This is a genomic window from Marilutibacter chinensis (assembly GCF_021725675.1).
GTDB classification, from domain to species: Bacteria; Pseudomonadota; Gammaproteobacteria; order Xanthomonadales; family Xanthomonadaceae; genus Marilutibacter; species Marilutibacter chinensis.
Map to the genome: position 1 here is coordinate 1139582 of NZ_JAKJPO010000001.1, position 55035 is coordinate 1194616.

The 55035-nt window shown below is 69.4% G+C and carries 55 protein-coding genes (2 of these 55 only partly in view); 19 read left to right on the plus strand and 36 right to left on the minus strand.

The window, feature by feature from the left end:
- Positions 1-32, minus strand: the 5' portion of a protein-coding gene (surE, locus tag L3V18_RS05065) for a 5'/3'-nucleotidase SurE (protein ID WP_237053538.1). The gene continues 760 nt to the left of window position 1, outside the view; the window shows 32 of its 792 coding nt (coding positions 1-32); its start codon is at positions 30-32; its stop codon lies off the left edge, out of view.
- A gap of 189 nt (positions 33-221) precedes the next feature.
- Here surE and L3V18_RS05070 point away from each other — a divergent pair, with 189 nt between their 5' ends.
- Positions 222-764 carry a Smr/MutS family protein gene (locus L3V18_RS05070; protein ID WP_237053540.1) on the plus strand — a complete coding sequence of 181 codons (543 nt, stop codon included), beginning with the start codon at positions 222-224 and terminating at the stop codon, positions 762-764.
- Positions 765-802: 38 nt separating this feature from the next.
- Here the strand turns inward: L3V18_RS05070 and L3V18_RS05075 are convergent, their stop codons facing one another.
- From L3V18_RS05075 to L3V18_RS05120, 10 genes are all read right to left on the minus strand, one after another.
- Positions 803-1030 (minus strand): hypothetical protein, encoded by a 228-nt coding sequence (locus tag L3V18_RS05075; protein ID WP_237053541.1) that lies wholly within the window; start codon positions 1028-1030, stop codon positions 803-805.
- A 171-nt stretch (positions 1031-1201) separates the two neighbouring features.
- A complete protein-coding gene (gene truD, locus L3V18_RS05080; RefSeq protein WP_237053542.1) occupies positions 1202-2269 on the minus strand; it encodes a tRNA pseudouridine(13) synthase TruD in 1068 nt (355 codons plus the stop codon).
- Between the two features lie 22 nt (positions 2270-2291).
- Positions 2292-2783 carry a 2-C-methyl-D-erythritol 2,4-cyclodiphosphate synthase gene (gene ispF / locus L3V18_RS05085; RefSeq protein WP_237053543.1) on the minus strand — a complete coding sequence of 164 codons (492 nt, stop codon included), beginning with the start codon at positions 2781-2783 and terminating at the stop codon, positions 2292-2294.
- Between the two features lie 90 nt (positions 2784-2873).
- Positions 2874-3593 (minus strand): 2-C-methyl-D-erythritol 4-phosphate cytidylyltransferase, encoded by a 720-nt coding sequence (gene ispD, locus L3V18_RS05090; protein WP_237053544.1) that lies wholly within the window; start codon positions 3591-3593, stop codon positions 2874-2876.
- Positions 3590-3970, minus strand: coding sequence for a cell division protein FtsB (ftsB, locus tag L3V18_RS05095; protein WP_425493461.1), 381 nt, complete (start codon positions 3968-3970; stop codon positions 3590-3592). Before ftsB ends, ispD begins: the two co-directional genes overlap by 4 nt.
- A 3-nt stretch (positions 3971-3973) precedes the next feature.
- The gene (gene eno, locus L3V18_RS05100; RefSeq protein ID WP_237053545.1) at positions 3974-5275 is read right to left on the minus strand and encodes a phosphopyruvate hydratase; all 1302 of its coding nucleotides are present in this window, start codon (positions 5273-5275) and stop codon (positions 3974-3976) included.
- A 119-nt stretch (positions 5276-5394) separates the two neighbouring features.
- Complete coding sequence (kdsA, locus tag L3V18_RS05105) at positions 5395-6228, minus strand: 3-deoxy-8-phosphooctulonate synthase (RefSeq protein ID WP_237053547.1); 834 nt, start codon at positions 6226-6228, stop codon at positions 5395-5397.
- A 118-nt stretch (positions 6229-6346) separates the two neighbouring features.
- Positions 6347-8005, minus strand: a complete 1659-nt coding sequence (pyrG, locus tag L3V18_RS05110) for a CTP synthase (RefSeq protein ID WP_237053549.1) — start codon at positions 8003-8005, stop codon at positions 6347-6349.
- 156 nt (positions 8006-8161) lie between these two features.
- Positions 8162-8416, minus strand: a complete 255-nt coding sequence (locus tag L3V18_RS05115; RefSeq protein WP_237053551.1) for a hypothetical protein — start codon at positions 8414-8416, stop codon at positions 8162-8164.
- Between the two features lie 126 nt (positions 8417-8542).
- Positions 8543-8947 carry a globin gene (locus L3V18_RS05120; RefSeq protein ID WP_237053552.1) on the minus strand — a complete coding sequence of 135 codons (405 nt, stop codon included), beginning with the start codon at positions 8945-8947 and terminating at the stop codon, positions 8543-8545.
- Positions 8948-9148: 201 nt separating this feature from the next.
- Here L3V18_RS05120 and parE point away from each other — a divergent pair, with 201 nt between their 5' ends.
- Entirely contained in the window at positions 9149-11056 is a 1908-nt protein-coding gene (gene parE / locus L3V18_RS05125) for a DNA topoisomerase IV subunit B (RefSeq protein WP_237053553.1), read from the plus strand.
- Between the two features lie 117 nt (positions 11057-11173).
- On the opposite strand, the gene hutG is transcribed toward parE, so the two are convergent.
- The 5 genes from hutG to L3V18_RS05150 all read right to left on the minus strand — a co-directional run bounded on the left by hutG (position 11174) and on the right by L3V18_RS05150 (position 16796).
- Positions 11174-11968, minus strand: coding sequence for an N-formylglutamate deformylase (gene hutG, locus L3V18_RS05130; RefSeq protein ID WP_237053554.1), 795 nt, complete (start codon positions 11966-11968; stop codon positions 11174-11176).
- Between the two features lie 156 nt (positions 11969-12124).
- Positions 12125-13558 carry a glutathione-disulfide reductase gene (gene gorA, locus L3V18_RS05135; RefSeq protein ID WP_237053555.1) on the minus strand — a complete coding sequence of 478 codons (1434 nt, stop codon included), beginning with the start codon at positions 13556-13558 and terminating at the stop codon, positions 12125-12127.
- 35 nt (positions 13559-13593) lie between these two features.
- Positions 13594-14853: an NAD(P)/FAD-dependent oxidoreductase gene (locus L3V18_RS05140; RefSeq protein WP_237053556.1), complete on the minus strand. Its 1260-nt coding sequence runs from the start codon at positions 14851-14853 to the stop codon at positions 13594-13596.
- An 8-nt stretch (positions 14854-14861) separates the two neighbouring features.
- Positions 14862-16133: a DUF418 domain-containing protein gene (locus L3V18_RS05145; protein WP_237053560.1), complete on the minus strand. Its 1272-nt coding sequence runs from the start codon at positions 16131-16133 to the stop codon at positions 14862-14864.
- A 171-nt stretch (positions 16134-16304) separates the two neighbouring features.
- Positions 16305-16796, minus strand: coding sequence for an FKBP-type peptidyl-prolyl cis-trans isomerase (locus L3V18_RS05150; RefSeq protein WP_237053561.1), 492 nt, complete (start codon positions 16794-16796; stop codon positions 16305-16307).
- A 205-nt stretch (positions 16797-17001) separates the two neighbouring features.
- Between L3V18_RS05150 and L3V18_RS05155 the strand changes: the two genes are divergently transcribed.
- On the plus strand, positions 17002-17508 hold the full coding sequence (locus L3V18_RS05155) for a C40 family peptidase (protein ID WP_425493462.1): 507 nt from the start codon (positions 17002-17004) through the stop codon (positions 17506-17508).
- 148 nt (positions 17509-17656) lie between these two features.
- The gene (locus tag L3V18_RS05160) at positions 17657-18370 is read left to right on the plus strand and encodes a C40 family peptidase (RefSeq protein ID WP_237053562.1); all 714 of its coding nucleotides are present in this window, start codon (positions 17657-17659) and stop codon (positions 18368-18370) included.
- A 69-nt stretch (positions 18371-18439) separates the two neighbouring features.
- Here L3V18_RS05160 and L3V18_RS05165 read toward each other — a convergent pair whose 3' ends face one another.
- Together L3V18_RS05165 and L3V18_RS05170 are read right to left on the minus strand one after the other, a co-directional pair.
- Positions 18440-18943: an acyl-CoA thioesterase gene (locus L3V18_RS05165; RefSeq protein WP_237053564.1), complete on the minus strand. Its 504-nt coding sequence runs from the start codon at positions 18941-18943 to the stop codon at positions 18440-18442.
- Complete coding sequence (locus tag L3V18_RS05170) at positions 18933-19538, minus strand: NADPH-dependent FMN reductase (protein ID WP_237053565.1); 606 nt, start codon at positions 19536-19538, stop codon at positions 18933-18935. The genes L3V18_RS05165 and L3V18_RS05170 overlap by 11 nt, the downstream gene beginning before the upstream one ends.
- Before the next feature lie 163 nt (positions 19539-19701).
- On the opposite strand from L3V18_RS05170, the gene bla reads away from it, so the two are divergent.
- Positions 19702-20598, plus strand: a complete 897-nt coding sequence (bla, locus tag L3V18_RS05175; protein WP_237053568.1) for a subclass B3 metallo-beta-lactamase — start codon at positions 19702-19704, stop codon at positions 20596-20598.
- A complete protein-coding gene (locus L3V18_RS05180) occupies positions 20598-21086 on the plus strand; it encodes an NUDIX hydrolase (RefSeq protein WP_237053570.1) in 489 nt (162 codons plus the stop codon). Before bla ends, L3V18_RS05180 begins: the two co-directional genes overlap by 1 nt.
- A gap of 107 nt (positions 21087-21193) precedes the next feature.
- On the opposite strand, the gene L3V18_RS05185 is transcribed toward L3V18_RS05180, so the two are convergent.
- Positions 21194-21457, minus strand: coding sequence for a DksA/TraR family C4-type zinc finger protein (locus L3V18_RS05185; RefSeq protein ID WP_237053571.1), 264 nt, complete (start codon positions 21455-21457; stop codon positions 21194-21196).
- 204 nt (positions 21458-21661) lie between these two features.
- Here L3V18_RS05185 and L3V18_RS05190 point away from each other — a divergent pair, with 204 nt between their 5' ends.
- Both L3V18_RS05190 and L3V18_RS05195 read left to right on the plus strand, forming a co-directional pair.
- Positions 21662-23365 carry an alkaline phosphatase gene (locus L3V18_RS05190; protein ID WP_237053572.1) on the plus strand — a complete coding sequence of 568 codons (1704 nt, stop codon included), beginning with the start codon at positions 21662-21664 and terminating at the stop codon, positions 23363-23365.
- A gap of 66 nt (positions 23366-23431) precedes the next feature.
- Complete coding sequence (locus L3V18_RS05195) at positions 23432-24328, plus strand: beta propeller repeat protein (protein ID WP_237053573.1); 897 nt, start codon at positions 23432-23434, stop codon at positions 24326-24328.
- Between the two features lie 46 nt (positions 24329-24374).
- Here L3V18_RS05195 and L3V18_RS05200 read toward each other — a convergent pair whose 3' ends face one another.
- The gene (locus L3V18_RS05200) at positions 24375-24797 is read right to left on the minus strand and encodes a CopD family protein (protein ID WP_237053711.1); all 423 of its coding nucleotides are present in this window, start codon (positions 24795-24797) and stop codon (positions 24375-24377) included.
- 44 nt (positions 24798-24841) lie between these two features.
- Here L3V18_RS05200 and L3V18_RS05205 point away from each other — a divergent pair, with 44 nt between their 5' ends.
- From L3V18_RS05205 to L3V18_RS05215, 3 genes are all read left to right on the plus strand, one after another.
- Positions 24842-25453: a class I SAM-dependent DNA methyltransferase gene (locus L3V18_RS05205; protein ID WP_237053574.1), complete on the plus strand. Its 612-nt coding sequence runs from the start codon at positions 24842-24844 to the stop codon at positions 25451-25453.
- 133 nt (positions 25454-25586) lie between these two features.
- A complete protein-coding gene (locus tag L3V18_RS05210; protein WP_237053712.1) occupies positions 25587-26834 on the plus strand; it encodes a polyhydroxyalkanoate depolymerase in 1248 nt (415 codons plus the stop codon).
- 101 nt (positions 26835-26935) lie between these two features.
- Entirely contained in the window at positions 26936-28279 is a 1344-nt protein-coding gene (locus tag L3V18_RS05215) for a carboxylate--amine ligase (protein ID WP_237053576.1), read from the plus strand.
- Here the strand turns inward: L3V18_RS05215 and L3V18_RS05220 are convergent.
- The 3 genes from L3V18_RS05220 to L3V18_RS05230 all read right to left on the minus strand — a co-directional run bounded on the left by L3V18_RS05220 (position 28264) and on the right by L3V18_RS05230 (position 29912).
- Positions 28264-28482 (minus strand): DUF6289 family protein, encoded by a 219-nt coding sequence (locus tag L3V18_RS05220; protein ID WP_237053577.1) that lies wholly within the window; start codon positions 28480-28482, stop codon positions 28264-28266. The genes L3V18_RS05215 and L3V18_RS05220 overlap by 16 nt on opposite strands.
- Positions 28483-28626: 144 nt before the next feature.
- On the minus strand, positions 28627-29550 hold the full coding sequence (locus L3V18_RS05225; RefSeq protein ID WP_237053578.1) for a sensor domain-containing protein: 924 nt from the start codon (positions 29548-29550) through the stop codon (positions 28627-28629).
- The gene (locus L3V18_RS05230; protein ID WP_237053579.1) at positions 29547-29912 is read right to left on the minus strand and encodes a PadR family transcriptional regulator; all 366 of its coding nucleotides are present in this window, start codon (positions 29910-29912) and stop codon (positions 29547-29549) included. Before L3V18_RS05230 ends, L3V18_RS05225 begins: the two co-directional genes overlap by 4 nt.
- A 211-nt stretch (positions 29913-30123) precedes the next feature.
- On the opposite strand from L3V18_RS05230, the gene L3V18_RS05235 reads away from it, so the two are divergent.
- Positions 30124-31056: a peptidylprolyl isomerase gene (locus L3V18_RS05235; RefSeq protein WP_425493463.1), complete on the plus strand. Its 933-nt coding sequence runs from the start codon at positions 30124-30126 to the stop codon at positions 31054-31056.
- Between the two features lie 5 nt (positions 31057-31061).
- On the opposite strand, the gene speG is transcribed toward L3V18_RS05235, so the two are convergent.
- Positions 31062-31622: a spermidine N1-acetyltransferase gene (speG, locus tag L3V18_RS05240; RefSeq protein ID WP_237053580.1), complete on the minus strand. Its 561-nt coding sequence runs from the start codon at positions 31620-31622 to the stop codon at positions 31062-31064.
- Between the two features lie 132 nt (positions 31623-31754).
- On the opposite strand from speG, the gene L3V18_RS05245 reads away from it, so the two are divergent.
- Positions 31755-32051 carry a hypothetical protein gene (locus L3V18_RS05245; protein WP_237053581.1) on the plus strand — a complete coding sequence of 99 codons (297 nt, stop codon included), beginning with the start codon at positions 31755-31757 and terminating at the stop codon, positions 32049-32051.
- Between the two features lie 94 nt (positions 32052-32145).
- Here the strand turns inward: L3V18_RS05245 and L3V18_RS05250 are convergent, their stop codons facing one another.
- The 10 genes from L3V18_RS05250 to L3V18_RS05295 form a co-directional block, all read right to left on the minus strand.
- Positions 32146-32979, minus strand: coding sequence for a DUF4349 domain-containing protein (locus L3V18_RS05250; RefSeq protein ID WP_237053582.1), 834 nt, complete (start codon positions 32977-32979; stop codon positions 32146-32148).
- Between the two features lie 88 nt (positions 32980-33067).
- On the minus strand, positions 33068-34927 hold the full coding sequence (locus L3V18_RS05255) for a carboxypeptidase regulatory-like domain-containing protein (RefSeq protein ID WP_237053583.1): 1860 nt from the start codon (positions 34925-34927) through the stop codon (positions 33068-33070).
- Positions 34924-37209 (minus strand): DUF4175 domain-containing protein, encoded by a 2286-nt coding sequence (locus tag L3V18_RS05260; protein ID WP_237053584.1) that lies wholly within the window; start codon positions 37207-37209, stop codon positions 34924-34926. Before L3V18_RS05260 ends, L3V18_RS05255 begins: the two co-directional genes overlap by 4 nt.
- Positions 37206-38378 carry a BatA domain-containing protein gene (locus tag L3V18_RS05265; RefSeq protein ID WP_237053585.1) on the minus strand — a complete coding sequence of 391 codons (1173 nt, stop codon included), beginning with the start codon at positions 38376-38378 and terminating at the stop codon, positions 37206-37208. The genes L3V18_RS05260 and L3V18_RS05265 overlap by 4 nt, the downstream gene beginning before the upstream one ends.
- Positions 38378-39286, minus strand: a complete 909-nt coding sequence (locus L3V18_RS05270) for a DUF58 domain-containing protein (RefSeq protein ID WP_237053713.1) — start codon at positions 39284-39286, stop codon at positions 38378-38380. Before L3V18_RS05270 ends, L3V18_RS05265 begins: the two co-directional genes overlap by 1 nt.
- A 13-nt stretch (positions 39287-39299) precedes the next feature.
- Positions 39300-40295: an AAA family ATPase gene (locus L3V18_RS05275; RefSeq protein ID WP_237053586.1), complete on the minus strand. Its 996-nt coding sequence runs from the start codon at positions 40293-40295 to the stop codon at positions 39300-39302.
- Between the two features lie 174 nt (positions 40296-40469).
- Positions 40470-41177 carry a DUF4159 domain-containing protein gene (locus L3V18_RS05280; protein WP_237053587.1) on the minus strand — a complete coding sequence of 236 codons (708 nt, stop codon included), beginning with the start codon at positions 41175-41177 and terminating at the stop codon, positions 40470-40472.
- A gap of 19 nt (positions 41178-41196) precedes the next feature.
- Positions 41197-42531 carry a TldD/PmbA family protein gene (locus tag L3V18_RS05285; protein WP_237053588.1) on the minus strand — a complete coding sequence of 445 codons (1335 nt, stop codon included), beginning with the start codon at positions 42529-42531 and terminating at the stop codon, positions 41197-41199.
- 24 nt (positions 42532-42555) lie between these two features.
- Positions 42556-44190: a TldD/PmbA family protein gene (locus L3V18_RS05290; protein WP_237053589.1), complete on the minus strand. Its 1635-nt coding sequence runs from the start codon at positions 44188-44190 to the stop codon at positions 42556-42558.
- A gap of 178 nt (positions 44191-44368) precedes the next feature.
- Positions 44369-46003 carry a TldD/PmbA family protein gene (locus L3V18_RS05295; protein WP_237053590.1) on the minus strand — a complete coding sequence of 545 codons (1635 nt, stop codon included), beginning with the start codon at positions 46001-46003 and terminating at the stop codon, positions 44369-44371.
- A 187-nt stretch (positions 46004-46190) separates the two neighbouring features.
- Here L3V18_RS05295 and L3V18_RS05300 point away from each other — a divergent pair, with 187 nt between their 5' ends.
- From L3V18_RS05300 to L3V18_RS05315, 4 genes are all read left to right on the plus strand, one after another.
- Complete coding sequence (locus L3V18_RS05300; protein ID WP_237053714.1) at positions 46191-48005, plus strand: DUF885 domain-containing protein; 1815 nt, start codon at positions 46191-46193, stop codon at positions 48003-48005.
- A gap of 88 nt (positions 48006-48093) precedes the next feature.
- The gene (locus L3V18_RS05305) at positions 48094-48948 is read left to right on the plus strand and encodes a DUF72 domain-containing protein (RefSeq protein WP_237053591.1); all 855 of its coding nucleotides are present in this window, start codon (positions 48094-48096) and stop codon (positions 48946-48948) included.
- A 149-nt stretch (positions 48949-49097) separates the two neighbouring features.
- A complete protein-coding gene (locus tag L3V18_RS05310; protein WP_237053592.1) occupies positions 49098-50069 on the plus strand; it encodes an aldo/keto reductase in 972 nt (323 codons plus the stop codon).
- Positions 50070-50078: 9 nt separating this feature from the next.
- Positions 50079-51389, plus strand: coding sequence for an NTP/NDP exchange transporter (locus L3V18_RS05315; protein ID WP_237053593.1), 1311 nt, complete (start codon positions 50079-50081; stop codon positions 51387-51389).
- A gap of 17 nt (positions 51390-51406) precedes the next feature.
- Here L3V18_RS05315 and arsN2 read toward each other — a convergent pair whose 3' ends face one another.
- Together arsN2 and L3V18_RS05325 are read right to left on the minus strand one after the other, a co-directional pair.
- Positions 51407-52060: an arsenic resistance N-acetyltransferase ArsN2 gene (arsN2, locus tag L3V18_RS05320; protein ID WP_237053594.1), complete on the minus strand. Its 654-nt coding sequence runs from the start codon at positions 52058-52060 to the stop codon at positions 51407-51409.
- Positions 52057-53001: a DMT family transporter gene (locus L3V18_RS05325; protein ID WP_237053595.1), complete on the minus strand. Its 945-nt coding sequence runs from the start codon at positions 52999-53001 to the stop codon at positions 52057-52059. The genes arsN2 and L3V18_RS05325 overlap by 4 nt, the downstream gene beginning before the upstream one ends.
- A gap of 103 nt (positions 53002-53104) precedes the next feature.
- Between L3V18_RS05325 and L3V18_RS05330 the strand changes: the two genes are divergently transcribed.
- Together L3V18_RS05330 and L3V18_RS05335 are read left to right on the plus strand one after the other, a co-directional pair.
- Positions 53105-53989 carry a LysR substrate-binding domain-containing protein gene (locus L3V18_RS05330; RefSeq protein ID WP_237053596.1) on the plus strand — a complete coding sequence of 295 codons (885 nt, stop codon included), beginning with the start codon at positions 53105-53107 and terminating at the stop codon, positions 53987-53989.
- A 122-nt stretch (positions 53990-54111) separates the two neighbouring features.
- On the plus strand, positions 54112-55035 hold the 5' portion of the coding sequence (locus L3V18_RS05335) for a DMT family transporter (RefSeq protein ID WP_237053597.1). It continues 18 nt past the right edge of the window; the window shows 924 of its 942 coding nt (coding positions 1-924); its start codon is at positions 54112-54114; the stop codon falls past the right edge of the window.

Here is a 55035-nt window from a genome sequence, read left to right on the forward strand (position 1 = left end):
ACACCGTCGTCGTTGCTGACCAGAACTCGCATGGACTCCCTATGGACGTGAAGCGCTACGGCGTTGCTGCGGACGGAACGATCGGGGGCGCCTGTCCGCGCTCCCGTCGGCCAAGCCCACATGATAGCCGATGGACCGCCGGCCTTCGTTCCCTGGACGATGCCATCGCGCCTTGCGAACGCGCCCGGCCACGCTACGCTGGCCGCATGACGAAACGCCGCATGCCTTCGACACCGCCCGGCGCCGACGATGCGGCGCTGTTCCGCCAGGCGATCGGTCCAGTCCGCGAACTCAAGGCCTCGCCTCCTGCCCCGGCGGCGCCGAAGCCGAAACCGCGGGCCCGGATGGCGGAACTGGACGAAAGCGACGCCCGCCAGGCATTCCGGCGCGGCCACGACACTCCGCCGCTGGAATCCGGCGACCTGCTGGCGTACCGGCGCGACAGCGTTTCCGTGCGCAGCTGGCAACGGCTGCGGCGGGGCGAGATCTCGGCTCAGGAAGAATTGGACCTGCACGGCGCGGACGCGCGCACCGCCGAGGCGCTGCTACGTGCATTCATCAGCGATGCGCACCGCCATGGACTGGGCTGCGTGCGCGTGATTCACGGAAAAGGGCTGCACGGCGACGGTGCGCCGGTGCTGAAGAATCTGGTCGACCGCCTGCTCCGCCACCGCGCGGACGTGATCGCTTTCCACTCGGCGCCACCCGCGCAGGGGGGCGCCGGGGCGGTCCTGGTGCTGTTGGCACCAACCAGGCGGCGCTAGTCCTGCCGCGGTCGGTCGCGAGGACTCCGGTCGACGGATCAGTTGTCCCGGTCCTCGGTGGGTACCTTGGCGCGCGGGACGTTAACCCACACCACCTCGATGCCGCGCCGACGGGCAACGCGTTCAACGTAGGCGACATAGGCTTCGTCGGCGTCCATGATCGTGGGTGCGCGCTCGGCCTGCGCGGACTTCTCCGGCATGCTGGCGCAGGCGGCGAGGCCGACGGCGGCGAGGGACAACACGAGTGCACGGAGACTGGCGTTCATGACGATACCTCCGGATAGTCGGCGCGGCGGGCCATTGCCGTTGCACGGTGCCGTCGCGCCAGGGCCCGACCCCTTGCCGGGCCTGCCCCTTCTGCATATACCTGCCTCCGGTCAGGGGCCAGTGCCAATTGCCACGCTTCCGACGGACGGTCGCCGCGCCGGTGCGCGTGCTCAGACAGGGTCGAACGAGGCGTCGCGGAGATCGCCGAGCTCGGCCAGCACCGTCGTCGCGTAGGTGCCCGGCGGCAGGTCGAAACGCAGTTGCAACACGTCGCTGGCCTGCCACGACCACTCGAATCCACCCGGCCGCAGCCGCAATGCACGCCGTTCCTGCTTCAGCCCGGCCCGCTCCAGTCCCGCACGCAGCGCATCGCCGGGCGGCTCGGAAAGGGCCTTGAGCTCGATCGTGGCTGCGTCGCCGCGGCTGCGCAGCTCGCCGCGGCCCCACAACGGGCCGCTGGGGTGGATGTCGAACAGCGCCAGGCGCCGGGCCAGCTCATCCGAATGCGGCTCCGGACCGAACACGCTGCGACTGCCGTCGAGCATCCAGACCTCGCCGTCCAGCGGCGTGTCCCAGCAGTGGGTGGCGACCCGCGCGGCCAGCACCCGGTTGAACAGCGCCGAACGGGCCGCCGACAGCAGATGGGTGCGCTGCTCGCGGCCGACCCGCCGGCCCGCGAACATCGAAAGCGCCGCGTGCAGGTTGTCGCCACCGCGACCGAAACGCTGTTCGCCGAAGTAGTTGGGCACGCCGCGCGCGGCGATCGCCTGCAGGCGCGCGTCGAGGACGCCACGCTCGCCGGTGACTCCACGCAGCACCAGCACGAAACGGTTGCCGGCGAGAGCACCGCGCGGCAGCTTCTTCGCGTGCCAGTCGTGCGCGAGCACGCGCAATGCCTCGCCGCCCTCGCCCCGGTACTCGAGGGACTCCACCGCGGGCGCGTTGCGTCTGGGCAGGTGCACGCTGAAGCGCTGACGGGTCACCGCATGACGATCCTTCAAGCCGGCGTAACCGATCGCGGCCACCTCCACGCCGGCCCATTGCGCGATCCGCTGTGCGGTCCAGGCCGTGTTCATTCCGCGTTTCTCGACCGTCAGCAGCAGGTGCTCGCCGCTGCCGGTGGGCTCGAAGCCGGCCAGTTCCTCGACGAAGAAATCCTCCGGCGTGCTGCGCAGGCGGGCGGCCAGCACGGGCTTGCCATGCGCGCGCGGCAACGCAGCGGGACGTGGATCGGACATCCTGGCGGCTCCGCGATGGCGCTCAGACGGACTGCAGCAACACCGCGGCCTGGGCGGCGATGCCTTCGCCGCGGCCGGTGAAGCCGAGCCTTTCCGAGGTGGTCGCCTTGACGCTGACCGCGTCGATGTCGACCCCGAGCGTCGCGGCAAGGGTCTCGCGCATCGCCTGCGCGTGCGGGCCGATCTTCGGCCGTTCACAGATCACGGTGAGATCGGCGTTGCCGAGCGTCCAGCCGCGCTCGCGCGCCAGCGCGTTGCAGTGCCGGAGAAAGGCGCTGCTGTCGACGCCCTTCCAGCGCGGATCGCTGGGCGGGAAGTGCTGGCCGATGTCGCCGAGCGCGAGCGCACCGAGGATCGCGTCGCACAGCGCATGAATGACCACGTCGCCGTCCGAATGCGCGACCACGCCCTGCGCATGCGGCACCCGTACACCGCCGAGCATCACGTGGTCACCCTCGCCGAACGCGTGGACGTCGAAGCCCTGGCCGATGCGGATGTTCAGATTGCCTTGCATGGTCTTTTCCTCGTTGCGGATCCTTCGCAGGAGCGGTGCAAGCCGCGATCGGGCCTTCCCGCGGAAGCCTCATTGCGGCTTGCGCCGTGCCTACGGGTTCTGCGCGAAGCCCGCGTGCCGCTGCGAAAGTATGAAGCGAAAGCGCTCGAGATCGGCCGGCGTGGTGACCTTGAAGTTGTCTTCCCTGCCTTCGACCAGCCGCGGGTGTCGTCCTTGCCGCTCCATCGCCATCGCCTCGTCGGTCACGGACACGCCGTCGTCGCGGGCGCGCTGCAGCGCGTCGATCAGCGGCTTGCGGCGGAACGCCTGCGGAGTCAGCGCGCGCCACAGCCGCTCGCGCGGTTCGGTGGAAACGATGCGACCGGCATCGTCGGCCCGCTTGAGGGTGTCGCGCACCGGTGCGGCCAGGATCGCGCCGTCGGATCCCGCCTCGGCCACGCTGATCAGGCGGTCGAGATCGTCGTGGGCGAGGTTCGGCCGCGCCGCGTCGTGTACCAGCACCAGCGAATCCGCGCCTGCCACCTGTGGCAGCACGCGCAACGCGGCCAGCACCGAATCGGCCCGCTCGCCCCCGCCCGTGCAGCACAGGACCGGCTTGCCCTGCCGTTCGCTCCAGCCCGGCCAGCTGGCGTCCACCGCGGCGAGCGCGACCGTTGCACCGGCGACGCGCGGATGCGCGAGCAGCGCATCGAGTGCATACGCCAGCAGCGGCTGGCCGTCGACCTGCAGATATTGCTTGGGGGTATCCCCGCCGAAGCGCGTGCCCCGCCCGGCTGCCGGCACCACTGCCCAGATGTCGGCACCGCTCATTGCACTGGTTCGTCCCGTTGCGGCGTCGCGGGGTCGGCCATCCGCGCCGGCACACCGTCCGGCTCGACGACCCGATAGAACACTTCGCCAGGCTTGATCATGCCCAGTTCGCTGCGGGCCCGCTCCTCGACCGCGGCGCCGCCGGAGGACAGGTTCTTGAGGTCGGCCACCTCCGCCACCAGCGCATCGTTGCGCTGCTGGCGCGAGGCGTTGTCCTGGACCTGCTGTTCGACCTGCGCCTCCAGTTCGGCGACCGCATGACGGCCGCCCTCGCCGATCCACAACCGGAACTGCAGATAGATCATCATGGCGAGCAGGAACAGCAGCACGGCGGGCAATACCCACCATCTCCCGTTCCTGTCCGCCGGCTGGCCCATCGCTTACCGGTTCAGCGACACGAACGCGTCGCGGCCGGCGTACTTCGCCGATGCGCCCAGCTGCTCCTCGATCCGCAGCAGCTGGTTGTACTTGGCGACGCGGTCGCTGCGGCACAGCGAACCGGTCTTGATCTGGGTCGCGGTGGTCGCCACCGCGATGTCGGCGATCGTCGTGTCCTCGGTCTCACCGGAGCGGTGCGAGACGATCGCGGCGTAGCGGTTGGCGTCGGCCATCGCAATCGCCTCCAGCGTCTCGGTCAGGGTGCCGATCTGGTTGACCTTGATCAGGATCGCGTTGCCGACGCCCTGCTCGATGCCTTCCCTGAAGATCTTCGGATTGGTCACGAACAGGTCGTCGCCGACCAGCTGGACCTTGTTGCCGAGCGCGGCGGTCAGCTGCTTCCAGCCGTCCCAGTCGTCCTCGGCCATGCCGTCCTCGATGGTGACGATCGGGTACTGCGCGCACCAGTTGCCGAGGAAGTCGACGAACTGGTCCGGGGTCAGGCGCTTGCCCTCGCCGGTGAGGTTGTACTTGCCGTTGTCGAAGAACTCGCTGGAAGCGACGTCCAGGCCGAGCAGGATGTCCTCACCCGCCCTGTAGCCGGCCTTGCCGATCGCCTCGAGGATGGTCTCCAGCGCTTCCTCGTTGCTGCGCAGGTCGGGAGCGAAGCCGCCCTCGTCGCCGACCGCGGTGCTCAGGCCATGGCCCTTGAGCACCGACTTCAGCGCGTGGAACACCTCGGTGCCGGCGCGCAGCGCCTCGGAGAAGCTGTCCGCTCCGACCGGCAGGATCATGAACTCCTGGAGGTCGACGTTGTTGTCGGCGTGCGCACCGCCGTTGATGATGTTCATCATCGGCACCGGCAACACCGGTGCACGGCCCGCATTCGACGAGATGCCGGCCAGGTACTGCCACAGCGGCAGCTTCTTCGACGCGGCGACCGCGTGCGCGTTGGCCAGCGAGACGCCGAGCAGGGCGTTGGCGCCGAGGCGCCCCTTGTTCTCGGTGCCATCGAGATCGATCAGGCGGCGGTCGAGCCCGGCCTGGTCGGCGGCGGCGAAGCCCTCCAGTGCCTTGGCGATAGCGCCGTTGACGTTCTCCACCGCCTGGCGGACGCCTTTGCCGAGGTAGCGGGTCTTGTCGCCATCGCGCAGCTCGACCGCCTCCTTGGTGCCGGTCGAGGCGCCGGACGGGACCATCGCGCGGCCGAAGCTGCCGTCGGCGAGGGTCACTTCGGCTTCAAGGGTCGGGTTGCCCCGGCTGTCGAGGATTTCGCGGGCGTGGACTTTGGCGATCTGGGTCATGGTCGAGTCGAGTCAGGAAGGAGAGGTTGTTGGCCACGGAGTTACGCGGATGAACGCGGATAGAACCTACTTCCCTGATGCTTCATCCGTGTCGATCCGCGCGAACCCGTGGCGGAAAATCACAGCCCGGCTTCGAGAAAGCCGTTCTTCTTGGTGACGCGGTCGATCTCAAGCAGCGTCTCCAGCAGCGCACGCATCTTCGGCAGCGGCCAGGCGTTCGGGCCGTCGGACAGGGCCTTGTCCGGATCCGGGTGGGTTTCCATGAAGATGCCGCTGATGCCCACCGCCATCGCCGCACGCGACAGCACCGGCACGAACTCGCGCTGGCCGCCGCTCTTGCCGCCGGCGCCGCCGGGCAGCTGCACCGAATGGGTGGCGTCGAACACGACCGGGCAGCCGGTGTCGCGCATCACGCTCAGCGAGCGCATGTCGCTGACCAGGTTGTTGTAGCCGAAGCTGGCGCCACGCTCGCAGACCATGATGTCGGTGTTGCCGGTGGCCAGCGCCTTCTCGGCGACATGCTTCATCTCCCACGGCGACAGGAACTGGCCTTTCTTGATGTTCACCGGCTTGCCGGCGCGGGCGACGTTCTGGATGAAGTCGGTCTGCCGGCACAGGAACGCGGGGGTCTGCAGCACGTCGACGACCGAGGCGACCTCGTCGAGCGGAGTGTACTCGTGGACGTCGGTCAGTACCGGCACGCCGAGCTGCTTCTTCACCTCGGCCAGCACTTTCAGGCCCTCTTCCATGCCAGGACCGCGGAAGCCCGAAACCGAGGTGCGGTTGGCCTTGTCGAAGCTGGACTTGAAGATGAAGGGGATGCCGAGTTCGGCGGTGATCTCCTTCAGCGTGCCGGCGGTGTCGAGCTGCAGTTGCATCGACTCGATCACGCACGGACCGGCGATCAGGAAGAAGGGTCGGTCCAGGCCGATCTCAAAACCGCAGAGTTTCACTTGGCACTCCTCGAGACATTCGTTTTTGCCGCGGATTTACACGGATAGACACGGATAAAGCGCTTTATTCCTGCCTTATCCGCGTGCATCCGCGCCAATCCGTGGCCTATCCCGGCTTTCAAGCCCGCGCTTCCTTCAGCAACTGGCCGCCCGCCTTGTTCTCGCGCGCGGCGCGGATGAAGCCGACGAACAGCGGATGACCGTCGCGCGGCGTCGACAGGAATTCCGGATGCGCCTGGCAGGCCAGGAACCAGGGGTGGCGGTCCTGCGGCAGCTCGACCATTTCGACCAGGGTCTCGTCCAGCGACTTGGCGCTGAACACCAGGCCGGCGTTCTCCAGCTGGTTGAGATAGCGGTTGTTGAACTCGTAGCGGTGGCGATGGCGCTCGCCGACGACGTCCTTGCCGTACATCCTGTGCGCCAGCGTACCGGGCTTGATCCGCTGCTCCTGCAGGCCCAGGCGCATGGTGCCGCCGAGGTCGCTGTCCTCGCTGCGCTTCTCGACCTCGCCGCTGGCGGTACGCCATTCGGTGATCAGGCCGATCACCGGATGCGGACAGGTCTTGTCGTTCTCGGTGCTGTTGGCGCCCTCCAGCCCGACCACGTGGCGGGCGTAGTCGACCACCGCCGCCTGCATGCCGTAGCAGATGCCGAAATACGGGATCCCGTGCTCGCGCGCATGGCGGGCGGTCATCACCTTGCCCTCGAAGCCGCGGTCACCGAACCCGCCGGGCACCAGGATGCCGTGCACGCCTTCCAGCGCCCTGGCGCCTTCGCGCTCGACGTCGGTGGACTCGATCCACTTGAGGTTGACCCGGGTGCGCTGGCGCAGGCCGCCGTGCTTGAGCGCCTCGCCGACCGATTTGTAGGCGTCCTGGTGGTCGACATACTTGCCGACCACGCCGATGGTGACCTCGTCGACCGGGTGTTCGCTGGCGTCGAGCACCGCCTCCCACTCGGACAGATCGGGCTCGCCGCAGTTCAGGCGCAGGCGTTCGACGATCAGCCCGTCCAGGCCCTGCTCGTGGAAGCGCGACGGCATCCGGTAGATGTTGTCGAGGTCGACCGCGGAGATCACGGCGCGCTCGGAGACGTTGGTGAACAGCGCGATCTTGCGGCGCTCGCTGTCCGGCAGCGGCTGCTCGGAGCGGCACAGCAGGATGTCGGGCTGGATGCCGATCGAGCGCAGTTCCTTGACCGAGTGCTGGGTCGGCTTGGTCTTGAGTTCGCCGGCGGCGGCGATCCAAGGCACCAGGGTCAGGTGCATGAACAAGGCCTTGTCCGGGCCGCGCTCGGTGCGGATCTGGCGGATCGCCTCAAGGAAGGGCAGCGATTCGATGTCGCCCACGGTGCCGCCGATCTCGACCAGGCCGACGTCGTAGCCCTCGGTCGCCTCGCCTATGCAGCGCTTGATCTCGTCGGTGATGTGCGGGATCACCTGCACGGTGCCGCCGAGGTAGTCGCCACGGCGCTCCTTGCGGATCACGTTCTCGTAGATGCGGCCGGTGGTGACCGAGTTCTTCCGGCTCAGACGGGTACGGACGTAGCGCTCGTAGTGGCCCAGGTCCAGGTCGGTCTCGGCGCCGTCGTCGGTGACGTAGACCTCGCCGTGCTGGAACGGGCTCATCGTGCCCGGGTCGACGTTGATGTAGGGGTCGAGCTTCATCATCGTCACGCGCAGGCCGCGCGCTTCGAGGATGGCCGCCAGCGAGGCCGCCGCGATGCCCTTGCCGAGGGAGGACACCACGCCGCCGGTGACGAAGATCAGGGGAGTCATGCGTTTTGCTGTCGCCGGAAAGCCATAGTCTACAGGGTGGGCGTGACGACCGCGACCGCTTGACGGCCGCGCCCCGGGCGTGCCGCCCCCGGCCGGAGCACGACGGGACCGACGCCCCGGACCACCGGGGCGCCGCGCGGGCCGAGCCGAGGGCGATCAGGCGCGATAGTCGTCCTCTTCCTCGGGCTCGACCGGCTGTTCCTCCTCGTCCGAGGCGCTGTCGGCCGCGGATTCGGCCCGGTCGGCACCGGCCTCGTCCCGCTCGTCGTCCTCCTTCCCGGCCCGGGCCTGTTCGGCGGCCTTCTGGCGGGCGTCCTCCGAGCGATCGGTCTGGGCCTTCTGCGCGAACGCCGGAGACGCGGCCGCCAACGCGAAGGTCACCAGGGGAATGGTGAGGATCCGGATCTTCATCGTGGGCTCTCCTGTCGGGTGGAAATGCTTCTCGGTGGCCGGCGCCACCGGCCGTCTTCCCCAAGGCCGGCCCCATCACGCTAGTCCCCGGCGCCCTGCCCCTGCGTGAACGCCGGCGATGGGCACTCAATAGTGGTGCGTGAAGAACTCGCATACGCGTTGCATCGCCGCCCGCCACCGCGCCAGCAGCGTCTCGTCGGCGTCCTCGTCGAATTCCGCCACCGCCACGAGCAGGCTGTCGATCCAGTACGGGTACAGCGCCGGCGGCACCGGCGCCCGGCCCTGCCGGCCATGGACCTCGGCCATCTGCGCGCAGGTCCGGGTGACGATCGCGCTGCCGCCAGCATGCAGGATCGCGACGCTGATCCCGCGTCGCAGCGCCAGCCGCTGCTTCTGGAAGTCGGTGCGGGCGAACATCGGCTCGATGTCCGGATGGCTGGCCATGAATATCTGGTAGAAGCGCTCGATGAACCCGCGCCGGGCGAGACAGCGGCCATAGCTCTGCTGGAGGTCGTTGAAGGTATCGGTCATGACAGGCTCCGTGTCGGTCGCCGCACAGGGTGCCCGCGACGGCCGGCACCGCGTTTGACCCCGGTCAAGTCCGCCCGCGCCCCGCGCCGGCGCCCTAGCACAGCCGGAACGGTTTGGCGCGGTTGAATTTCCTGCCGAGCCCCCCGACCATCGCTGCACGCATCACCGCAGTCCGACGCCTTCCCCGATGAGTTCGCCCCGATGAGTTCCCGCTACAACGCCGCCGATATCGAAGTCCTGTCCGGCCTGGACCCCGTCAAGCGCCGTCCGGGCATGTACACCGACACAACGCGGCCGAACCATCTGGCCCAGGAGGTGATCGACAACGCGGTCGACGAGGCCCTGGCCGGACATGCCAGATCGATCGAGGTCACCCTGCATGCCGACGGCAGCTGCGAGGTCGCCGACGATGGCCGCGGCATGCCGGTCGACATCCACCCCGAGGAAGGCATTCCCGGCGTCGAGCTGATCCTCACCCGCCTGCACGCGGGCGGCAAGTTCAGCAACAAGAACTACACCTTCTCCGGCGGCCTGCACGGCGTCGGCGTCAGCGTGGTCAACGCGCTGTCGAAGCACGTCGACGTGTTCATCAAGCGCGACGGCAACGAGTACCGGATGTCGTTCAAGGACGGCGACCGCCACAGCCCGCTGGAAGTGGTCGGCAGCGTCGGCAGGAAGAACACCGGCACCCGCGTGCAGTTCTGGCCCGACCCGAAGTACTTCGATACCGCGAAGTTCAATCTGCGCTCGCTGAAGCACCTGCTGCGCGCCAAGGCCGTGCTGTGTCCGGGCCTGACGGTGAAACTGCACGACGTCGCCAGCGGCGAGAAGCTGGAATGGCATTACGAGGACGGCCTGCGCGACTATCTCCGCGGCGAACTGGTCGAACGCGAGCTGCTGCCGCCGGAGCTGTTCGTCGGCAATCTCAGCAAGGACACGGAGACCGTCGACTGGGCGGTCGCCTGGGTGATCGAAGGCGAACTCGTGCAGGAGAGCTACGTCAACCTGATCCCGACCGCCCAGCACGGCACCCACGTCAATGGCCTGCGCACAGGCTTCACCGATGCACTGAGGGAGTTCTGCGACTTCCGCAACCTGTTGCCGCGCGGGGTCAAGCTGGCGCCGGAAGACGTCTGGGACAGGGTTTCGTTCGTGCTGTCGGTGAAGATGACCGACCCGCAGTTCAGCGGCCAGACCAAGGAACGCCTGTCGTCCCGCCAGGCTGCCGGGTTCGTCGAGGGCGCCGCGCACGACGCCTTCAGCCTCTGGTTGAACCAGCATGTCGAACTCGGCGAGAAGATCGCCCAACTGGCGATCGAGCGCGCATCGGCGCGCCTGAAGACCGAAAAGCAGGTGACCCGCAAGAAAGTCACCCAGGGCCCCGCCCTGCCCGGCAAGCTGGCCGACTGCACCAGCCAGGACCTGTCGCGCACCGAGCTGTTCCTGGTCGAGGGTGACTCCGCCGGCGGCAGCGCCAAGCAGGCGCGCGACAAGGAGTTCCAGGCGATCATGCCGCTGCGCGGCAAGATCCTGAACACCTGGGAGGTCGCTTCCGGCAGCGTGCTGGCCTCGCAGGAAGTGCACGATCTCGCCGTGGCGATCGGCTGCGACCCGGGCAAGGATGACATCAGCGGCCTGCGCTACGGCAAGGTGATCATCCTCGCCGACGCCGACTCCGACGGCCTGCACATCGCGACCCTGCTGTCGGCGCTGTTCCTGAAGCACTTCCCCGCGCTGGTCGCGACCGGCCACGTGTTCGTGGCGATGCCGCCGCTGTTCCGCGTCGATCTGGGCAAGCAGGTGTTCTACGCCCTCGACGAGGAGGAGAAGCGGATCCTGCTGGAGAAGATCGAGCGCGAGAAGGCCGAGAAGAAGAAGGGCTCCGCGGGTGCGGTCAGCGTGACCCGCTTCAAGGGCCTGGGCGAGATGAACCCCTCGCAGCTTCGCGAGTCGACCATCCATCCCGACACCCGCCGGCTGGTCCAGCTGACCGTGGAGGACGCCGAGGGCACCCGCTCGCTGATGGACATGCTGCTGGGCAAGAAACGCGCTTCGGACCGGAAGGCGTGGCTGGAGACCAAGGGCGACCTGGCGACCCTGGAGGTCTGAACATCCGCCTCCCCGTGCAAGCTACGGTCGCAGCGGCATGAGCCGCGATGAAGCTTTCCCGTGAAAACCCGATCGCAGCCTACGACGCTTCTACGTGCCGCTTGCGTGCGCAGCCGGTCAGGTCCCGGGGCGCAGGCAGGTCTCCAGCAGCGTGCGCAACAGTGGCTGCAGGCGCGCGGCACGGTCGGGAAGGTATTCGAAGCTGTCCTCGTCCATGTAGTTGAGCTGGGCGAGTTCAAGCTGCACGGCGTCGATGCCGTCGTCGGGGCGGCCGTAGTGGCGGGTGATGTAGCCGCCCTTGAAGCGGCCGTTGACCACGTGGCTGTAGCCGGTCTGCGATGCCAGCACCGCCTCCAGCATCGCGATCAGTGAAGGCCGGCAGCTCGCGCCGCCGGCGGTGCCGAGGTTGAGGTCGGGCAACCGGCCGTCGAACAGGAACGGTACCACGCTGCGGATCGAATGCCCTTCCCACAGCACCGCGCGGCCGTGTTCGGCACGCAGACGGTCGAGCTCGCCGAGCAGGGCGTCGTGGTAGGGGCGCCAGAAGGTTTCGACGCGTGCGCCGATCTCGGCCTCGTCCGGGGCCTCGCCGTCGAGATAGACGGGCTCGCCACTGAACCGCACGGCCGGGCACAACCCGGTGGTGTTCTGGCCCGGATACAGCGACACGTCGTCCGGAGGCCGATTGAGGTCGACTACGTAGCGCGAATAGACCGGCACGATGATCGACGCGCCCAGTTCGCGCGCGAACGCATACAGCCGCGCGACGTGCCAGTCGGTGTCGGGCGCGCGTCGCGCCTGCGGCACCATGCGAGCGGCGATGTCGTCGGGAATCAGGCTGCCGTCGTGCGGCAGGCTGACCAGCAGCGGAGCGTGGCCGCGGTGAAGGGTGAAGACGCTGTCGGAATGCATGGAAGCATTCTAGCCGGGCCCTCCGGAACGGGACGCATTGCAGATGGCGCCCGCGCCGCTCCCCCGGTTGCGGTGCGCTCATGGTGCGGACACGCCTGCTCCGGAGGACGGGCCCCTGCACGCCCTCGCCGAGCGAACGGGGAGCGCGGCGGGACGTCATCTCAGCAGCACGATCTCCTCGGCACTGGTCGGATGGATCGCGATCGTGTCGTGCAGGTCCTGCAGGGTAATGCCCTTCTTCAGCGCGACCGCGAAACCCTGCAGGATCTCGTCGGCTGCCTCGCCGAGCAGGTGCAGCCCGACCACGCGGCGCTCCTCTCCGATGCAGACCAGCTTGAACAGGCTTCGCTGCGGGGTGTCTGTCAATGCTTCCAGCATCGGCCGGAACCCGGTCGTGTAGACCCGTACCGCGGCATCGCCATGCCGTTCGCGGGCCTGCGCCTCGGTCAGCCCGACGGCGCCAACGGGCGGGTGGGAGAACACCACCGTCGGCACGTTGGTCTGGTCCAGCGCCGGGTCCGCGGCGCCGCCGAACACGTGGCTCATCAACCTGCGCGCGGCGGCGATCGCGACCGGAGTCAATGCCATGTCCGCGGTCACGTCGCCGACTGCATGGATGCCCGGCGCCGAGGTCGCGTGGCCGGCGTCGACCCGGACATGGCCGTCCGCATCGGTTTCGACGCCGACCTCCGGCAGCCCGAGGCCATGGGTATTGGGGCCGCGCCCGGTCGCGAACAGCACCTGGTCGTAGGGGCCATGCCAGGTGCCGGCGCCGTCGCGTACCCGCAGCTGGCCGTCGTCGTCGCGCTGGAGCTCCGCAACCGGGCACCCCAGGCTCAGGCGGATGCCGGCCTGGCAGTAGTCGTCCGCCAGTTGCTCTGCGATTGCGGCATCGAAACCATGCAGCAGGCGTTCGCCGCGCACCAGCATCTCGACGCGGCTGCCGAGCTGCTGCAGCACGCCGGCCAGTTCGACCGCGATGTAGCCGCCACCGACGACCGCGATCCGCTCCGGGGCGGCGGTCCACCGGAAGAAATCGTCCGAAACCGCGCCGAGCCCGGCACCGGGAATGTCGGGCCGCAGCGCGTGCCCGCCGGTGGCGATCAGGATCCGCTGCGCCTGCAGGCGCAGGCCGTCGTCGCATTCGACCACGCCGCCACCGGACCGCATCCGTTCGACCAGTCGTCCGTGTCGCGGCAGATGCACGATGCCGGCGGCGTCGATGCGTCGCCGATAGCTCTGGTGGATGTTGTGGATGTAGCGCTCGCGATGGGCGATGAAGGTCGGCCAGTCCAGTGCCCGGGCCTGCACCGGGAAGCCGAGCGGCCCGGCCATCGCCAGCCGGCGGCCGACCTCGGCCGCCAGCCACATCGCCTTCTTCGGCACGCAGCCGACGTTGACGCAGGTGCCACCCAGCGCCGAGGGCTCCATCAGGGCGACCCGGGCCCCGTGTTCGGCGGCACGGAACGCGCCGGCCAGACCGCCGGATCCGCCACCGATCACGATCAGGTCGAACTCGCCGGCGGCGCGGGCTCCGTTTGCATCGGACTCGGACACGAGGACCTCGCGGTTGCGCGGAAGGGACGACATTTCTACCAGCCGCGTGCAGCCGCGTGCACCCCTGCTCAGCGGACGAAGCGTTCCATCCGGAACGGTGCCGGATCGACCGCCGGTGTCCGCTGCATCATCAGGTCGGCGAGCAGCTGACCGGTGCCGGCGCTCATGCTCACGCCCATCATGCCGTGACCGGTGGCCAGCCAGAGTCCGTCCCGCCCGGGCACCGCCCCGATCACCGGCACGTCGTCGCGGCTCATCGGACGCCATCCGTACCAGCGCTCGATCACCTCGGGGCCGACCGGCTCGTGCAGGTACTCCGCCGCGCCTCGCTCCAGCGCGGCCAGGCGGCGCGGGTTGAGCGCGGTGTCATAGCCGGAGAACTCCATCGTGCTGCCGAGGCGGAAGCCGCCGCTCCAGACCGTCACGCAGACCGAGCGCTCGTGCAGCACCAGCGGGCGGCGTGGCACCAGGTCCGGGCGACTGTAGGTGATCGAGTAACCCTTGCCCGGCTGCAGCACGCGCTTGAGCACCGGCACGCCGAACGCATCGGCGAGCCGCGGCGACCAGGCGCCGGTCGCCAGCACCACGTCGCGGGCCTGCAGCCGGCCCTGGGCTGTATCCACGTGCGGAGGTCCCGACGCGGTCCCGACCGCCTTCACTTGGCAATGCTCGAGGATCGTGCCGCCACGCTCGCGCACCGCCCTTGCCAGCTCGGCCACGTAGCGGTCCGGCCGCAGCGATGCGTCGCCGTCGAAGCGGATCGCACCGGCAATCCCGGGCTTGAGTGCCGGCTCCATCGCCTCGTAGGCGGCGCCGTCGACCACCTCGACCGGCACGCCCAGCTCGCGCAGCAGCGCGACTTCCTTCAGGCCGTGCTCGAGTTCGCGCGGATCGCGGAACACGTAATCCTCGCCCGAGGCCCTGAACTCGCACTGCAGCCCGAAGCGCGACACCCATTGCTCCAGGCGCTCGCGCGAGTCGTTCAGCAACGCCCCTTTCGCCACCGCGCTCGCGCGCCAGTCGCGCTCGTTGCAACGTGCGGCGAAATGCAGCAACCAGCGCCACAGCGCCGGGTCGAAACCGGGCTTGATGTACAGCGGCGCATCCGGGGTGAACATCCACTTCAACGCGGTCGCGACCATTCCCGGTGCGGCCAGCGGCGGCGCATGGCTGGGGGTGATCGTGCCGCAGTTGCCGTGCGAGGTGCCGCCGCCGATGCGGCCGGCATCGACCACCTTCACCTCGCGTCCGGACTCGAGCAATGCCAGTGCGGTCGCCAGGCCGATCACGCCCGCGCCCACGATCACGACGTCTTCGTGTTGTGTCATCGACAGATTCAGGAAGCTGCTTCAGGGGAGGAGCCGGACGACCGCCGCAGCGGCGGCAGCGCCCGATAGGTCAGGCCCCGCCACAGCCATTCGACGGGTCCGAAGCGGAAGCGTGCCATCCATGCATGGGCGATGACCAGTTGCAGGACGAACACCACCAGCACGCCGGCGACCTGGGCGCTGCGGCCGACCTGCCCCCACAGCCCGAAACCGTAGCCGTAGAACACCAGCGTGCCGACCGCCGACTGCATCAGGTACAGGGTCAGCGCCATCCGCCCGGCCGGGGCGAGCAGACGCAGCCAGCGCCCGCCGCGCTGCAGCGCGAGCACGACCCAGCCCAGGTAGCCCAGGCTCAGCAGCGGCGCTCCGGCCAGCTGGAACGCCGCGGCGGCCATCGGCCGCGCACCGGCCCCGCTGACGAGATCCGGTGCCGGATCGATCGCCACGCCCACCAGCGTCAGCGCCAGGCCGAGCGGCGCGGCGCCCCATGAGAAGCTCCGGAACAGGCGGCGATGACCATCGGCGTCGGCCACCGCACCACTGCGCACCAGCCAGGCGCCGAACACGAACACACCCAGCGCCATCGGCAGGAAGAACAGCGTGTCGCCGAGACTGACGAGCAGGAAGCGGATCCGGAATGCGGTCGCCGCCAGGTAGCTGTCACCGGTGTAGGCCACGACCTCGTCGCGCTGCAGCGCCAGCTGGCGGGCGACTTCGGCCTGATCGCCGGCCCCGTCGACCGTACCGCCGAACAGCGCCAGCAACAGCGCGAACAGCGCCACCACGCCTGCGATCGCGTAATACAGCGCGCCCCCCCAGGCCCAGAGGCCGCGCACCGGCGCACGGCTGAAGCAGGCCAGCATCAACAATGCCGCCAGCGCATAGGCGACCAGGATATCGCCGGACCAGATCAGGCAGGCGTGAACCACGCCGATCGCCAGCAGGGCGAACGTGCGCCGCAGATAGAACGGCGCGAACGCGCGGCCGGCCTCCTGCGCACGCGCCTGCATCACCGCGAAGCCCATTCCGAACAGCAGCGCGAACAGCACCCAGAACTTGCCGCTGACCAGGACGTAGCTCGCCGCGTCCAGCCACAGGTCGAGGCCGCTGGCGGCGGGATCGATGCCGTCCACGCGCGCGACCAGCGGTGCGCTGAACCATTCCACGTTCATCAGGGCGATGCCGAGCAAGGCCAGCCCCCGCAGCACGTCCAGCGCCGCGATCCGCTCCCGTCCCGCCAACGGCACCCAGTCCTGCCGTGTCCTAGGGCCTGCGCCCATCTGTCCTGCTCTGTCTCGCCCCGGAGCCGGCGAGTGTAGACGCCGCGGCGCCATGGCGGCGATACCGGTCGTGCCGGAAACGCGAACGGCCCGCGCAAGGCGGGCCGTCGGTAGCTGGCGATCGCGCCGGCGACGATGTCCGGCGAACGTCCGGAACCTTCGCGATGCGGCTCAGTGCTCCACGCCGCCGTCGCCGTGCACGTGACCGTGCTCGATCTCCTCGGCGCTGGCCTCGCGGACCTCGACGATATCGATCGCGAAATGCAGGTCCTTGCCCGCCATCGGGTGGTTGAGGTCGACATCGACCACGCTCATGCCGATCTTGGAAATGGTCACAGCGCGCGGGCCGAAGTTGGTCTGCAGGACCGCCTGCATGCCCGGGGCGATCTTCTGGCCCTTGAAGTACTTCTTCGGCACCCGCTGGGTCAGGCCTTCCTTGATCTCGCCGTACGCATCGGCCGCCTTCACGTCGACCTCGAACTTCTCGCCGGCCTCGCGTCCGTCCATCGCCTGTTCCAGGCCCGGGATGATGTTGTTGTGGCCGATCAGGATCGCCAGCGGATCGCGTCCCTCGGAGCTTTCCAGCGGCTCCTGGCCCTCGGACACGGGGCTTTCGGAAACTGTGTAATGAAAACGGACGACGCGATCTTTCTCGATCTTCATGGACTTGGCGACTCGGCTGCTGTGCCGCGACACGGGCGGCAGGATGGAGGACGGAGCCGGCCGGGGCCACTTGGCGATGCCCGGCCGGAAATGGGCGGTTCGACGGCGGAACTTGTCGCCATCGCGTCCAACGGACAAGCTACGGCCCATGGACAGGACCGCGCATTATCCCGGCAAGCCCGCGTCCGCGCCAGAGACGCGGCACATGACCCTCCTGCTCGGCGTATTGCTTGCGGCCACGGTCGCCGGCTGCGGTGGCGGCGGCGATCGCGTTCGCGGTGCGCCGCGGCCGGACGGCCGCGACTGGGCGGTGGTGGCGCCCGACGACCCGGCCGCGGCCAACGCGGTGCTGATGCGCGCGATCAGCCTCGTGGGCACGCCCTATCGCTACGGCGGCAACACGCCGGAGGGCGGCTTCGACTGCAGCGGGCTGGTCAACTATGTCTATCGCGACATGCTCGACCTGCGCCTGCCGCGCACCTCGGGGCAGTTGGCCGCTTACCAAGGCCCGAAGATCGCTCCGTCGCGGCTGGCCGCTGCCGACCTGGTGTTCTTCGGCAGCCGCGGCAAGGTCACGCACGTCGGCATCTACGTCGGCGAAGGACGCTTCGTGCATGCGCCGAGCACCGGTGGCACGGTGCGGCTGGACCATCTCGATGGGCCTTACTGGCGCGACCACTACACCGGCGCCCGGCGCGTACTGCTGAAGTGACCGCGGCGCGGCAGATGGGCCCGGTCACAACCACAACGAGCGAAAATGCGGGATGCGTCACAAAATTTAACTAATTTTTAACAAAATATGAACTTCCACGTCCCGATTCGCGGGCAATATCGCTCCGATTCAATTCAGTGATCGCCGCGTGAAGCCCGACGTTTCCGGACCCGACCCCGACACCGACACCGACTGTCCCGGTCTGACCCACTACCGCCGCACGCGGCTCCTGTCCCGCCTTCTCCTGAGTGCCCTGCTGGCCGCGGCTTCGCTGCCCGCGCTCGCGCAGCAGCTGCCGGCCCCTTCGCTGGCCGCCGACTCCGCCGATCTGCCGTCCGCGGTCACCCGGCCGGTCCTGCCCGAGACGATGGGCATGTCGGACCGCACGCTGCTGCTGGCCACCGACATCAACCGCCTGCTCGCGGCCGCAGCGCCGACCCGCACCGATGCCGTGAACGCGCAGCCGGTCGAGGACAAGGACGGCCGCATCCGTACCGTGCTGCAAAAAGCGCTGGCCCTGCTCGGCACGCCCTATCGCTGGGGCGGCACCAGCCCCGACAACGGCTTCGACTGCAGCGGCCTGGTTGGCTACGTGTTCCGCAACGCGCTGGGCATCGAACTGCCCCGCGTCTCGCGCGACATGGCCCGCAATGGCCAGGTCGTCGAGGACCGCGAAGAGATGACCGCGGGCGATCTGGTGTTCTTCGGCCGCCGCGGCCGTGTCGACCACGTCGGCATCTATCTCGGCGAGGGCCGCTTCGTGCACGCCCCCAGCCGCGGCAAGACGGTCAGCGTCTCACGGCTGGACAGCGGCTACTGGAGCCACAAGTTCATGCAGGCCCGTCGCGTCGAAGGCATCTGAACCGCAGCGACCGGTCCCGATCGAAAAGGCCGCCTCCGGGCGGCCTTTCGTTTGCGGCGGCCGTTCAGCCTACCGTGCCGCGCCGCGGTAGCGCTCGACGGTCTGTTCGATGCCCTTGCTCAGCTCCATCACCTTCAGCGCGTACTCGGCCAGCCGCCTGTCGTCGTCGCTGACCGGGACCCACGGCGGGACCGGCGTGGGCTGGCCCTCGACGCCGTCGAGGGCGACGAACACGATCACGCAATGCGTGCACAGCCTCGCGCGCCCTGCCTCGGCCGCGTTCACCCCGGGGTCCCGCGCCATCACGTCGACCGCGAAGTGCATGCTGGTGGTACCGGTATGCACCAGCTTGGTCCGCACCGTGACCAGATCGCTGGTCCGGATCGGCGACACGAACCGGATGCCGCCAACCGCCACCGTGACGCTGTAGCGGCCGCTCCAGCCGACCGCCGCGGCGTAGCCGGCCTGGTCGATCCACTTCATCACCACGCCTCCGTGGACCTTGCCGCCGTAATTGACATCGGTCGGCTCGGCCAGGAAGCGCAGGGTCAGTTCGCGCTGCTCACCGCTCATCGCGTGCTCCTTTCAAGCGGAAGGCCAGATCGGCGACCGACGCACCGACCCCGTGCACGCCTTCGCGCATGCGCTCGTCGACAAGCACGCCGGTTTCCGGCAGGCGTTCGGCGGCAAGACCGACCGCGACCTGCTGCGGCACGACCACCAGCCCCAGCTTGGCCAGCGCATCGCGCAGCACCAGCAGCGAACGCAGTCCGCCCAAGGGGCCGGGCGAGGCCGACACGATGCCGGCGGCCTTGCCGCGGAACAGCGTCGTGCCCGACGGCCCGGCAGCGGTCGGACGCGAGATCCAGTCCAGCGTGTTCTTGACCAGAGCCGGCATCGAACCGTTGTATTCGGGCGTGCTGATCAGCAGGCCGTCGTGTTCGGCCATCAGGTCCTGCAGCCGGAACACCTCGTCCGGCATGCCGTCAGCCTCGATGTCGCCGTCGTAGACCGGCAGCGGGTAGTCGCGCAGATCGATCAGGCTGACCTCGGCGCCCGCATCGCGCGCGCCCTCGACGAGCACCGGCACCAGGCGACGATTGAAGGATTCGCGACGCAGACTGCCTGCGAACGCGAGCAGGCGGGGCGGATCGACGGCCATCGTCATGGATTCCTTGAGGGACCTGCGACGAGTATGCACAGCTTGCAACGCGCAACGCGAGTGTCGCGACGCGGCGCCCCCGATCGAGACCGCGAGACGCACGCGTTCCGCACTGGTGGCAACGCCCGCGATCGCCGACACTGTTGCGCCCGCCCACCGGACACGATCGATGCTCCTTCGTCATGGACGCCTGCCGGCTCTGGCCGCCACGCTCGCCCTCTCCTGCCTCGCTCCCGTCGACACTTCGGCATCCGGGCCTGCGCCGCTGCCGCAGCTGGAGGCCTACACCGTTCACGAGAGCTGGCGCCAGCCGATCGAGCCGTTCCGGATCGCCGACAACACCTGGTACATCGGCACCGCCGGACTCAGCGCGCTGCTGGTGAAGACCGGCGCCGGCGCGGTGCTGATCGACGGCGGGATGCCGCAGGCGGCCGACATGCTGCTGGCGAACATGACGAAGGTCGGCGTCGCGCCGTCGGACCTGAAGTACATCCTCCACAGCCACGCCCATGCCGACCACGCCGGGCCGCTGGCCGCGGTGCAGCGCGCGACCGGCGCGATCCTGGTCAGCAACGCCGAATCCGCGGTCCTGCTCGCGCGCGGCGGCAGCGACGACATCCATTTCGGCGACGACCTGCTGTATCCGCCTGCGCAGACCGGCCGCATCGTGATGGACGGCGAGGCGGTCGAGCTTGGCGGCGTGCGCTTCACCGTGCATTTCACCCCCGCGCACACACCGGGGTCGATGAGCTGGACCTGGACCGACCAACGCGATGGCCAGCCACTGCGCATCGCCTATGCCGACAGCGTCAGCGCGCCCGGCTACGAACTGCTGGACAACCCGCGCTACCCGCGCATCGTCGACGATTACCGTCGCGGTTACGCGGTGATGCGCGACCTGCCCTGCGACCTGCTGATCACGCCGCACCCGGGCGGCAGCGGCTGGACCCCGCAGGACGCCGGCAACCGCCTGCCGGAACCGATGAGCTGCGCCGGCTACGCGGATGCCGCCGAACGCGCGCTCGACCAGGCGATCGCAAAGCAGCGCGACGCGGGAGGGCCTTGATGCCGTACACGCCGATCGTCGCGACCCTCGGCTACGTGCTGTCCGCGAACGGCCGCGAGGTGCTGATGGTCCATCGCAACGCGCGCCCGGAAGATCACCAGTTGGGCAAGTACAACGGCCTGGGCGGGAAACTTGAGCCGCACGAGGACGTAGTGGCCGGCATGCGTCGCGAGATCCACGAGGAGGCCGGCATCGACTGCACGGCGATGCAGTTGCGCGGCACGATCAGCTGGCCCGGGTTCGGCAAGCATGGCGAGGACTGGCTGGGTTTCGTGTTCCGGATCACCGCATTCACCGGCACTCCGTTCGAGCACAATCCGGAAGGCACGCTGGAATGGGTCGCGCTCGACCGCCTGCACGAACTGCCGATGTGGGAGGGCGACCGCCACTTCCTGCCGATGGTGTTCGACGCCGACGATCGCCCGTTCCACGGGGTGATGCCGTATCGCGACGGCCGCATGCAGTCGTGGCGCTATTCGCGGATCTGAGTCGCGGTCGCGGTCGTGGGAGTGGGCGCAAGCCACGACAGGTTTTCAAGAGAAGGCCCACTCGCGGCTTGTGCCACCCCTACAGCCACTCCCGCAACGGGCTCGGCCTATCTGAGCTGGCTGTCCTTGCTGCCACGGCGGTTGAAGCCGACCGCCTGCCGGGAGCGGTCCTCGGCGTCCTGGCAGGCGATGCACAGGCGGACCCCCGGCACCGCACGGCGCCGTGCCTCCGGGATCGGGGCGTCGCACTCCTCGCAATGGGGCAGTCCGGGCCCGCTGGCCAGGCGGCTGCGCGCACGCCTGATCGCATCCTCGACGGTCGCGTCGATCTGCTCCTGCACCGATGTGTCGCTGGTCCAGCCGCCGGCCATGTCGTCCTCGGATTGCGCTCGCTATCTGGCCGATATAGGGCCAGCGAAGCCCTGGATCAACCGGTCTCCGGCCGCTGCGGGGCCGGCGTCGCGATTTCCGCGGTCCGGATCCGCCGGTACCGTCGCTCCCCGCTGCCGCGCGGCGGACGCTGAAACATCGAGATGGGCATAATCGGCAGCCCTGTCAGTCCAGTCCGTAAGCCGATGAACCCGAGCCGCACCGCGATCGCCGCCCTCACCCTCACCCTGCTGTGCAGCGCATGCGCGAGCGTGCCGCCGGCCAGCGGGCAGGACGCCGGGGCGACGCGATTCGAGGTGGACGTACCGGCAATCGCGCACCCGGACGGCGAATCGCCACGATGGTGGTACCGCGACGGTGCTGCGCAGGCGGCCGCGCGTGGCGCGATGGCCGGCAACGCGCGCAACGTGATCCTGTTCGTCGGCGACGGCATGAGCCTGCCGACGGTCGCCGCCGCGCGCATCCTCGACGGTCAGCGCAATGGTGGTCCGGGCGAGGAGAACCGGCTCGGCTGGGAGCGTTTCCCGGCCACCGCGCTGAGCAAGACCTACAACACCAACGCCCAGACCCCGGACTCGGCCGGAACGATGACCGCGATGGCGACCGGGGTGAAGACCCGTGCCGGCGTACTCAACATCGGCCAGATGCCGCAGCGCGGCGACTGCGCCGGCGCGCTGCGCACCCCGCTGCTGAGCCTGTGGCAGCTGGCCGAGACCAGCGGCATGGCGACCGGCGTGGTAACCACCGCGCGGCTGACCCATGCGACGCCCGGCGCGACCTTCAGCCACTCGGCCGATCGCGACTGGGAGCACGACGCGGCGATGCCGCAGGCCGCCATCGATGCCGGTTGCGTCGACATCGCCCGGCAGATCGTCGAAACGCCGTACGGCGACGGCCCCGAGGTGCTGATGGGCGGCGGCCGGGCGATGTTCATGCGCCAGGACCAGGCCGACCCCGAGTATCCGGACAAGCACGGCAAGCGCCGCGACGGCCGCGACCTGGTCGCCGACTGGCAACAGCGCCACCCGCAGGGCCGCTACGTATGGAATGCCGCCCAGCTCGCCGATGCCCCCGTCGACACCCCCCTGCTGGCCCTGTTCCAGCCCGGCCACATGCAGTTCGAGCACGACCGCGGCAACGATCCTGCTGGCGAGCCGAGCCTGGCCGAGATGACCCGCGCCGCGATCACGCGCCTGCGGAACGCGGATGGCGGATACGTGCTGCTGGTCGAGGCCGGCCGCATCGATCACGCCCATCACTACGGCAACGCCTACCGCGCGCTGACCGACACCATCGCGTTGAGCGAGGCGGTGCAGGCCGCCGCCGCGATGACCTCGGCCGACGACACGCTGATCCTGGTCACCGCCGACCACGCGCACACGATGAGCTTCGTCGGCTACCCGGCGCGCGGCAACCCGATCCTCGGCAAGGTGACCGGCACACTCGGCGAAGGCGAACTGGAAGGCGGCCGGCTCGCCCGCGACGCCACCGGCCTGCCATACACGACGCTGAGCTATGCCAATGGTCCCGGCTACGTCGGCGCCAGCGAGCTGCAGGGCGAAGGCCCGAAGCGCTTCCAGCACTCGCCCGACCGCTTCGAGCCCGCCAAGGGCGGCCGCCCCGACCTGACCCACGTCGACACCCTCGATCCGGACTACATGCAGGAGGCGCTGGTGCCGTCGAAGGACGAATCGCACGGCGGCGACGACGTCGGCATCTGGGCGCGCGGTCCCGGCAGCGACGCGGTGCGCGGCTCGGTCGAACAGAACGCGATCTACCACTTCATGCTGCAGGCGACGCCGCGCCTGCGCGAGACGGTCTGCGCGCGCGGCGGTTGCGACGCCGACGGAGTGCCGGTCGAGCTGCCGGACCCGGCCGCATTCCGCTGATCCGGCTCCAACACAAGACGCGGGCCGTCGACCGGCCCGCTCCACGCAACCCAAGGAAGGACCGCAATGACGAACACCCCCCTGCACGGCCTGGTCATCCGCGATGCAATCGTGCGCATACCCGGGACCGGCTACATCTACGCCGCCGATCCGGCCCGCGAGGCCGACGGCGTTCCGCATGCGATAACTTTCAAGTACCAGCAGGGCCGCTTCATTCGCGGCGATGCGAACTACGACGCGTTTGCGCTCGCCTTGGTGTCCCATCCCGAGCCCGGCCTGGTTTCGGTCGCCGGTGCCGGCTACTACTCGGCGATCAGCGCCTCCGGTTCGGTTTCCGGCGACCTTTTCGACAACAGCAACCCACTCCCACCCGTCCCCCGGACTGGCGGCATCCGCGCGGTCGCCAGCATCGGCGGACGCGCGTTCGCGGTCGGTCTGCGCGGCATGGCCTACCGTCTGGACCAGCCGCGCCAGTGGACGCGCATCGACGACGGCCTGCCGGCGGACTTCGACGTGCTGGCCATCGACGGCGGCTCGGATGCCGATCTGCACGCGGTCGGACGCGGGGGCGGCATCTGGCACTTCGACGACCGCGGCTGGCAGGTCTGCGAGTCACCGACTTCGGCCGCGTTGCGGACGATCCACTGCACGGATGCCGGCGATGCGTACGCCGCCGGCGATGGCGGCGTGCTGCTGCAGCGACGCAACGGCGTGTGGGAGACCATCGAGCACGGATGCACCCGTGACACGATATGGAGCCTGGCGGGGTTCCAGGGCCAGCTCTACGCAGCGACCCTGTCCACTCTGTATCGCATCGAAGGAAACGGCCTGGTGGAGGTCGATTTCGGCAACGATCGGCCGGCGAGCTGCCGCCGCATCAGCGTCTGCGACGGCCAGATGTGGTCGGCCGGCGACTTCGACCTGATGGCCTTCGACGGCGAACGCTGGTCGCGGATCGTGTAGCCATCGCGGCCTCCTCCGCGACGGCTACATCCGGAGCGGACCGTCCTCAGAACGGCTTGGCCAGCACCAGCCAGACAACGGCCGCCAGCAGCAGCACCGGCAGCTCGTTGAACCAGCGCAGCGCGCGGCCCGAGGGCAGCGTGCGACCGGCTTCGACGCCCTTCAGCCAGCGCCCGGCAACCACGAAATGCGCGAGGATCAGCACGACCAGCCCCAGCTTCGCGTGCAGCCAGCCGCCGGCGATGCCGAAATGCAGCCACAGCACCAGCCCGAGCACGAACGCGAAGCCGAACATCATGTGGCCGAAGCGGTACAGGCGCCGCCCCATCAACACCAGCCGCGCCCGGACCTCGGCCGAATCACCGGCCTCGGCGATGTTCACCAGGATCCGCGGCAGGTAGAACACCGACGCCATCCAGGCGATCACGAACACGAGGTGGGCGGTCTTGGTGATGAGATAGGCGGCCATGTGCAATAGGATGCCGTCCAGTCGACGCAGTGTCATCCCAGCCCATGTCCAAGCAATACGACCGCAGCTACTTCGATCGCTGGTATCGCGATCCGGCCCTGAAGGACGCCGCGATCGGCGGCCGTGCCCGCCTCGCCCGCAAGGTGGCGATGGCCGTGGCCACCGCCGAATACCATCTGGAACGCCCGCTGCGCACGGTGCTCGACGTCGGCTGCGGCGAAGGCCCGTGGCGCGCGCCGCTGCTGAAGCTGCGCCCGAACGTGGACTATCTGGGCTTCGACAGCAGCGAGTACGCGATCGCACGGCATGGCCGCCGGCGCAACCTGCACCTCGCCCGCTTCGCCGACTTCGGACAGCTGCGTCCCTGCGCACCGGTCGACCTGCTGGTCTGCAGCGACGTGATGCATTACCTCAACGTGCGCGAACTCGACCGCGGCCTGCCCGGCCTGGTCGAACTCTGCGGCGGGGTCGCCTTCCTGGAGACCTTCGCCCGCGAGGACCCCATCGACGGCGACACCCACGGTTTCCGGCGGCGCCCGGCGAGGTTCTATCGCGAACGCTTCATCGCGGCGGGATTCGTGCCCCTGGGTTCGCATCTGTGGCTGTCGCCCGGCCTGCGTGACGGGCTGGCCGCGCTCGAGCATCCGCGGGAATGAGCTGCTTTCCGGACGCGGATTTTCCCGCACGGGAGACCCGGGTTAACTCTTCCGGAATCCCGTTCGGGTATGCTGCATCGCAACAACGGCACCCTGTCCGCGCATTGCGCCGCCTGGAGACTGCAACCCGATGATGCTTTACCAGATGCACGAACTCGGTCGCGCCTGGATGGCTCCGATCACCTACTGGGCCGATGCCAACGCGAAGATGTTCGGTGCTCCCGGCAGCTGGCTGTCCAGCCTGCCCGGTGCCACCCGCGTCGCCGCCGGCTACGAGCTGCTGTACCGGATCGGCAAGGACTACGAGAAGCCCGAGTTCGGCATCCACTCGATCGACATCGATGGCAACGTCTATCCGGTGATCGAGCGCGAGATGGCGCGCAAGCCGTTCTGCCGGCTGCTGCGCTTCAAACGCTACACCGACGACGCCGGCAACCTGAAGGAGCTCAAGGACGATCCGCCGGTGCTGGTGGTCGCACCGCTGTCCGGCCACCATGCGACCCTGCTGCGCGACACCGTGCGCACCCTGCTGCGCGACCACAAGGTCTACATCACCGACTGGATCGATGCCCGCATGGTGCCGACCTCTGAGGGCGAGTTCACCCTCGACGACTACGTCGGCTACGTGCAGGAGTTCATCCGCCGGATCGGCGCCGACGACCTGCACGTGATCAGCGTCTGCCAGCCGACAGTGCCGGTGCTGGCGGCGATCTCGTTGATGGCCGCGCGCGGCGAGAAGACCCCGCGCTCGATGGTGATGATGGGCGGCCCGATCGACACCCGCCAGAGCCCGACCGCGGTCAACAACCTGGCCACCGAGAAGCCGCTGTGGTGGTTCGAAAGCACGGTGATCCACCCGGTGCCGGCCAACTACCCGGGCCACGGCCGCCGCGTGTATCCGGGCTTCCTGCAGCACATGGGCTTCATGGCGATGAATCCGGAGCGCCATGCGCAGTCGCACTGGGACTTCTACCAGGACCTGGTCAAGGGCGACCTCGACGACGCCGAGTCGCACCGCCGCTTCTACGACGAATACAACGCGGTGCTCGACATGCCGGCCGAGTACTACCTCGACACCGTGCGGATCGTATTCCAGGAGCACCTGCTGCCGCGCGGCCTGTGGGACGTGGCCGGCGAGCGCGTCGATCCGGCCGCGATCACCGGCACCGCGCTGCTGACGATCGAGGGCGAACTCGACGACATCTCCGGCGAGGGCCAGACCCGTGCCGCGCACGCGCTGTGCAGCGGCATCGCGAAGAAGGACAGGCAGCATCTCGAAGTGAAGGGCGCCGGCCACTACGGCATCTTCAGCGGCCGCCGCTGGCGCACCCAGGTCTACCCGAAGGTCCGCGAGTTCATCGCCAGGTACGCCGCCGGCTGAGGTCCCGCGCGGGCATGCTGCCCGCATCGGCCTGCAAACCTGCGCCACCGCGGTCCGGCGGTTGACCGCATCCGCATCCCCGCCGCGTTGTTTCCGATGTCATGGGGGACATCGGGCCACAGGAACGCGCTGCAGCAGCGGCGGAACGGACGCGTGCCGGGACGGGCGATGCGGCGCCGCCGGCGATCGTGGTCGCCCGCGGCTTCACCGGCCTGGGCACGCTGCGGGCACTGGCGATGGCCGGCGTCCGGACCCATGTGGCCTGCCCGGCCGACGACCTGGTCACCCGCTCGCGCTGGTACGCACCGCCGCCGGGACCGGCCTGGAACGGTGAGATCGACGGCAGCCAGGACAGTGCGCTGGATGCGGTCGGACTCGCGCGCGCGGTACTGGTCCCGGGTGCCGACGACGCCGCGCTGTGGGTCGCCGGGCTCGCCGGCAGCGCGCTGGCCCGACGCTTTCCCGCCTCGACCAGTCCGCTGGCGACGTTGCGGATGCTGCAGGACAAGCGCCGGCTGGCCGAGTGCCTGCGCGACAACGGCGTGGCCCACCCGGCCACGTTCGCGATCGACCGCGTCGGGGATATCGACCGTATTCCATTCGAGCGGCTCGACCGGGTGTTCCTGAAGCCGATCGACTCGCAGCGGTTCTCCAAGGCGACCGGCCACAAGGCGCTATGGCCCGGCGACCGTGCGGCCTGCAGGGCGCTGTGGACGCGGCTGCATGCGCAGGGATTCGAGATGATCGCGCAGGAGTACATCCCCGGCGGGGCCGACCAGCACTACTTCATCGACGGCTTCCGCGACCGCCATGGCCGCCTGACCGGGTTGTTCGCACGGCGCCGGTACCGGATCCACCCGCCGGACTTCGGCAACAGCTCGTACTGCGAGAGTACGCCGCTGGCCGGCATGGGCGCCGCCGCGGAGGAACTGGAGCGCCTGCTCGACGCGACGCACTACCGCGGCATCTTCAGCGCCGAGTTCAAGCGCGATCCTCGCGACGGCCGTTACCGCCTGCTGGAAATCAACACGCGCGCCTGGTGGTACGTCGAGTTCGCCGCCCGCTGCGGGGTCAACGTCTGCGAAATGGCCTGGCGGGACGCGCTCGGGCTACCGGTGGTCGTGGCCGGTCGCGACTACCGCAGCGGAGTCGGCTGCATCAGCCTTGCCGGCGACATCCAGGCGGTGCTGCATGCACCGGCCGGCACGCGGATTCCGTTGTCGCGGGCGCTGCGGCAGTGGTGCACCGGGCATCTGCATGCCTTCCGTTTCGACGATCCGGGCCCCGGCCTGCTGCAGGCCCGCCGGCTGGCGGCCCAGTGGTGGCGTGCACGACGGCAACGCCTGTCCGGGCTCCGGGGTTCGCCGGACGAGCGCGCACAGAAAAGCCCCGCGTCGGCGGGGCCCCCGGACAGCGGAAACCCGCCGCCTCACATATCGACGTAGCAGCCCTGGGTGAAGCTCCGGTTCTCGGTCTTCACGCCCCAGCTGCCGTCGAGCTCGCCACAGCCGGCGGTCCACTGCCCGACCAGCACGCCTTCCTCGTCGTAGTAGTTCCAGGTGCCCTGCCAGCTCGCGGTGGCGCTGAACGAATAGGCGGCCAGCAGCCCCACAGCCAATGCAACGGCAACGATCCTGATGCGACGCATGATCTGTTCTCCTTGGATGTTCTGGAAACGCGGAGTCGTATCCGCCGCGTCACCCTAGAGGGGTTCGCGCGTCACTTCTGTTAACCCCGCCACAGTGCGGAAACGTCGAATCCGCCTCCTGCCACGCATGGACGCCGACGCCACTCAGGCGTGCTGCGAGCCCTTCACCAGCAGGTGCTTGGCCAGCTGCCCGTGCAGGTAACCGATGCCGCGTGCGACGTGCAGGGTGACGAACAGCAGCAGTATGCCGAGCACGCTCAGCAACGGCAGCAGCCACGGCGCGTCCGTCGCTACGTCGATCCCGGCCAGCCAGACGTCCAGCTCGATCCCGGGCAGCAGCGCCAGCGGCGTGATCAGCAAGGTCAGAGACACGCTCAGCAACGTCACCGCGAGCGTGAAGTAGGCGATGCCCAGCGGCAGCATCAGCAGCATGTACAGCAGCGTGCTCCAGGTGCGCGGGTCGGTGAACATGTCGCCGATCCGCTGCCAGACCGTACGTCCACGCACGCTGTACAGCGGCCGGCGCGGCATCCGTTCGCCCAGCATCACCTCGACGATCCGGCCTTCGACCAGCGACAGCACCCGCACCGAGCCGAAGAACAGGATCAGCAGAGGAATGCCGACGATCGTGATCGACAGGCCCAGCGATACCGAGAAACCGGTCACCACCCAGGTGAAATAGAAGATGCCGGTCGCGACCGCCAGCAGCATGTAGAACAGCGCGCCGTAGGTCCGCGCATCGGCGGCGACACCGAAGAACCGCCCCAGCGCGGAACGGCGCTGCGGTGGCGTCGGCGGCCGCAGCGCGGTCTGCACCTTGACCTCGGTGTCGCGATAGATCTCGGCAACCTCCTCCGGCGCACCGTAGCTGCCGGCGACCGCGGCGATCACCTCGGCCTCGGGCCTGCCCGGCTGTTCGGCCATCTCCGAACGCAGGTATTCCTCGGCGTCGTACAGCGCGTCCTGGATCATCGCGGGGTCGGCGCCCTTCAGCGCCGCACGCAGCTGCGCCAGGTATTCCGGGATCGTGGTCGGCAGACCGGAGACGGGTACGGTGTTGGCGTTCATTCGGACAGCTCCCCCAGGACGGAATCGACGGAATCGCGGGTCGCGCGCCAGGCGGCGGCCCAGTCGCGCAGGGCTTCGCGCCCGGCGCCGGTGATGCGGTAGTAGCGCCGCGGCGGCCCGGCCACGGACGGCTCGACGAAGCTGTCGAGCAGGCCGGCGGCACCGAGGTTGCGCAGCACCGGATACAACGCGCTCTGCTTGCCGCTGAGCACGCCCTCGCCTTCGCGTTCGAGCCGCTTGGCGATCTGGTAGCCGTACATCGGCTCCCCGGCCGCGGCCAGCACCGCGAGCAGGGTCAGCGAGACCGTGCCGGTGCTGAGCTCCTTGTGGAACTTGCGCAACTGGAGTTCGAGATCGGTCATCGGTGGGCTCCAGGGCCGGATCGGGGCACGGATGCATTCACTAGCTTGAAGTGGATACTAGTATTCAGTTCTCTATAGCAAATGTGCTTCTAGTCATGCCCCGCCGGTTCGCGGCCGGGCCGAGCGCCGGATCCGGCACCGGCGTCGGCGGATCAGGCAGAATCGGGACCGTCGATCCGCCGCCGTCCCACCACCCAGAAGGGAGCCACCCGTGCCAGACCCGATCCGTGCCGCGCTCGTCCTGCCCCTCGCCGCCCTGCTTGGCGCCGTCACGCCGCCGGCCCCGGCCGCCGAACCGGACGCGGGCAAGCCGCGCACGATGCAGGAGATCATCGATGCCGCGAAACCATCGGACTGGCGCACGCCGGATCCGGCCAACACCCTGTACATGGAGCTGGAAAGCGGTCGGGTGATCATCGAGCTGGCCCCCGCGTTCGCGCCCGAACACGTCGGCAACATCCGTACCTTCGCGCGCGAGGGCTACTGGAACGGCATGGCGATCAAGCGCTCCCAGGACAACTTCGTCGTGCAGTGGGGCGATCCGCGCGGCGAGGACGAGGACGGCAAGCCGCTGGGCTCGGCCAGGGCGAAGCTGCCGGCCGAGTTCAGCCGCGGCAGCCGGGGGCTGGATTTCCATCCGCTGCCCGACGCCGACGGCTGGGCGGCCGAAGTCGGCTTCGCCGACGGCTTCCCCGCCGGCCGCGACACCGGCGAAGACCAGGCATGGATGGCCCACTGCTACGGTGCGGTCGGCGCGGGCCGCAATCTCGAGCCCGACTCCAGCGACGGCAGCGAGCTGTACGTGGTGATCGGCCAGTCGCCGCGCCAGCTCGACCGCAACATCACCGTGGTCGGCCGGGTGATCGACGGCATGGAACGGCTGTCGGTGCTGCCGCGCGGCAGCGGTCCGCTGGGCTTCTACGAGGACCCTGCGCAGTACGTGCCGATCCGCTCGATCACGCTGGCCTCCGAGCTGCCCGTGGCGGAGCGCTCGCCGCTGCAGGTGCTGCGCACCGACACGCCGCTGTTCGACGAACTGGTCGAGGCCCGCCGCAACCGCCGCGACGACTTCTACAAGCGCCCGGCCGGGCACATCGACCTGTGCAATGTGCCGATCCCGACGCGGATGCCCGACCCGGCATAGCCGGCTCAGGCGTCGCGGCGGACTTCGTCGCGGCCCAGCGCCTGGTGCTGGAACAGGGCCATGCGGATCACGCTGTGATAGCGGCCGTCGCTGAAGTACTCGTCGACCAGCACGCCCTCGCGCCGGAAGCCGACGCTTTCGTAGACGTGGATCGCCTTGGCGTTGTCGACGTCGACCAGCAGGTAGAGCTTGTACAGGTTCAGCACGCGGAACGCGTAGTTGATCGCGCGCAGGGTCGCCGCGCGCGCGTAGCCGCGTCCCTGCGATTCGGGCGAGACCATGATCAGGAATTCGGCGCGACGGTGCAGGTGGTCGATCTCGACCAGCTCGACCAGGCCGACCCTCTGGCGCTGGTCGTTCTCGATGATGAAGCGCCGCTCCGACTGGTCGTGGATGTGCTTGCGGTACAGCTCCTCGAGTTCGACGAAGGACTCGTAGGGTTCCTCGAACCAGTACGCCATCACGCTGCGGTTGTTGTTCAGCGTATGGACGAAATGCAGGTCGTCCCGCTCCAGCGGACGGAGAGTGACCGAAGCCGGCGGCGGCTTGTCGTGTTCGGCGTTCATGCGCGACAACTTAGCCCAGGCGCCTTAGCGCGGCGTGACAGTCGCCACGTCACGACCGGCGACGGCACTGCCATCACGCGACCTTAGCTGCCGCCCGCCTAGCCTGAGCCCAGGCCAACCGGAGTCCCGAACATGCCCCTGCTGCGGCTGCGCGTGACCGGCAACGACGACCGCGCCCGCGCGATCGCCAATCTCCTGTCCAGCCTGGAGGGCGTCGACCATATCGAGGAAATCGCCGATCTCATGCCGCACATGGACGACCCCGATTCGAGCTCGGCCGGCCTGCCCGACGACCAGGGACCCGGGGTGCACGAGCTGGAGGTGGAGGTGTCCAACGCCTATTCGGCCAATCGCGTCCGCCGCGCGGTCGATGCGCTGGCGTCCGAGCTCGACGTGCTGGTCGAGTTCGAGGTCGAAGAGGAGCGCTAGGAAACAGGCCCGCGGGATTCGCCCCCCTTCGCAGCGGCTCCGTTGTCACGGGAACTCGTCGACGATCCCGTGCACAGGCGGGCACATTGCAGGCTCAGGCGCTTCTTCGCAGCCGCGCGCGGCGGCGCCAGCGTCGCACCAGAGCCACCGCGATCGCCAACAGCACTCCCAGCGGAATCAGGAACGCCAACGCGCGGATGGTCCACGCGGTCCCCATCGACAGGGTCGCGCCGAAATCGCGCACCGCCTGCACGATCTCGTTGCGCCCGGCCTGCCCGCCGGTCGGGCTGAAGGCCAGGGTCAACAGCTGGGTATCGATGCGGCGGCGATGCTGCGCGCCCTCGCGTTCGGCGGCGTCCAGCCGCGCCCGTGTCGCCGCCATCCGCTCGGCCAGCGCGATCATGTCGGCGACGGCAAGGTCTCGCCGCTGCTGGAATTCCTGCAGGCGCTGCAGTTCGGTACGCAGCCGGTCCTGCTCCAGCGCATTGTCGCGAACCACCACCGCCAGGTCCTCTGCATGGGTGCTGCGGCTGCCGAATTCGGCGCCCTCGCCGGCCATCGCGATCATCGGCTCGACCCCGGACGGCACGATACGCACGGTGACACTGGCGGACGGATGATCGCCGCCCTGCTGGCTGATGTTGAGCAGCACGCATTCGCCAAACCGGCGCTCCCGGCATGCCGCCTGCACGGCCGCGTGCCGCGGCGCGATCTCCTCGACCGGCAGGCGGACCGCGATATGGTGCTCGTAGGCGAGCATCGCCCCGGTCGCACCGCCACCGGCATCGGTGGGCGCGGCCTTCATTTCCATCGCCGGGCCCGACGCAGCGGCGGATTGATGCTGGGCATACGGGTCGGAACAGGCGGCCAGCAGCGATACGGCCAACGCCGCAACGAACAGCAACCCGCCGGTCGCGCGAACCGGCATGACGGGCATTCGACGACGGTCTCGAGAGAAGTGCATCCGTTGCGTTTCCTGATGAAGGGACCGCGCCAAGACTATCCCAGCCGGTCCCTCATCCGGTCATCCGGATGCCGCGCCGCCAGCGCTCCAGCCCCCACAACGCGGCGATCGAGGCAACCCAGGCCAGGAACCAGGGCCAGGACGCGCCGCGACGCGCCGCAGTGGCGCCGGTGTCCCGCGTCGCTGCTGGCGGAAGCACCACGTCCCCGACCCGTTGCAGGGTGCGGTCGCGCCGTTCGGCGGCACGCAGGCCAGGGGCGGCCCCGGCCGCACGGACGAAGAACGGCCAGCTGTCGGCACCCTGCCGCAGCCGGTGCCAGCCCGGGGTCCGCGGCCAGTATCCGGCGCAACGGCCGGGACCGGCGAGCGGGTCGATCAGCAGCGGCGTCGCGGTGCCGTCGGGCGCGACTGCCATGGCGTCGTCGGCGACCGCGCAGATGCGGGTGCGGACGCCCTCGCGCGGGTCGGCCTCGAAGCGCGGCGGCATGCCGGCGGCGCGTGCGACCGTTGCGAAGGCCGTGCTCCACAGCTCGCCATGCAGGTCGCCGCGGCCGGACAGCGGCAACCGGTAGCTGTCGACCAGCGTGGTGATGCCGATGCGGCCGCGCCCTTCGGCGCGCCAGTACAGCCAGGGCGAACCAGCGATGCCGCTCACCGGGACCGCGGCGTCCGTGCCAATGCGGAGGTCCCGGCGCAGCAGCCGTGGCGGCGGTGCGGCGGCGAGCTCCACGTCCAGCGGCGCATCCTCGCTGCCGTTGCCGAGACGGGCGCGCAAAGTGGCTTCGTCCAGGCCTTCGGAGTGCGGCAACGCCAGCGCGACGGTGCCAGTGCCGGCCGATACCGGGAGGCCCAGCGCAGCCAACTGTTCCCGGGTCTGCCGCGACAACGGCCCGGTCGCGCGCAACAGCACGCCCAGCCCTTCGCGCACCGCGGCAAGCAGGGACGTCCGCCTGGTTTCACCCAGCGACGCCCAGGCACGCTCGTCGAGCACGACCAGATCGAAGCCGCGCAGGGTTTCCGCGTCCATCGGCGACGGCGGATCGCCCAACTGCACGCCGCCGCCGACCGCCAACTGGGCATGCAGCGCCATGCCGGCATCCTCGGCCCAGCGGCGCAGCGCGCGCAGTTCGGGATTCGGGGCGCCCGCCATGAGCAGCACGCGCGGTGCCGGCGCGTCGGCGATCGACAACGGCACGTCGAGTGTCTCGACGGGCTCTCCGGCAGCGTCGCGCACGCGCAGGGCGAACGTTGCGATGCCCGGGGCGCGGACCGTCGCATCCAGCGTGAAGGCACCATCCTCCTCCAACCCGGTGTCATCCACCCGCTGTCCGGCCGGATCGATCAGTTCGACGCTGCCTCCCTCGACCCCATTCACGCGTCCGGACACCGTGAAGACGTCGCCGGCGGCGACTTCATCCGGCAACCACAGCCCGGTCACGCCGGTCGGCAGCGGCGCCGGATCGAACACCAGGGGAAAGCCTTCCACGGCGGTCAGGTCGCGCGCGTCGAGTCCTGCGCCGACCACGTGGATGCGTGCGGTTCCGGGATGACGCCGCAGCGCGGTAGCGAGATCGGGTACCGCTTCGGCATCGCCGAACACCGGCACCTCCGGCAGTGCCACCAGCACCTCGCCCTGTTCGGACGTGGCCAGCTGCACGCGGCTGGCTCCCGCGGTGAGCACGGTCAGCGTACCGCTGCGGACGGCGACGGGCGGCGGCACGAGGGTGCGATACAACAGCAACGCACACAGCGGCTGCAGCGCCAGCAGCAACGCGAGCCGCCAGCCGTGCGACCGCGCGGGTCCGCGCCATTGCCGCGACAGCAGTCGCGCCCACGCGATGACGACCGCAAGCGCCAGCAACGCGACGAGCCCCCCCTGGGCCAGGCCTTCATTGGTCAAATCGATGTTCATCGCGACGGCTCTCCCAGCGCATCGAGATAACGTTCGCCTTCGCCGTCGATGCCATCGCGCCGGGACACTGCGGCGGGCGGACGCGACATCGCGCTCCACAACAGGCGGCGTAGATCGTCGCGGCAGTCGCCACATTGCGGATCGTTGCGCAGCACGTCGATGGCCGCGACCAGGGCCAGCGGATCGTCCAGGCGCCCGCCATGGCGTGCCAGCCAGGCCTCGAGCGCGTCGAGATCGGGCTGACCCGACGTCCGTGCACCGGGATCGGTCGCGTCGGCATCGTCGCGTGGCACGTCGGCCAACACACGCCAGACCTGTGCCGGCACGTCGTCCGGCACCCGTGCGCCCGCGGCCGGCAACGCGCGACGGGCGATGCCGGCGCGGTCGCCGCTGAGCCGGCGGCCCTCGTCGATCGGCGGCAGCTCCGACCCTACCCGCGCCAGATAGATGCGGTCGGCCTGCTGCACCTGCTTGATCAGCTCCAATGCACGGTAGGCGTACGGCAGCGCCTGCTTCGGCTGTCCCTGTCTCAGGCCCAGTTCCGACTGCCACATCTCGCGCAGCGCACTGCGCAGGATCTCGCGGGTCTTCGGGTCCAGCAGGGTCGCGGCTTCCGGCAGGTCGTGGGTATGCCCGAACTCGGCCAGGACATCGCCGGCGCTGCCGAACACCGCGTCACCGGTGCGTCCGCCGTGGCCATGCCCGTCGTGGTCATGTCCGGCTTCGTCATGGTCGCGGTCGTCGTCCCTGCTATCCGCATGCCCATCGGCGTCCCTGTCCTCGGCCGCGGCACGCGGGGCCTGGCCGAAATCGTCGATCGGCAGCAGCGGCGCGGACGGCGGGGCATCCTCCGCGTCATGGGTCGGCGGCGGATGCCCTGCGCCTTCGCTCTCCTCGCCGAGAAATCGGCCATAGCGCAGCCGCAGCAGGCGCTGATCGACGCCGAGCGCATCGGAACGATCGAGGAAGCGCTCGGCTGACAGCGATGGTTTCTCCTTCAACAGCGCCTCGGCATCGATGATGATCTGCCGCTGGCTGCGGAAGTACGCCGGCAGCACCTGCCGCGCCAATCCTTCCAGGCCGCCGACATCCGGCACGGGTTGCGGCGGCCTGCGCAGGATCAGGCTGGCGCTGCGCGCGGACTGCGGCCCGGGCCGGCGGTTGTCGCGCACCTCCAGCTGCACGACCAGATCCTCGCCCCAGGCCAGCGCCAATCCGGCCAAGTCGATGCTCGCCTGGTAGCGCTTGCGGCTGCGCTCGCCGCTTCCGCGCAGGCTCCGCGTGCTTTCCTCGAACGTGATCTGCTCCCCGCTGCCGCGGGCGACGGTGACGTGCAGGCGGGCATCGGCGTCGATGCCATGGTCGTCGCTGGCCTCGAAGACGACCGACCAGCCGCGCTGGCCCGGCTTCATCATGCTCAGGCCGGTCTCCGGTTCCAGCACCCGCACCTGCGGCGGCCGGTCCGGGATCGCGTCGAGCCGGTTCAGCGGCGGCAGCGGCTGCGTCGGCGCGCCGGCCGGCAGGACCCGGTACAGGGCCGAGCGTTCCAGCAGATGATCGGCGATCCATTCGTCGCGTTCGCGCCGCATCTCGATGCGGCTGCCATCGTGGAATTCCAGCGCGACCGACGCCGGCTGCGGTTCGAAGCGCAGCGCCCAGCGCAGTCTCGACCCCTGCTGGGCCCGGGCATCGAGAGCGTCGATCTCCCGTTCCGGCAACCCGGTGTAGGCAGGCGGAGAGATCGCCAGGCGTTGCGCGACCCGATGTGGGACGCCATCGCCGCGCGCCTCCGCCACCGGCGGGACGTCGCCTTGCCTCATGGTTCCGCCACCCGGCCACAGCCACACGCCCACGACGCACAGCGCCGCGGTCCCCCACGCCAACCCCGTCGCCCGCCGCGACCATGCCGGCCGCAGATCCGGCGCGGCACCGACACGCTCCCGCAACCGGGCGCGTTGCAGGCGCTGCAGCGGGCCGAGCGCGGCGGGGTCGGCGAACAGCAGCCCGGCGCTGTCCTCCATCGCGGGTTCCTGCGCATCCAGCCGCCGCTGCAGCCACCGCGCATCGAAGCGGCGCATCCGCGATACCGCGGCAAGCAGCGCAAGCGCACTCGCCGTCGCCCCGGCCAGAAGCGCGAAGCGTATCCCGCCCACACGCCAGCCGACGACCGCGACCGCGCACACGATCGGCAGCGCGACCGCCAGGGCATCGACGAACACCCGGCGTCTGACCGCGCGCCAACGCTGCCGAAGCACGCCGTCCATGCCGATGGCGCCGCTCATTGCCGCGCTTCACGGCGACGCGAGGTCGCCAGCCAGCGCTCGACCAGCAGGACCAGCGCGATCAGCACCGCCCACCATGGCCGCAGTTCCCGCGGCGGTTGCGGATAGGCCGTCGCTCCCGTAAGCGGAGCGTACGCCCGCGCCTCGACGCGGGCAGGCGGAGCCGGCGGCCACAGCGACTCGCGCAGGCGTGCGGGAAAGCCGGGATCGAGCAGTTGCGGCATCGCCGCCGGCGACATCGTGCGGGTCAGGCGCAGCAACCGGCCGCGCCCCAGCGCCGCACTTTCCAGCAACGGCGCGCCTTGTCCGTCGTGCCAGACGATCGTTGCCGCCCGCACCGGGGCCGGCGCATCGCCGGCCAGGGTCTGCACATCGAGCAAGGCGGTACCGCCATCGACGACCCAGTCCCGCACCGGCGCCGGCAGCTCGCCCGGCACCAGCCAGACCAGCACACCCTCTTCGGGCAGACGCAACTGCGCGGGCGCGACGACGTCCATCGCCACGGACGCATCCGTCGACCCGGATCGCCAGGCGTGTGCGGCCGCGCGCAGGTAGCGCAACGCGGGCATCCCGGGGTCGGCTGCGACCATGTGCAGTGCGGGCGGTGCGACCGCGACGGCGGGCGGCGCCGGCATCGCGCCCGGCACCACCTGCCATTCGACCTCGCGCGACAGCACCGGCAACTGCGCGTCGGCATGCTCCAACCGCTGTGGCACGAGCACGGTAAGCGCCGCGTCGGCCGGCAACTCGGCATCGAGCTGTCGCAGCAGGCTCGCGAACGCAGGCGACCGTTCCGGTGCAGGCTGTCCGATCCCGGGGAATCCCGGAGCCAGCCAGCGGATCCGCTCGCGTTCGTCGCCGGTCGCCGGCAGCCGTGCCGGATCGACGCCCGGAATCACCACCGTCCACGGAGTGCGCGCCTGCTCGCCGTGCAGCACCGGCCGCGCCAGCCACAGCGCGATCAGCGTCAGCAGCAACAGACGCACCAGCAGCAGCGGCCATTCCTCGAAGCGGATGCGCTGGCGTGGCCGGGGCCGTCGCCGTAGCCAGCGCAGCGCCGCGAACTCGACCGGACGCTGCTCGTTGCGCCGCGCCAGATGGATCAGCAGCGGCATCAGCAACGCCGCCAATGCGGCCAGCGCGGCAGGCAGCAGCAGACCGAACGGCATCAGCGGTGCCTGCCCTCGTGGGCACTGCGGCCGAACAGGCGTCGCAGCGGCAACTCCAGCGGCTGGTCCAGCGTGTGCTCGACATGGCGGATCCCGGCAGCGTCGAACCGCGCCTTCGTCTCACGGCGCGCCGCACCGAAACGCCGCAGGAACTCCTCGCGCAGCGCGGGGCCGTCGCCGAGCAGTTCCTCGCCGGTTTCCGGATCGCGGAACCGGCGACCGTCGCGGAACGGAAAATCGCGTTCGGCGACCGTCAACAGCCGGATCGCCAGCACCTCGCGACCGGCCGCCGCGAACCGTTCGGCCAGCGCGATGCCATCCCCGTCCAGGCAGTCGCCGATCAGCACGACCATGTCGTCCACGGCGATGCGCTCCCACACCGGCAGCAACCGCTCCGCATCCGGGAAGCGGCCGCCGGCGGCGGTTTCGTGCAGGACCCACTGCAGCCGGTCGCGATGACGCGGACCGGAGCCGGGCGGTACCAGCCGGATGCCGTCCTCGTGCAGCACGACCAGGCCGCTGCTGTCGTGCTGCTGCAGCGCGATCTCGGCGATGCAGGCGGCCAATCCACGGGCAGCATGCATGCGGGTGCGCTCCGGCGCGGTCTCGTCGGCCTGTCCCATCGACGCGCTGGCGTCCAGCAGCAGCCACACGGTGAGCGGGCTCTCGCGTTCGGCCTCGCGGACGAAGAAACGGTCGCTGCGCGCATACAGCTTCCAGTCGATCTGGCGCGGTTCGTCGCCCTGTTCGTAGGGCCGGTACTGCGAGAACTCCAGGCCGCTGCCGCGGCTGCGGCTGGCATGCATGCCCAGTCCGCGTGCGCCCGCGGCGCGGCGCGGCACGATCCGCAGCTCGCGCAGCCGGGCACGCAACTGCGGCGGAATCAGCTGTGGCACCGGCTGCTGCACCGCGATCACCGGTTCAGGCGGCGGGCAGCGGCAAGTCGCGCAGCAACGCGGCGACCACCTCGTCGGCGGTCACCTGCTCGGCCTCCGCCGCGAACGACAGCAGCAACCGGTGCCGCATCACCGGCGCGGCCAGCGCGGCGACGTCCTCGCGGGTCGCGGCCAGCCTGCCGTGCAGCAGCGCGCGCGCCTTCGACGCCAGTACCAGCGACTGGCCCGCGCGCGGGCCGGCACCCCATCGCACGAAGCGCCTGACCGTCTCCGGTGCATCCTCCGCCGGACGTGTCGCGCGGACCAGGCGGTTGATCCAGCGCATCAGGTCGTCGCCGACATGCACCTCGCGCACCATCGCCTGCAGTGCGAGCACCTGCTCGCCATCCATCACCTGCGGCACCTCGACGACATGGGATCCGGTGGTCTGCTCCAGGATCGCGCGCTCCTCGTCTTCGTCCGGATAGTCGACCCGTATCTGCAGCAGGAAGCGATCCAGCTGGGCTTCGGGCAACGGATAGGTACCGGCCTGTTCGATCGGGTTCTGCGTCGCCAGCACGAAGAACGGCGCCGGCAACTCGTGGGTCGTGCCGGCATAGCTGACCGTGTGCTCCTGCATCGCCTCCAGCAACGCGGCCTGGGTCTTGGGCGGAGTACGGTTGAGCTCGTCGGCCAGCAGCAGGTTGGTGAACACCGGTCCGCGCTGGAAACGGAAACGACGGTGGCCGGTGCCGTGGTCCTCTTCAAGCAGCTCGGTACCGAGCAGGTCGCTGGGCATCAGGTCCGGGGTGAACTGCACGCGTCGGAACTGCAGCCGCATCGCCCGGCCCAGCGTGCGTACCAGCAGGGTCTTGCCGAGACCCGGCACGCCCTCGAGCAGGCAATGGCCGCCGGCGAGCAGACCGACCAGCAGTTGCTCGACGACCTCGGCCTGGCCGACGATGGCACGGGCGATCGCGTCGCGCAGCTTGTCGAGCCCGGCGATACGGGTCTGGATGTCGGATTCGGTGATGTCGTTCATGGGGGGAGTTCAGTTCCTGCGGGGAAGCCGGCGCCATCCCTTTGCGCGATACGCCGTGAACACGGCCATGCTGGTTCTTCCGCAACATCCCTGTTGCGCAGCACCGCGCAACGGGATGGCCACCGGCTTCCGGATGATCGGCTGGCACTCATGGAAAAGCGGAAGACTGCCCTGTCATGCCGTCAACGCATACATGACGATGTTGACCGCGAACTTCGTGTTGTCCTCGGCCAGGAAGCGCTTGTTGCGCCAGTCGTAGTCCCATTCGCAGCCGTAGTCCTTGTTGCTGTAGAGCACGCCGAGCCGGCCGTCGATCTCGATGCCCTTCAGATAGTCGTGGACGAGGTCGTCGCCCCAGCCGTTGAGCTCGAAGCCGGTCGCCGGCGGACCGTCCGGGAACCGGAAAAAGCTGCGGTAGAGCGCATGATCGTTCGGCAGCCTGCGCAGGGCATCGGGACCGAAGATCGAATGCATCTGCCGCTCGAACGACTTCGCGAACAGGCCGTCGATGTCGTGGTTGCAGTCGTCGACGAAGACGAAGCCGCCGTTGCGCACGTAGCGCTCGAAATTGCGCCGCTCGGCGGGATTGAAATCGACCAGCTTGTGCCCGGCCAGGTAGCAGAACGGCGCGAGCAGCATCTTCGGATCGGCCAGGTCGACCACGTGCTCCTCCGGATCGACGCGCAGGCCCGTGTAGTCGATCAGCGAGGTGATCAGGTTGGACGGCATCCGCGCGTCCACGTCCCAGTCGCCGGAATCGTAGCGCAGACGGGTGAACCAGAAATCGTAGCCGACCGCCGCGGACGCCACGCGAAGCGGCGTCGCCAGCCACGCGCCGGCGATGCCGCCTGCCAGCAGCCGCAGGAACCCGGCGCGGTTCATGTCCCTGCGGGTGCCATCGTCACACCGCGTCGGAGAGCGAGGTGAAGGTGAAGTCGCGCAGCCTCATCGGCGGCAGCAGCATCACCAGGCTGGACTCGTCGCCCGCCACCCGCACCGGCCGACCGAGCTCGTCGATGTTGTTGAGCATGATCACCGGCGACTCGTTGAAGCGGAAGTTCTTCACCGGATGCCTGATCTCGCCATTCTCGATGTAGAAGGTGCCGTCGCGGGTCAGGCCTGTCAGCAGCACGGTCTGGGGATCGACCATGCGGATGTACCAGGTGCGGGTGACCAGGATGCCGCGGTCGGTACCGGCGATCAGTTCGGCGGTGGACTTGTCGCCGCCGGCCATCAGCAGGTTGCCGGGCTGGCCGACCGCGCGCTTGCCCTTCTCCTTCGCCCAGTAGCGCGAATAATTGAGGGCCACCACCTTGCCGTTCTCGATGATCGGCATGCGCTCGCGCGGCAGGCCTTCCTCGTCCCATGGCATCACCGGCGCCTCGTCGCTCCAGGGATCGGCGATGACGTTCACGCGCGGATCGTAGACCTGCTCGCCGAGCTTGTTGCCGCCGCCCTGCCTGGAAAGGAAGCTGCGCCCCTCGTCGGCGGCGCGGGCGTCGAAGAAATTCATCATGAAGGACACCAGACCGGCGACCGCCGCCGGCTCCAGGATCACCGTGTACTTGCCGGGCTCCAGCGCCTTGGCCTGCGCCGAAGCGCTGGCCTTGCGCATCGCCACCCGCACGTCGCGGTCGGCATCGAATTCACTGGCATCCCTTACGCTGCGGCCGACCCACCCCGACCCCTGGCCGTCCTCGGTGCGGACGGTGCAGGTGTAATTGAAACCGGTGCCCTTCTGGTACCCGAAATTGCCGTTGCTGTTGGCGAAGGCGACGAAGCGCCTGGAATCGACCAGGAAGCCGGCGGCGACCAGATCCTCCTCCCGGCAAGGGCCGATCGAATCCGCGGCCACCTGGGCACGGAATTCCGGCGTGATCGCCGCGGTGGATTCGCTCCAGGTCCGGCTGGGCCTGTACTGCTGCTTGCCGATCGCCGGCATGAACTCCGGATTCTCGGGCGCGAGCCGGGCCAGGTCCTCGGCGCGCCGCACCACACGCTCCAGCGCGGCATCGTCGAACTCGTTGATCGTGGCGACGCCGACGCGCTTGCCGAACGCGACCTGCACGGCCAGTTCGACGTCAGCCACGATCCCGCTGGTCGACACGCTGTTGAGAGCGAACCGGATGTTGCCTTCGGTCGCCCCGGCGAGCGTCGCGGTGCACTCGTCGGCCTTCGACAGGGCGATCACCTTGTCCAGGATGGCCTTGGCTTTCTCTTCGGTGAAGATGGTCATGGTCTGATGTTCTCCTGGAGCCGGTCAGCCGAGCGAGCGGGCGGTGTTGATCACGTTGATGCCGTTGAAGCGCGCGGTCGCCGAACCGTGCGAGACCGCCGACACCTGGCTGGGCTGGCCCTTGCCGTCGAAGAACGAACCACCGAGGCGGTAGTCGCTCTCGTCGCAGATCGCCACGCAGGCGTTCCAGAACTCCGGCGTGCGGATCTGATAGGCGACGTCCTCGATCATGCCGGCGATCTCGCCGTTCCTGATCTCGTAGAACAGCTGCCCGCCGAATTGCGCGTTGTAGCGCTGCTGGTCGATCGAGAAGGAGCCGTCGCCGATGATGTAGATGCCGTTCTCGACGTCGCCGATCATCTCCGCCACGCTCAGCTTTTCCTTGCCGGCGGCCAGCGACACGTTCGGCATGCGCTGGAACTGCACGCTCGACCACGAGTCCGCGTAACAGCAGCCGTCGGATTCGGTCTTGCCGAGGATGTGCGCCTGGTCGCGGATGGTCTGGTAGTCGACCAGCCTGCCTTCCCTGATCAGGTCCCAGCGCTTGCACTTGACGCCCTCGTCGTCGTACGCGACCGCGCCGAGACTGCCAGGCTGGGTCTTGTCGGCGAACACGTTGACCTTGTCGCTGCCGTACTGGAAGCGCTGCTCGCGCTTGTCGAGCGTGGCGAAGCTGGTGCCGGCGTAGTTGGCCTCGTAGCCGAGCACGCGGTCGAGCTCCAGCGGGTGGCCGATCGATTCGTGGATCGTCAGCCAGGTATGCGACGGGTCCAGCACCAGGTCGTAGCGGCCGGGCTTGACCGACGGCGCCTTCAGCTTCTCGCGCGCCTGCTTCGCTGCCGCGATCGCATCCTCGCGCATGTCGTACGACATGCCGTAATTGACCACGCCGTTGGGCGAGACCACCTTGCCGGAAGCATCGCCGTCCAGGTATTCGAAGCCCATGCCCATCGGCGAGGACAGGCCGTCGCGGGTGCGGAACTTGCCGCTGTCCTTGTCGATCGCGGTGACCGTCATCGGCGTCCAGATACGGTGCACGTCCTGGTCGATGTAGGAGCCGTCGGTGCTGGCGAAATACTTCTGCTCGTTGACCAGGAACAGCATCGAGTTGACGAAGCTGGCGCCGGCGGACATCGCGGCGGCGTTGACGTCCAGCAGCAGCTCGACCTTGTCCTTGACCGGCACCTCCATGGAGTTTCGGCGGATCGGCGTTCGCCAGGACACCTCGCCGACGCCCTTCACCGGCGCCAGCCGTACCGGCTCGCGCTGGACCTTCGCGTTGGCCTTGGCGATCGCCACCGCCTGCCGGGCCGCCTCGGCGGCGCCCTCCGCGGTCAGCGAGTTGGTCGCCGCGAAACCCCAGCTGCCGCCGGCAATCACGCGCACGCCGACGCCGGTCGACTCGGTGTTGACCACGTTCTGGACCTTGTCCTCGCGGGTGATCACGAACTGTCGCAGGTAGCGCCCGATGCGGACGTCGCAGTAGCTCGCGCCCGCGCCGGTGGCCGCATCCAGCGCGGCGTCGGCCAGTCCCTTCTTCAGCGCGGGATCGAAGACGGTGGTCAGTTCCTCGGCGGCGATCGCCTTGCCGAGCCAGGCCGGCAGTACCAGTCCGCCGAGTCCAAGGCCGCTCAGGGCCAGAAAGTCGCGTCGTTGCAAGGCAGCTCTCCCGAAAGGGTGCCGCCGGCGCGAGGGCCGGGCAGCGGGGATGGAGGCGGGCGTTCGCGTGGCCGGACCACGCACAACGTCCCGATTCTTGCCCCCGCCTGCAGGGGCGTCAAATGACTTTTGTCATGGACGCGCGAGCTTCCGGCACGAACGGTGCGACCGCAGCGGGTCAACCCAGGCTGCGCGCGGTGTTGATCACGCTGATGCCGTCGAAGCGCGCAGTGGCGGCGCCGTGCGAGACCGCCGACACCTGCGGCGGCTGGCCCTTGCCGTCGAAGAACGAACCGCCGAAGCGGAAGTCGCGTTCGTCGCAGATCGCCGAGCACGCGCCCCAGAACTCCGGAGTGCGTATCTGGTAGGCGACGTCCTCGATCATGCCGGCGATCTCGCCGTTCCTGATCTCGTAGAACAGCTGCCCGCCGAACTGCGCATTGTAGCGCTGCTGGTCGATCGAATAGGAGCCGCGCCCGTGGATGTAGATGCCGCGCTCCACGTCGCGGATCATCCCGGCCACGCTCAGTTCCTCCCGTCCCGGCGCCAGCGACACGTTCGGCATGCGCTGGAACTGCACGCTGGCCCATGAGTCCGCGTAGCTGCAGCCGTCGGACTCGCTCTTGCCGAGGATGTGGGCCTGATCGCGGGTGCACTGGTAATCGACCAGCACGCCGTCACGGACCAGGTCCCAGCGTTTCGTCTTCACGCCTTCGTCGTCGTAGCCGACCGCTCCGAGGCTTCCGGGCTGGACGCGATCGGCGAAGAAGTTCACCCGCCCGCTGCCGTAGCGGTAGCCGGACTCGCGCTTGTCGAGGGTCGCGAAGCTGGTGCCGGCGTAGTTGGCCTCGTAGCCGAGCACGCGGTCCAGCTCCAGTGGATGGCCGACGTTTTCGTGGATGGTCAGGAACAGATGGGACGGATCCAGCACCAGATCGTAGCGACCGGGCTTGACCGACGGCGCCTTCAGTTTCTCGCGTGCCTGCCTTGCCGCGGCGACCGCGTCCGCCCGCATGTCGTAGGAGCGGGCGTAGGCGACCAGGTCTCCCGGCAACTGCACCTGTCCGTCCGGATCGGCATCCATGAACTCGTAACCCATTCCCATCGGCGGCGACAGGCCGTCGCGGGTGCGGAACCTGCCGCTGGCCTTGTCGACCGCGGTGACGGTGAACGGCGCCCAGATGCGGTGCACGTCCTGATCGATGTAGGAACCGTCGGTGCTGGCGAAGTATTTCTGTTCGTTGACCAGGAACAGGCGCGAGGCGATGAAGTCCGCGCCGGCGTTCATCGCCGCCGCGTTCACGTCCAGCAGCAGTGCAGCCTTCTCGGCCACCGGCACGGTCATCGCGTTGCGACGGATCGGCGTGCGCCAGGACACCTCACCGACGCCCTTCACCGGCGCCAACCGCACCGGCTCGCGCTGGATCCCGGCGTTGGCCCGCGCGATCGCCAGCGCCTGCCGGACCGCCTGGACCACACCATCCCCGGACAACACGTGGGTCGCAGCGAAGCCCCAGGCGCCATCGACCAGCACCCGCACGCCGGCGCCGGTGGATTCGGTGTTGACGACATTCTCGACCTTGTCCTCGCGGGTCATCAGCGCCTGCCGCAGGTAGCGGCCAATGCGCACGTCGCAGTACTCGGCGCCCGCTTCGACGGCGGCCGACAGGGCCGCGTCGGCGATCCCCTTCTTGAAGGCCGGCTCCAGCGTCGCAGCGAAGGTCTCGGCCGCGACCGCCCTGCCGCCGAGCCCGGGCAGGGCGAGCCCGCATGCGCCCAGCCCACCGAGGATGAGGAAATCGCGGCGATGCAAGACGTTCTCCGCAGCAGCCGGGCGGGACGCCGACCGATACCGTCCGGATTCTTGCGGGTGCCGCCGGACCCGTCAAACCCACCAATGGCACGGTCGGCGCGGCATGCCGCCACCTCGCGCACGCGAACGGTATGCTTGACGCCTGCGCTCTGCACCACGTCCGGAGTCTCTCATGCGCCCGTCCCCGATCGCCGCCGCCCTGCTTGTTCCGAGCCTGCTCGCATTCGCGCTCGCCGCCTGCCAGCCCGGTCCCTCGCAGACGCCGGAAGGCGCGCCGATGGCGACCGATGCCGCCGCCACCGCCGTGGCCGATGCGGCGTTCCAGGAACTGGCCGGACAGTGGCTGGAGAAGTCGATGGAGCTGTCGCCGGTCGCCGCCACCCAGATCGGCGACCACCGCTACGACGACCGCATCGACGACCTCAGCCAGGGCGGCCGCACGCGTGCGCTGGAGTTCCAGCGCAGGATCCTGACCCAGCTCGACACCATCGACACCTCGGCACTGTCGCGCGAGAACCAGGTCGATGCGGCGATCCTGCGCAACCAGCTGCGCTACGACATCTGGAGCGGCGAAACGCTGCAGAGCTGGGCGTGGGATCCGCAGATCTACAGCCAGCTCGCCGGCAGTGCGCTGTACGGGCTGATGGCGCGCGACTTCGCACCGATGCCGCAGCGGCTGAAGTCTGCGACCGCCCGCATGCAGCAGATCCCGACCCTGTTCACGCAGATGCGCCAGAACCTCGATCCGGCGCGGGTGCCGCGGATCCATGCCGACAAGGTGGCCGCGCAGAATGCCGGCATCCTCAGCCTGGTCGATGGACTGATCCTGCCCCACGCCGGCCGGCTCAAGGGCGAGGATCGCAAGCAGCTCGATGCAGCCGTCGCAACGCTGCGCAAGGCAGTCGAAGAGCATCAGACCTGGCTGGACCAGACCCTGGTGCCGAACGCCAAGGGCGACTTCCGCATCGGCGAGACGCTGTACGACGAGAAGCTGGCGTTCGCGTTGAACTCGCCGCTGTCGCGCCAGGAGATCCGCACCCGGGTCGAGGCCGACATCGAAAGAACCCGCGCCGAGATGTACGGGATCGCCCGTGGCGTGCTGCGAGGGCGCGACGGCGCGCCGGTGGCGATGCCCGACGCTCCCACGCCCGAACAGCAGCAGCAGGTGATCGAGGCGGCACTCGAGCTTGCCTATGCCGACCGTCCGGCCCGCGACGAGGTGGTCGAGGTCGCGACCCGCAGCACCGAGCAGGCGACCGCCTTCGTCCGCGAGAAGGATCTCGTCACCCTGCCGGACACGCCGGTCAAGATCATCCTGATGCCCGAGTTCCAGCGCGGCGTCACCGTCGCCTACTGCGATTCGCCCGGTCCGCTCGACAAGGAACTGGACACTTTCTACGCGGTCTCGCCGATTCCCGACGACTGGACCCAGGCGCAGGTCGATTCGTTCCTGCGCGAGTACAACACCCGTTCCATCCACGAGCTGAGCATCCACGAGGCGATGCCGGGCCACTTCCTGCAACTCGCGCACTCCAACAAGTATCCGTCGACCCTGCGCGCGGTGCTTGGCTCCGGTCCGTTCATCGAGGGCTGGGCGATGTACGCGGAAAAGGTCATGGCCGACGCCGGCTACATGGACGAGGATCCGCTGATGCAGCTGATCAACCGCAAGTGGAACCTGCGCGCGATGGCCAACGCGCTGCTGGACCAGGCCATCCACGTGGACGGGATGACCCGCGAGGAGGCGATGGAGCTGATGACGGTCACCACCTTCCAGCAGGAGCGCGAGGCGGCCGGCAAATGGGAACGCGCTCAGCTGACCTCCGCGCAGCTGTCCACCTACTATGTCGGCTACAGCGAGCACCTGGACCTCCGCCGCGAGGTCGAAGAGCGCGAGGGCGAGGCATTCGATCTGAAGGCCTACCACGACAAGCTGCTGTCGTTCGGCTCGCCGCCGGTGCGCTTCGCACGCCAGTTGTTGCTGGACGAGCCGATACGTTGAACCGCATCCGGCCGCGGCTTCTCGCCGCGTCCGGCGGACGGGCGAGCCCGTCGAGCGCAACCCTGGACCGCACACGCAGGAGACGCGATTGGACCTGTTCACGACCACCGACGGCGGCGGAACATCGGCGACGCCGGCGATCCACGGCATCCGCGTCGGCATCGGCGGCTGGACCTTCGCGCCATGGCGCGACAATTTCTATCCGAAAGGGCTGGTGCAGCGCCGCGAGCTTGAATACGCCAGCCGCCAGCTGAGCGCCATCGAGATCAACGGCACGTTCTACGGCGCGCAGAAACCTGCGACCTACGCCAAGTGGGCGGCTGAGACGCCGGATGGCTTCGTGTTCTCGCTGAAGGCGCCCAAGCGGGTCACCCACGGCGGTCCTCTCGCGCGTGCCGGAGGCCAGGCGCGGGCATTCGTCGACGGTGGCCTGGCCGAGTTCGGCGACCGGCTCGGTCCGATCCTGTGGCAGCTGGCACCCCAGCGCGTGTTCGATCCCGACGATCTGGCCGCCTTCCTCGACGCCCTGCACGACGCACTGGACGGCCGACCACTCCGTCACGCGCTGGAGGTCCGCCACGACAGCTTTCGCGACCCGGCCTACCTGAAGCTTGCGCGCGAGCGCGGAATCGCCACCGTGTTCACCGATTCCGAGCAGTACCCTTCGCTGGCCGATCTCACCGGCAGTTTCGTCTACGCGCGGCTGATGCGGTCGCAGGCCTCGATCGATTCCGGCTATCCCGAACCCGCGCTGCGGCAATGGGGCCAACGTGCGCACCAGTGGGCGCGCGGCGGCGACCCGTCCGACCTGCCCCACGTCGAAGCGCCCCTGGAAACGGGCGGCGACGCGCCGCGCGAAGTGTTCATCTACTTCATCAGTGCGGCCAAGGCGCGCAATCCGGCCGCCGCCACCGCGCTGATCGGGATGCTGCGGCAGCGCTGAGAGCGGCGGCGGCGCCGCCGCGCCCGGATTGCGGGGCCCTGTGCGTGCGCGCCATCACAGCGGCCATGCCGATCGGCACTGTATGGCTGCACAACGTTGACGCAGTCTTGCCCAAGCTGCGGTTTCCATCCCTGCCACGAGGTCGTGCCATGACCAGTCGCCGAGATTTCCTCACCGTCGCCTCGCTCGCCGCCGGCGGACTCGCCCTGTCGCCGCTGGTCGCCTGCAGCCAGGATGCGCCCCGCCCCCCGGACGGAGGCGCGGCTCCCCCACCTCCGGCGGCACCGGCACCGGGCTCGCTGGCGACGCGACCGATTCCGCGCACCGGCGAATCGTTGCCGGTGATCGGCATGGGCACGTCAGGCAGTCTCGACGTCGGCGACGACATGGCCGCGCGCGAACCGCTGCAGGAAGCGCTTCGCCTGTTCGTCGCCTCCGGTGCGACGCTGATCGACACCGCACCGACCTACGGCAGCTCCGAGCCCGTGCTCGGCGACCTGGTGGCCGCCGCCGACGCGCGCGGGAAACTGTTCCTCGCCACCAAGCTATCCGGCGTGACCGGACGCGACGAGGGCCTGGCGCAGTTCAACGGCTCGTTGCGCGACCTGCACACCGACAAGGTCGAGCTGCTGCAGGTGCACAACCTGCGCGACACCGATACCCAGTTCGCGCTGATCGAGGAGCTGAAGCAGCAGGGCAAGGTGCGTTACTCCGGGCTGACCCATTACCAGGAACATGCCCAGGCCGAACTCGCGGCGGCGATGCGCCGGCTGAAGCCCGATTTCGTCCAGATCAACTACTCGCCGGTGTCGCGCGGCGCCGAGCGAGAAGTGTTGCCGCTGGCGCAGGAGCTCGGAACCGCGGTGATCATCAACCGCGCGTTCGAGGATGGCCGGCTGTTCGCGCAGGTGAAGGGCCGGCCGCTGCCGGACTGGGCCGCCGAGGCCGGCGCCGATTCGTGGGCGCAGTTGTTCCTCAAGTTCGTGCTGGCGCATCCGGCGGTGAACGTGGTGATCCCGGCCACGTCCAAGCCCCGCCACCAGGCCGACAACCTGAAGGCCGGCGTCGGTCCGTTCCTGGACGAAACCCAGCGCGCGGCGCTGGTCGCCCTGCTGAGCTGACCCGGAGCGATGACCCCGCCGAACGCCGCGCCGCACGCGCCGGGCCGCTGGGCGTCGCGCCTGTTCGGCGTCGGCGGGGACGAGGCGATGCCGGTGCTCGCCGGCGCATTGCTGTTCTTCCTGCTTTTCACCGGCTATTTCATGCTGCGCCCGGTTCGCGAGACGATGGGCATCGCCGGCGGCGTGGACAACCTGCAATGGCTGTTCACCGCCACCTTTTTCGCCACCCTCGCGGCGATGCCGCTGTTCGGCTGGGTCGCCGCGCGGGTGCAGCGCCGCCGCATCCTGGCGTGGGTCTACGGTTTCTTCGCCGCCAACCTGCTGGCATTCGCGGCCGCGATCCACGCCGATCCCGGCAACGCCTGGCTGGCCCGCGGCTTCTATGTCTGGCTGTCGGTGTTCAACATGATCGCGATCTCGCTGGCATGGAGCGTGCTGGTCGACCTGTTCCCGAGCGCGCAGGCCAAGCGCACGTTCGCGCTGATGGCCGCCGGCGCCAGTCTCGGCGGATTGACCGGCCCGCTGCTCGGCGTCGCACTGGTGGGGACGACCGGGCATGGCGGCCTGCTGGCGATCGCGGCGCTGTTCCTGCTCGCCGCGATCGTCGCCGGCGAGGGCCTGCAGCGCTGGCGCGACCGGCATCCGCTGCCCGCGGATGCCGGAAACGGCCAGGAGGGAAGCAGCGGCCGGCGGCTCCGGCTCGGCGGCAGTCCGTTCGCCGGCGCCAGCACCGTGCTGCGTTCGCCCTACCTGCTTGGCATCGCGGTGTTCGTGCTGCTGTTGGCCAGCGTCACCACCTTCCTCTACTTCGAACAGGCGCGGCTGGTCGAGGCCAGATTCCCCGATCCGGTCGACCAGACCCGGGTATTCGGCACGATCGATGCGATCGTGCAGACCCTGGCGATCCTGTCGCAGTTGTTCATCACCGGCCGGGTCGCACAGCGGCTGGGCATCGGCGTGCTGCTGGTGTCGGTGCCGCTGGTGGTGGCCGCCGGCTTCCTGTGGCTGGCGTTCGCGCCGACCTTCGCGGTGCTGGCGGTGGTGATGATCGTGCGGCGCGCCGGCGAGTATGCGTTCGTCCGCCCGGGCCGCGAGATGCTCTACACGGTGGTCTCGCCGGAAGCCAAGTACAAGGGCAAGAACTTCATCGACACCGTCGTCTACCGCGGTGCCGACGCGGTCAGCGGCTGGGTCAAGACCTTGGTCGACATGATCGCGCAGCAGCCGGCCGTCGCCGCGATCGCCGGCGCATCGATCGCGCTGGTCTGGGCGGCTACCGGCGGCCGCCTGGCACGCGCGCAGCGGCGCCATCCGGACTGATCGCCGGGAGCGCCGGGCTACAGCGGCTTCGACATCAGCACCGCTGAAACCGGGCACAGCGCCGCGAACTGCACGGTGGCCGTTACCGCTGCCGGCGCCGCCTCGCGCGAGAACGCCGTGTACCCGTGCCCGGCAAAATAGCCGGTGGCGTCGGTGGTCAGCAGGAACAGCCGATGTATGCCGGCCTCCCTCGCCGCCTGTTCGGCATGGCGCACGAGTTCGCCGCCCAGGCCATGGCCACGAACCGCAGGGGCGACGGCGAGCGAGCGCAGCAGCGCGTCGCCCCCGAGATGACCGATGCCGACCACGCCCTGCAGCACGCCATCGTGGCGGATCCCGAACAGGCGCACCGGTGACAGAGTCAGGTCGGCCGTCGGCAGGCCGGCGGCCGCGATCAAGGCGGTTGACTCCGGATCGACATCGACCGGCGCGATCCGCGGCCGCTTGTGCGGTTCGGCAATGATGCGCTTGTCGAGGATCCGTACCGCTCCGACCATCAGCAGGCGCATGTCGCGGACCAGGTAGTCGGCCAACGCCGCATCGCTGATGTCGTCGCCGGCGATGTCCAGGCGGAATCCCTGCCCCTGCATGCCGCCGCCGTTGCTGAAGTCGATCTCGAAGTCGAACAGCGCCCGATGCTGCGCCGGCCGTGCCGCGTCTGCGGCGCTCATGCGCGCCTGCCGCCCTGGCTGAACGCGACGCTGGCGAGGATGATCGCGCCGGCGAAGCCCATCGTGAGCGTCAACGGCTCGTCCAGCAGCCACCATGCCCAGGCCACGCCGAATACCGGTACCAGGTAGGTGACCGTCGACGCACGGCTGGCGCCGACCCGCGCGATCAACCGGTAGTACATGACGAAGGCGATGCCGGTGCAGAGCACGCCGAGCAGCGCCGCGCACAACCACGAAAGCGCGGGCACCGGCTCGACGGGCCAGTGCGCGATCGCGAGCGGCGACACCAGCAGCGCGGCGCTGCCCAGGGTCGCCGCGGCGACCGCTGCCGGCGGCAGTCCGGTCAGGTGGCGGCGGACCAGGTTGATGCCGATGCCGTAGAGGAAAGCCGCGCCCGCACCGGCGGCGACCGCCCAGCCGATGCTGGCCCCGGCGACCTTGCCGCTGGCGAGCACGACCACGCCGGCGAAGCCCGCGAACAGCGCGACCGCGCGCCGCGTGCCGATCCGCTCGCCGAAGAACAGAAATCCGATCAGTGCGGTGAACAGTACCGTCATCGCATTGGTGATCGCGCCGACCCCGGCCGGCGCATGCTGCGCCGCCCAGGCGAACAGCACGAACGGCACCGCCGAGTTGACCAGGCTGATGCCGGCGAGCTTCGGCCACAGCCGCAGCGGAAACCGGCTGCGCGAACGCCACAGGAACGGCATCAGCACCAAGGCACCCAGTCCCAGCCGCACCTCGACCAGCGGGAACGCGCCGAAGTCGGGCGCGGCGACGCGCATGAACAGGAACGACGCTCCCCAGATCGCCCCCAGCACGCCCAGCTCCAGGGGGGTCACCCAGTCGTGGGCGCGGACCTCCGCGGCGGCCGATCCGGGCTGTCCGGCTGGCGCGGCGACGGGGGTGACGGAGCTGGCGGCGGCGTTCGGGGGAGCCATGAGCGACGAATCCGATTCGTGACTTTCAACCATTCTCCGCGTTGCCAAAGGCCATACAAGCGCATACTTTCAGGTCCAGCCACAAATCAGACTTGAGGCTCGAATGGCTCTGCGCGCAGACCTGCTACCGGCTCTTGCGGCATTCGAATCGGCCGCCCGCCACCAGAACTTCACCCATGCGGCCGAGGAGCTGCACCTGACCGCGAGCGCGGTCAGCCACCATGTCCGCAAGCTCGAGGCCCGGCTCGGAGTGACGCTGTTCCAGCGGCATGCGCGCGGGGTGTCGCTCACCGCCGAAGGACGGCAGCTCGCCGATGCCGCCGGCAGCGCGCTGGCCGACGTCGACGGCGTCGTGCGCGGCCTGCGCGCCAGCCGCGACGAGCATGCCCGCGTCCGCGTCACCACCCTGCACTCGCTGGCCTACACATGGCTGATCCCGCGCATGCATGCACTGCAGACCGTCCATCCGGACATCCACCTCAGCCTCGATACCGAGGTCGCGCTGACCCGCTTCGACGACGGTGGCCCCGACCTCGGCATCCGCCACGGGCCCGGTCACTGGCCGGGCCTGACCGCCCATCTGCTGATGGACGAGACCTTGTTCCCGGTCGCCGCCCCGGACTTCCCGGGTCTGGACGGGATTGCCGGCGCCGCCGACATCGCGCAGTTGCCGTTGATCGCCGACCACGCACGACAGGGCTGGCTCGACTGGTTCCGGGCCGCCGACGTGCACGGCGTCCGCATCGAGGAACGGCACACCTTCAGCGACACCACCGACGCGCTCAACGCGGCGGCGTTCGGCCATGGCGCCGCCCTGGCGCGCGAGCGGATCGCGGCGCCGTACCTGGAGGCGCGCCGGCTCGTGCGGCTGCCGGGCCCGGTACTGCAGGCGCGCTGGAGCTACTACGTGGTGTATCCGGCCCACCGCCGGCTGCGGCCGGCCGCGCGACGCTTCGTCGACTGGCTGCTCGCGCTGCCGAAGGACTGAGGCCAGGCCCCGCTACCCGGCCACGACCGCGGAAACCGCGCTGCCCACGCGCTGCGGACGCGACGCGTTAACGGACGCCGTCGCATCTGCAACACTGTGCCGCCCCCACCGAACGCCCACCGATGTCGCCGACCGCCAAGGCCCAACTCCAGATCCACTTCTGCGTGCTGCTGTGGGGCTTCACCGCCATTCTCGGCAAGCTGATCACGCTGCCGGCACTGCCCCTGGTCTGGTGGCGCATGCTGCTGGTCGTGGTCGCGCTGGCGCTGGTGCCGCGGGTCTGGCGCGGGGTACGTGCGCTGCCGCCACGGCTGCGCTGGGCCTATGCCGGGATCGGCGTGCTGGTCGCCCTGCACTGGCTGACCTTCTACGGCGCGATCAAGCTGGCCAACGCCTCGGTCGCGGCGACCTGCATGGCGCTGGCGACGGTGTTCACCGCATTGATCGAGCCCCGACTCGCCCGGCGCCCGATGTCCGGACGCGAACTCGGCCTCGGCATCGCGGTACTGCCCGGGGTGGCGCTGGTGGTTGGCGGCGTCCCCGCCGGCATGCTGCCGGGCATCGCGGTGGGCGCGCTGTCGGCGGTGTTCGTGGCAGTGTTCGGCTCGCTCAACAAGCGGCTGGTCGATCACGGCGACCCGCTGACCGTGACCGCGCTCGAACTCGGTGCCGGCACCGTCGCGCTGACCCTGCTCGCACCGCTGATGCCTATGCTGTTCCCGGCCTTCGCCGGACCGCTGCTGGTCGCGCCCTCCACATGGGACGCGCTGCTGTTGCTGCTGCTGGCGCTGGCCTGCACGCTGCTGCCGTTCGCGCTGGCCCTGGTCGCGCTGCGCCAGATGAGCGCGTTCGCCGCGCAGCTGGCGATCAACCTGGAGCCGGTCTATGCGATCGCCCTGGCGATCGTGCTGCTCGGCGAGCAGCACGAGCTGACCCCGCGGTTCTACCTGGGCGTTGCGATCATCCTGCTGGCGGTGCTGGTGCATCCGTTGATAAGCCGCCCGCGGCAGCCTGCCCACACCGAATTGCTGGGGACCGCCGAGGCC

What these genes read in the sequence shown, in the direction of transcription:
- L3V18_RS05070 (WP_237053540.1), top strand. Translation starts at nt 222, where the DNA reads ATGCCTTCGACACCGCCCGGCGCCGACGATGCGGCGCTGTTCCGCCAG.
- L3V18_RS05075 (WP_237053541.1), bottom strand. Translation starts at nt 1,030, where the DNA reads ATGAACGCCAGTCTCCGTGCACTCGTGTTGTCCCTCGCCGCCGTCGGC.
- truD (WP_237053542.1), bottom strand. Translation starts at nt 2,269, where the DNA reads ATGTCCGATCCACGTCCCGCTGCGTTGCCGCGCGCGCATGGCAAGCCC.
- ispF (WP_237053543.1), bottom strand. Translation starts at nt 2,783, where the DNA reads ATGCAAGGCAATCTGAACATCCGCATCGGCCAGGGCTTCGACGTCCAC.
- ispD (WP_237053544.1), bottom strand. Translation starts at nt 3,593, where the DNA reads ATGAGCGGTGCCGACATCTGGGCAGTGGTGCCGGCAGCCGGGCGGGGC.
- ftsB (WP_425493461.1), bottom strand. Translation starts at nt 3,970, where the DNA reads ATGGGCCAGCCGGCGGACAGGAACGGGAGATGGTGGGTATTGCCCGCC.
- eno (WP_237053545.1), bottom strand. Translation starts at nt 5,275, where the DNA reads ATGACCCAGATCGCCAAAGTCCACGCCCGCGAAATCCTCGACAGCCGG.
- pyrG (WP_237053549.1), bottom strand. Translation starts at nt 8,005, where the DNA reads ATGACTCCCCTGATCTTCGTCACCGGCGGCGTGGTGTCCTCCCTCGGC.
- L3V18_RS05115 (WP_237053551.1), bottom strand. Translation starts at nt 8,416, where the DNA reads ATGAAGATCCGGATCCTCACCATTCCCCTGGTGACCTTCGCGTTGGCG.
- L3V18_RS05120 (WP_237053552.1), bottom strand. Translation starts at nt 8,947, where the DNA reads ATGACCGATACCTTCAACGACCTCCAGCAGAGCTATGGCCGCTGTCTC.
- parE (WP_237053553.1), top strand. Translation starts at nt 9,149, where the DNA reads ATGAGTTCCCGCTACAACGCCGCCGATATCGAAGTCCTGTCCGGCCTG.
- hutG (WP_237053554.1), bottom strand. Translation starts at nt 11,968, where the DNA reads ATGCATTCCGACAGCGTCTTCACCCTTCACCGCGGCCACGCTCCGCTG.
- gorA (WP_237053555.1), bottom strand. Translation starts at nt 13,558, where the DNA reads ATGTCGTCCCTTCCGCGCAACCGCGAGGTCCTCGTGTCCGAGTCCGAT.
- L3V18_RS05140 (WP_237053556.1), bottom strand. Translation starts at nt 14,853, where the DNA reads ATGACACAACACGAAGACGTCGTGATCGTGGGCGCGGGCGTGATCGGC.
- L3V18_RS05145 (WP_237053560.1), bottom strand. Translation starts at nt 16,133, where the DNA reads ATGGGCGCAGGCCCTAGGACACGGCAGGACTGGGTGCCGTTGGCGGGA.
- L3V18_RS05150 (WP_237053561.1), bottom strand. Translation starts at nt 16,796, where the DNA reads ATGAAGATCGAGAAAGATCGCGTCGTCCGTTTTCATTACACAGTTTCC.
- L3V18_RS05155 (WP_425493462.1), top strand. Translation starts at nt 17,002, where the DNA reads ATGACCCTCCTGCTCGGCGTATTGCTTGCGGCCACGGTCGCCGGCTGC.
- L3V18_RS05165 (WP_237053564.1), bottom strand. Translation starts at nt 18,943, where the DNA reads ATGAGCGGTGAGCAGCGCGAACTGACCCTGCGCTTCCTGGCCGAGCCG.
- L3V18_RS05170 (WP_237053565.1), bottom strand. Translation starts at nt 19,538, where the DNA reads ATGACGATGGCCGTCGATCCGCCCCGCCTGCTCGCGTTCGCAGGCAGT.
- bla (WP_237053568.1), top strand. Translation starts at nt 19,702, where the DNA reads ATGCTCCTTCGTCATGGACGCCTGCCGGCTCTGGCCGCCACGCTCGCC.
- L3V18_RS05180 (WP_237053570.1), top strand. Translation starts at nt 20,598, where the DNA reads ATGCCGTACACGCCGATCGTCGCGACCCTCGGCTACGTGCTGTCCGCG.
- L3V18_RS05185 (WP_237053571.1), bottom strand. Translation starts at nt 21,457, where the DNA reads ATGGCCGGCGGCTGGACCAGCGACACATCGGTGCAGGAGCAGATCGAC.
- L3V18_RS05190 (WP_237053572.1), top strand. Translation starts at nt 21,662, where the DNA reads ATGAACCCGAGCCGCACCGCGATCGCCGCCCTCACCCTCACCCTGCTG.
- L3V18_RS05195 (WP_237053573.1), top strand. Translation starts at nt 23,432, where the DNA reads ATGACGAACACCCCCCTGCACGGCCTGGTCATCCGCGATGCAATCGTG.
- L3V18_RS05200 (WP_237053711.1), bottom strand. Translation starts at nt 24,797, where the DNA reads ATGGCCGCCTATCTCATCACCAAGACCGCCCACCTCGTGTTCGTGATC.
- L3V18_RS05205 (WP_237053574.1), top strand. Translation starts at nt 24,842, where the DNA reads ATGTCCAAGCAATACGACCGCAGCTACTTCGATCGCTGGTATCGCGAT.
- L3V18_RS05210 (WP_237053712.1), top strand. Translation starts at nt 25,587, where the DNA reads ATGCTTTACCAGATGCACGAACTCGGTCGCGCCTGGATGGCTCCGATC.
- L3V18_RS05215 (WP_237053576.1), top strand. Translation starts at nt 26,936, where the DNA reads ATGGGGGACATCGGGCCACAGGAACGCGCTGCAGCAGCGGCGGAACGG.
- L3V18_RS05220 (WP_237053577.1), bottom strand. Translation starts at nt 28,482, where the DNA reads ATGCGTCGCATCAGGATCGTTGCCGTTGCATTGGCTGTGGGGCTGCTG.
- L3V18_RS05225 (WP_237053578.1), bottom strand. Translation starts at nt 29,550, where the DNA reads ATGAACGCCAACACCGTACCCGTCTCCGGTCTGCCGACCACGATCCCG.
- L3V18_RS05230 (WP_237053579.1), bottom strand. Translation starts at nt 29,912, where the DNA reads ATGACCGATCTCGAACTCCAGTTGCGCAAGTTCCACAAGGAGCTCAGC.
- speG (WP_237053580.1), bottom strand. Translation starts at nt 31,622, where the DNA reads ATGAACGCCGAACACGACAAGCCGCCGCCGGCTTCGGTCACTCTCCGT.
- L3V18_RS05245 (WP_237053581.1), top strand. Translation starts at nt 31,755, where the DNA reads ATGCCCCTGCTGCGGCTGCGCGTGACCGGCAACGACGACCGCGCCCGC.
- L3V18_RS05250 (WP_237053582.1), bottom strand. Translation starts at nt 32,979, where the DNA reads ATGCCGGTTCGCGCGACCGGCGGGTTGCTGTTCGTTGCGGCGTTGGCC.
- L3V18_RS05255 (WP_237053583.1), bottom strand. Translation starts at nt 34,927, where the DNA reads ATGAACATCGATTTGACCAATGAAGGCCTGGCCCAGGGGGGGCTCGTC.
- L3V18_RS05260 (WP_237053584.1), bottom strand. Translation starts at nt 37,209, where the DNA reads ATGAGCGGCGCCATCGGCATGGACGGCGTGCTTCGGCAGCGTTGGCGC.
- L3V18_RS05265 (WP_237053585.1), bottom strand. Translation starts at nt 38,378, where the DNA reads ATGCCGTTCGGTCTGCTGCTGCCTGCCGCGCTGGCCGCATTGGCGGCG.
- L3V18_RS05275 (WP_237053586.1), bottom strand. Translation starts at nt 40,295, where the DNA reads ATGAACGACATCACCGAATCCGACATCCAGACCCGTATCGCCGGGCTC.
- L3V18_RS05280 (WP_237053587.1), bottom strand. Translation starts at nt 41,177, where the DNA reads ATGAACCGCGCCGGGTTCCTGCGGCTGCTGGCAGGCGGCATCGCCGGC.
- L3V18_RS05285 (WP_237053588.1), bottom strand. Translation starts at nt 42,531, where the DNA reads ATGACCATCTTCACCGAAGAGAAAGCCAAGGCCATCCTGGACAAGGTG.
- L3V18_RS05310 (WP_237053592.1), top strand. Translation starts at nt 49,098, where the DNA reads ATGACCAGTCGCCGAGATTTCCTCACCGTCGCCTCGCTCGCCGCCGGC.
- L3V18_RS05315 (WP_237053593.1), top strand. Translation starts at nt 50,079, where the DNA reads ATGACCCCGCCGAACGCCGCGCCGCACGCGCCGGGCCGCTGGGCGTCG.
- arsN2 (WP_237053594.1), bottom strand. Translation starts at nt 52,060, where the DNA reads ATGAGCGCCGCAGACGCGGCACGGCCGGCGCAGCATCGGGCGCTGTTC.
- L3V18_RS05325 (WP_237053595.1), bottom strand. Translation starts at nt 53,001, where the DNA reads ATGGCTCCCCCGAACGCCGCCGCCAGCTCCGTCACCCCCGTCGCCGCG.
- L3V18_RS05330 (WP_237053596.1), top strand. Translation starts at nt 53,105, where the DNA reads ATGGCTCTGCGCGCAGACCTGCTACCGGCTCTTGCGGCATTCGAATCG.